Annotated in this window: 51 protein-coding genes and 1 rRNA gene; 36 read left to right on the forward strand and 16 right to left on the reverse strand. The window is 55.8% G+C overall.

Annotation, left to right across the window (positions count from 1 at the left end):
• Positions 1-125, reverse strand: a 16S ribosomal RNA gene (locus tag F3I20_RS19190); the annotation flags it as partial.
• Between the two features lie 534 nt (positions 126-659).
• On the opposite strand from F3I20_RS19190, the gene mdtD reads away from it, so the two are divergent.
• A complete protein-coding gene (gene mdtD, locus F3I20_RS19195; protein ID WP_150014424.1) occupies positions 660-2,060 on the forward strand; it encodes a multidrug transporter subunit MdtD in 1,401 nt (466 codons plus the stop codon).
• Here the strand turns inward: mdtD and rbsR are convergent.
• The 7 genes from rbsR to F3I20_RS19230 all read right to left on the reverse strand — a co-directional run bounded on the left by rbsR (position 2,057) and on the right by F3I20_RS19230 (position 8,440).
• Positions 2,057-3,049, reverse strand: a complete 993-nt coding sequence (gene rbsR, locus F3I20_RS19200; RefSeq protein ID WP_505538516.1) for a ribose operon transcriptional repressor RbsR — start codon at positions 3,047-3,049, stop codon at positions 2,057-2,059. The genes mdtD and rbsR overlap by 4 nt on opposite strands.
• Positions 3,050-3,053: 4 nt before the next feature.
• Entirely contained in the window at positions 3,054-3,983 is a 930-nt protein-coding gene (rbsK, locus tag F3I20_RS19205) for a ribokinase (RefSeq protein ID WP_150014426.1), read from the reverse strand.
• Between the two features lie 62 nt (positions 3,984-4,045).
• Positions 4,046-4,921, reverse strand: coding sequence for a ribose ABC transporter substrate-binding protein RbsB (gene rbsB, locus F3I20_RS19210; RefSeq protein WP_150014428.1), 876 nt, complete (start codon positions 4,919-4,921; stop codon positions 4,046-4,048).
• Between the two features lie 25 nt (positions 4,922-4,946).
• Positions 4,947-5,918, reverse strand: coding sequence for a ribose ABC transporter permease (gene rbsC, locus F3I20_RS19215; protein WP_150014430.1), 972 nt, complete (start codon positions 5,916-5,918; stop codon positions 4,947-4,949).
• Positions 5,915-7,423, reverse strand: a complete 1,509-nt coding sequence (gene rbsA / locus F3I20_RS19220) for a ribose ABC transporter ATP-binding protein RbsA (RefSeq protein WP_150014432.1) — start codon at positions 7,421-7,423, stop codon at positions 5,915-5,917. Before rbsA ends, rbsC begins: the two co-directional genes overlap by 4 nt.
• A gap of 7 nt (positions 7,424-7,430) precedes the next feature.
• Positions 7,431-7,850 carry a D-ribose pyranase gene (gene rbsD, locus F3I20_RS19225; protein WP_150014434.1) on the reverse strand — a complete coding sequence of 140 codons (420 nt, stop codon included), beginning with the start codon at positions 7,848-7,850 and terminating at the stop codon, positions 7,431-7,433.
• Positions 7,851-8,032: 182 nt separating this feature from the next.
• The gene (locus tag F3I20_RS19230) at positions 8,033-8,440 is read right to left on the reverse strand and encodes a YgiW/YdeI family stress tolerance OB fold protein (RefSeq protein WP_150014436.1); all 408 of its coding nucleotides are present in this window, start codon (positions 8,438-8,440) and stop codon (positions 8,033-8,035) included.
• 162 nt (positions 8,441-8,602) lie between these two features.
• Here F3I20_RS19230 and qseB point away from each other — a divergent pair, with 162 nt between their 5' ends.
• Together qseB and qseC are read left to right on the forward strand one after the other, a co-directional pair.
• Positions 8,603-9,274, forward strand: a complete 672-nt coding sequence (qseB, locus tag F3I20_RS19235) for a quorum sensing response regulator transcription factor QseB (RefSeq protein WP_150014438.1) — start codon at positions 8,603-8,605, stop codon at positions 9,272-9,274.
• On the forward strand, positions 9,262-10,617 hold the full coding sequence (gene qseC / locus F3I20_RS19240; protein WP_150038116.1) for a quorum sensing histidine kinase QseC: 1,356 nt from the start codon (positions 9,262-9,264) through the stop codon (positions 10,615-10,617). Before qseB ends, qseC begins: the two co-directional genes overlap by 13 nt.
• A gap of 15 nt (positions 10,618-10,632) precedes the next feature.
• On the opposite strand, the gene kup is transcribed toward qseC, so the two are convergent.
• A complete protein-coding gene (kup, locus tag F3I20_RS19245) occupies positions 10,633-12,501 on the reverse strand; it encodes a low affinity potassium transporter Kup (RefSeq protein WP_150014442.1) in 1,869 nt (622 codons plus the stop codon).
• 290 nt (positions 12,502-12,791) lie between these two features.
• On the opposite strand from kup, the gene ravA reads away from it, so the two are divergent.
• The 24 genes from ravA (at position 12,792) to F3I20_RS19365 (ending at position 39,609) form a co-directional block, all read left to right on the forward strand.
• The gene (ravA, locus tag F3I20_RS19250) at positions 12,792-14,288 is read left to right on the forward strand and encodes an ATPase RavA (protein ID WP_150038117.1); all 1,497 of its coding nucleotides are present in this window, start codon (positions 12,792-12,794) and stop codon (positions 14,286-14,288) included.
• Positions 14,285-15,745: an ATPase RavA stimulator ViaA gene (gene viaA, locus F3I20_RS19255; protein WP_150038118.1), complete on the forward strand. Its 1,461-nt coding sequence runs from the start codon at positions 14,285-14,287 to the stop codon at positions 15,743-15,745. Before ravA ends, viaA begins: the two co-directional genes overlap by 4 nt.
• Positions 15,746-16,011: 266 nt before the next feature.
• Complete coding sequence (gene ovoA / locus F3I20_RS19260; protein WP_150038119.1) at positions 16,012-18,150, forward strand: 5-histidylcysteine sulfoxide synthase; 2,139 nt, start codon at positions 16,012-16,014, stop codon at positions 18,148-18,150.
• 104 nt (positions 18,151-18,254) lie between these two features.
• Complete coding sequence (gene asnC / locus F3I20_RS19265; protein WP_013359557.1) at positions 18,255-18,716, forward strand: transcriptional regulator AsnC; 462 nt, start codon at positions 18,255-18,257, stop codon at positions 18,714-18,716.
• Between the two features lie 154 nt (positions 18,717-18,870).
• Positions 18,871-19,311, forward strand: coding sequence for an FMN-binding protein MioC (gene mioC / locus F3I20_RS19270; RefSeq protein ID WP_150014450.1), 441 nt, complete (start codon positions 18,871-18,873; stop codon positions 19,309-19,311).
• Positions 19,312-19,743: 432 nt separating this feature from the next.
• Positions 19,744-21,633: a tRNA uridine-5-carboxymethylaminomethyl(34) synthesis enzyme MnmG gene (mnmG, locus tag F3I20_RS19275; protein WP_150014452.1), complete on the forward strand. Its 1,890-nt coding sequence runs from the start codon at positions 19,744-19,746 to the stop codon at positions 21,631-21,633.
• Positions 21,634-21,680: 47 nt separating this feature from the next.
• Positions 21,681-22,298, forward strand: a complete 618-nt coding sequence (gene rsmG, locus F3I20_RS19280) for a 16S rRNA (guanine(527)-N(7))-methyltransferase RsmG (protein WP_150014454.1) — start codon at positions 21,681-21,683, stop codon at positions 22,296-22,298.
• A 710-nt stretch (positions 22,299-23,008) separates the two neighbouring features.
• The gene (atpI, locus tag F3I20_RS19285) at positions 23,009-23,389 is read left to right on the forward strand and encodes a F0F1 ATP synthase subunit I (protein ID WP_009088196.1); all 381 of its coding nucleotides are present in this window, start codon (positions 23,009-23,011) and stop codon (positions 23,387-23,389) included.
• A gap of 8 nt (positions 23,390-23,397) precedes the next feature.
• Positions 23,398-24,216, forward strand: coding sequence for a F0F1 ATP synthase subunit A (gene atpB, locus F3I20_RS19290; protein WP_150014456.1), 819 nt, complete (start codon positions 23,398-23,400; stop codon positions 24,214-24,216).
• Between the two features lie 105 nt (positions 24,217-24,321).
• Positions 24,322-24,561 (forward strand): F0F1 ATP synthase subunit C, encoded by a 240-nt coding sequence (gene atpE, locus F3I20_RS19295; RefSeq protein ID WP_003849523.1) that lies wholly within the window; start codon positions 24,322-24,324, stop codon positions 24,559-24,561.
• Between the two features lie 107 nt (positions 24,562-24,668).
• Positions 24,669-25,139 (forward strand): F0F1 ATP synthase subunit B, encoded by a 471-nt coding sequence (atpF, locus tag F3I20_RS19300; protein WP_003849528.1) that lies wholly within the window; start codon positions 24,669-24,671, stop codon positions 25,137-25,139.
• A gap of 14 nt (positions 25,140-25,153) precedes the next feature.
• Entirely contained in the window at positions 25,154-25,687 is a 534-nt protein-coding gene (gene atpH / locus F3I20_RS19305; protein ID WP_003849530.1) for a F0F1 ATP synthase subunit delta, read from the forward strand.
• A gap of 14 nt (positions 25,688-25,701) precedes the next feature.
• Positions 25,702-27,243, forward strand: coding sequence for a F0F1 ATP synthase subunit alpha (atpA, locus tag F3I20_RS19310; RefSeq protein WP_009088205.1), 1,542 nt, complete (start codon positions 25,702-25,704; stop codon positions 27,241-27,243).
• A 52-nt stretch (positions 27,244-27,295) separates the two neighbouring features.
• Positions 27,296-28,162 (forward strand): F0F1 ATP synthase subunit gamma, encoded by an 867-nt coding sequence (atpG, locus tag F3I20_RS19315; protein WP_003849534.1) that lies wholly within the window; start codon positions 27,296-27,298, stop codon positions 28,160-28,162.
• Between the two features lie 30 nt (positions 28,163-28,192).
• Positions 28,193-29,590, forward strand: a complete 1,398-nt coding sequence (gene atpD / locus F3I20_RS19320; protein WP_009088209.1) for a F0F1 ATP synthase subunit beta — start codon at positions 28,193-28,195, stop codon at positions 29,588-29,590.
• 24 nt (positions 29,591-29,614) lie between these two features.
• Positions 29,615-30,034 (forward strand): F0F1 ATP synthase subunit epsilon, encoded by a 420-nt coding sequence (locus tag F3I20_RS19325; protein WP_008926374.1) that lies wholly within the window; start codon positions 29,615-29,617, stop codon positions 30,032-30,034.
• A gap of 160 nt (positions 30,035-30,194) precedes the next feature.
• Positions 30,195-31,565: a bifunctional UDP-N-acetylglucosamine diphosphorylase/glucosamine-1-phosphate N-acetyltransferase GlmU gene (gene glmU, locus F3I20_RS19330; RefSeq protein WP_150014458.1), complete on the forward strand. Its 1,371-nt coding sequence runs from the start codon at positions 30,195-30,197 to the stop codon at positions 31,563-31,565.
• 153 nt (positions 31,566-31,718) lie between these two features.
• On the forward strand, positions 31,719-33,548 hold the full coding sequence (gene glmS, locus F3I20_RS19335; protein ID WP_150038121.1) for a glutamine--fructose-6-phosphate transaminase (isomerizing): 1,830 nt from the start codon (positions 31,719-31,721) through the stop codon (positions 33,546-33,548).
• A gap of 165 nt (positions 33,549-33,713) precedes the next feature.
• Positions 33,714-34,757 carry a phosphate ABC transporter substrate-binding protein PstS gene (gene pstS, locus F3I20_RS19340; RefSeq protein ID WP_033784347.1) on the forward strand — a complete coding sequence of 348 codons (1,044 nt, stop codon included), beginning with the start codon at positions 33,714-33,716 and terminating at the stop codon, positions 34,755-34,757.
• An 86-nt stretch (positions 34,758-34,843) separates the two neighbouring features.
• Entirely contained in the window at positions 34,844-35,806 is a 963-nt protein-coding gene (gene pstC, locus F3I20_RS19345; RefSeq protein ID WP_150014462.1) for a phosphate ABC transporter permease PstC, read from the forward strand.
• Positions 35,803-36,693, forward strand: a complete 891-nt coding sequence (gene pstA, locus F3I20_RS19350) for a phosphate ABC transporter permease PstA (RefSeq protein ID WP_009088221.1) — start codon at positions 35,803-35,805, stop codon at positions 36,691-36,693. The genes pstC and pstA overlap by 4 nt, the downstream gene beginning before the upstream one ends.
• Before the next feature lie 44 nt (positions 36,694-36,737).
• The gene (gene pstB, locus F3I20_RS19355) at positions 36,738-37,511 is read left to right on the forward strand and encodes a phosphate ABC transporter ATP-binding protein PstB (protein ID WP_013359568.1); all 774 of its coding nucleotides are present in this window, start codon (positions 36,738-36,740) and stop codon (positions 37,509-37,511) included.
• A gap of 17 nt (positions 37,512-37,528) precedes the next feature.
• On the forward strand, positions 37,529-38,263 hold the full coding sequence (gene phoU / locus F3I20_RS19360) for a phosphate signaling complex protein PhoU (protein WP_009088225.1): 735 nt from the start codon (positions 37,529-37,531) through the stop codon (positions 38,261-38,263).
• A gap of 107 nt (positions 38,264-38,370) precedes the next feature.
• Positions 38,371-39,609 (forward strand): MFS transporter, encoded by a 1,239-nt coding sequence (locus F3I20_RS19365; protein WP_150038122.1) that lies wholly within the window; start codon positions 38,371-38,373, stop codon positions 39,607-39,609.
• A 77-nt stretch (positions 39,610-39,686) separates the two neighbouring features.
• On the opposite strand, the gene xylB is transcribed toward F3I20_RS19365, so the two are convergent.
• Positions 39,687-41,129 carry a xylulokinase gene (xylB, locus tag F3I20_RS19370; RefSeq protein ID WP_150014466.1) on the reverse strand — a complete coding sequence of 481 codons (1,443 nt, stop codon included), beginning with the start codon at positions 41,127-41,129 and terminating at the stop codon, positions 39,687-39,689.
• Positions 41,130-41,146: 17 nt separating this feature from the next.
• Positions 41,147-42,469 carry a xylose isomerase gene (gene xylA / locus F3I20_RS19375; RefSeq protein WP_150014468.1) on the reverse strand — a complete coding sequence of 441 codons (1,323 nt, stop codon included), beginning with the start codon at positions 42,467-42,469 and terminating at the stop codon, positions 41,147-41,149.
• A gap of 344 nt (positions 42,470-42,813) precedes the next feature.
• On the opposite strand from xylA, the gene xylF reads away from it, so the two are divergent.
• The 5 genes from xylF (at position 42,814) to F3I20_RS19405 (ending at position 49,762) form a co-directional block, all read left to right on the forward strand.
• Positions 42,814-43,806: a D-xylose ABC transporter substrate-binding protein gene (gene xylF, locus F3I20_RS19385; protein ID WP_150038123.1), complete on the forward strand. Its 993-nt coding sequence runs from the start codon at positions 42,814-42,816 to the stop codon at positions 43,804-43,806.
• 28 nt (positions 43,807-43,834) lie between these two features.
• Complete coding sequence (locus tag F3I20_RS19390; RefSeq protein ID WP_150038124.1) at positions 43,835-45,355, forward strand: xylose ABC transporter ATP-binding protein; 1,521 nt, start codon at positions 43,835-43,837, stop codon at positions 45,353-45,355.
• Entirely contained in the window at positions 45,348-46,532 is a 1,185-nt protein-coding gene (gene xylH, locus F3I20_RS19395) for a xylose ABC transporter permease XylH (RefSeq protein WP_150038125.1), read from the forward strand. The genes F3I20_RS19390 and xylH overlap by 8 nt, the downstream gene beginning before the upstream one ends.
• A gap of 93 nt (positions 46,533-46,625) precedes the next feature.
• A complete protein-coding gene (gene xylR / locus F3I20_RS19400; protein ID WP_150038126.1) occupies positions 46,626-47,804 on the forward strand; it encodes a D-xylose utilization transcriptional activator XylR in 1,179 nt (392 codons plus the stop codon).
• Between the two features lie 506 nt (positions 47,805-48,310).
• On the forward strand, positions 48,311-49,762 hold the full coding sequence (locus F3I20_RS19405; RefSeq protein ID WP_150038127.1) for a sugar porter family MFS transporter: 1,452 nt from the start codon (positions 48,311-48,313) through the stop codon (positions 49,760-49,762).
• 27 nt (positions 49,763-49,789) lie between these two features.
• Here F3I20_RS19405 and F3I20_RS19410 read toward each other — a convergent pair whose 3' ends face one another.
• The 5 genes from F3I20_RS19410 to F3I20_RS19430 all read right to left on the reverse strand — a co-directional run bounded on the left by F3I20_RS19410 (position 49,790) and on the right by F3I20_RS19430 (position 53,895).
• Complete coding sequence (locus F3I20_RS19410; RefSeq protein ID WP_150038128.1) at positions 49,790-50,923, reverse strand: ROK family transcriptional regulator; 1,134 nt, start codon at positions 50,921-50,923, stop codon at positions 49,790-49,792.
• Between the two features lie 199 nt (positions 50,924-51,122).
• On the reverse strand, positions 51,123-51,863 hold the full coding sequence (gene dnaC / locus F3I20_RS19415) for a replicative helicase loader DnaC (protein ID WP_150014562.1): 741 nt from the start codon (positions 51,861-51,863) through the stop codon (positions 51,123-51,125).
• Positions 51,863-52,399: a primosomal protein DnaT gene (gene dnaT, locus F3I20_RS19420; protein ID WP_150038129.1), complete on the reverse strand. Its 537-nt coding sequence runs from the start codon at positions 52,397-52,399 to the stop codon at positions 51,863-51,865. Before dnaT ends, dnaC begins: the two co-directional genes overlap by 1 nt.
• A gap of 111 nt (positions 52,400-52,510) precedes the next feature.
• Entirely contained in the window at positions 52,511-53,191 is a 681-nt protein-coding gene (locus F3I20_RS19425) for a hypothetical protein (protein WP_150038130.1), read from the reverse strand.
• A 74-nt stretch (positions 53,192-53,265) separates the two neighbouring features.
• Entirely contained in the window at positions 53,266-53,895 is a 630-nt protein-coding gene (locus F3I20_RS19430; RefSeq protein WP_223813112.1) for an autotransporter, read from the reverse strand.
• 206 nt (positions 53,896-54,101) lie between these two features.
• Here F3I20_RS19430 and F3I20_RS19435 point away from each other — a divergent pair, with 206 nt between their 5' ends.
• The 4 genes from F3I20_RS19435 to F3I20_RS19450 all read left to right on the forward strand — a co-directional run bounded on the left by F3I20_RS19435 (position 54,102) and on the right by F3I20_RS19450 (position 57,650).
• The gene (locus tag F3I20_RS19435) at positions 54,102-54,668 is read left to right on the forward strand and encodes a DNA-3-methyladenine glycosylase I (protein WP_150038132.1); all 567 of its coding nucleotides are present in this window, start codon (positions 54,102-54,104) and stop codon (positions 54,666-54,668) included.
• 110 nt (positions 54,669-54,778) lie between these two features.
• Complete coding sequence (locus tag F3I20_RS19440; RefSeq protein WP_150014490.1) at positions 54,779-55,441, forward strand: OmpA family lipoprotein; 663 nt, start codon at positions 54,779-54,781, stop codon at positions 55,439-55,441.
• 134 nt (positions 55,442-55,575) lie between these two features.
• Positions 55,576-56,559 carry a LacI family DNA-binding transcriptional regulator gene (locus F3I20_RS19445; RefSeq protein WP_150014492.1) on the forward strand — a complete coding sequence of 328 codons (984 nt, stop codon included), beginning with the start codon at positions 55,576-55,578 and terminating at the stop codon, positions 56,557-56,559.
• A 65-nt stretch (positions 56,560-56,624) separates the two neighbouring features.
• Entirely contained in the window at positions 56,625-57,650 is a 1,026-nt protein-coding gene (locus F3I20_RS19450) for a LacI family DNA-binding transcriptional regulator (RefSeq protein ID WP_150014494.1), read from the forward strand.
• The last annotated feature ends 21 nt before the right edge of the window (positions 57,651-57,671 follow it).

Here is a 57,671-nt window from a genome sequence, read left to right on the forward strand (position 1 = left end):
CCAGACATTACTCACCCGTCCGCCACTCGTCACCCGAGAGCAAGCTCTCTGTGCTACCGTCCGACTTGCATGTGTTAGGCCTGCCGCCAGCGTTCAATCTGAGCCATGATCAAACTCTTCAATTTAAAGTTTGATTTGCTGCAACAAGTGCAGCGATGCTCATCTGTAAAACGTCATAATGAATTTCATTATGTGTTCACTCGTGAGGCTTTGATATTTTTGTGCGTCCAAAGACGCTGATATCGATCCTGCGAGTGCCCACACAGATTGTCTGATAAATTGTTAAAGAGCAGTGCGAACAGTGCGTTAGCGTCCTGTCGCGAGGTGGCGTATATTACGCTTTCCTCCTGCAGAGTCAACCTCTTTCTCAGAAGTTTTTCTCCGGCGGGTCAGTCTCCTGAACCTTCAACCCGTTTCCCGTTGCCGGTGTGCCGTGTCGATGGAGGCGCATTATAGGGAGTTTCCGCAGGCTGACAAGTGTTTCTTCGAATTAATTTGCTGAGCGCATCTTTTTTAAACGAACGGCTTAAAAAGAGACGTTTCATGGCCGAATAACGCACAAAAACAGCGATCAAACGTTGTAAAGAGACCTGTCGTTGCGGATTACGGGTGCTATTATTTTGCTTCTTCTCGCAGGATAACCCCAGGAAGGACACTCAATGATAAAATCCTCGCGCAGCATGGCCGGTTTGCCATGGATAGCGGCTATGGCCTTTTTCATGCAGTCACTCGACGCTACCATACTGAATACTGCCCTGCCCGCTATCGCCACCAGCCTCGACCGTTCTCCTCTGGCCATGCAATCCGCCGTCATCAGTTACACCCTCACTGTCGCTATGCTGATTCCGGTCAGCGGCTGGCTCGCCGATCGCTTCGGCACGCGCAAGGTGTTTATCATTGCGGTTTCGCTGTTCACCCTTGGCTCGCTGGCTTGTGCGCTCTCACCAACGCTTTCGGTGCTGGTCATCTCGCGCATCGTACAGGGCGTGGGTGGCGCAATGATGATGCCGGTCGCAAGACTTGCGCTCTTGCGCGCCTATCCGCGCAGTGAATTGCTGCCAGTCCTCAATTTCGTCACCATGCCAGGATTAGTTGGCCCAATACTGGGCCCGATGCTGGGCGGTGTGCTGGTCACCTACGCGACGTGGCACTGGATCTTCCTGATTAATATCCCGATAGGCATTCTGGGCATTATCTACGCACGCAAATATATGCCTGACTTCACCACACCCAAGCGCCGCTTCGACTTTTTCGGCTTCATATTATTCGGGGCTGGACTGGTAATGATCTCAATTGGGATTGAACTGTTCGGTGAGCGGATTGTTTCTGCCTGGCTGGCCGGCGGGATATTACTCAGCGGGATCGTGCTTTTACTCATCTATATAGTGCATGCCCGGAATCATCCTTCACCATTGATCAATCTGCCGATGTTTAAAACCCGGACATTCTCAGTCGGCATCGTCGGCAATATTGCCTCTCGTCTCGGCACCGGCTGTGTGCCCTTTTTGATGCCGCTCATGTTGCAGGTCGGGTTTGGCTTTTCCGCGATTATCGCAGGCTGCATGATGGCCCCAACCGCCATTGGTTCGATACTGGCAAAATCGACGGTGACACAACTGCTGCGCTGGCTGGGCTATCGCCGTCTGCTGGTCGGCATTACCGCCATTATCGGCATCCTGATCGCCAGCTTCTCTCTGCAGTCACCCGCTGAAAGCATATTTGTACTCTTGCTTCCACTGTTTGTTCTCGGTATGGCAATGTCTACGCAGTTCACAGCCATGAACACTATCACCCTGGCCGATCTGGATGATGATAACGCCAGTGGAGGTAACAGTGTGCTAGCCGTGACACAGCAATTAGCGATCAGTTTTGGTGTAGCCGTCAGCGCGGCGGTGCTGCGCTTCTATCAGGAGTTTGAAACCAGCACCATTTCACAGTTTCACGCCACGTTCCTGACCATGGGTATTGTTACCGTGCTTTCGGCGCTGACCTTTATGCTGCTGAAAAACGGCGATGGACGTAATCTGATCACGAATCGCGACAGGAAGAAAAAGCGCTAAACCGAACCCCGCATTACCAGTTCCGGCGTCAGCACCAGCGTTTGCTGGCTGGCGTCGGGATCACTAAGACGATGAATTAAGGTATCTATCGCCAGTTCGCCCAGTGCATCTTTGGGCTGGTGAATAGTACTCAATGGCGGAGTGAGATAGCGCGCCAGCTCAATATCGTCATATCCCATGACTGCCATCTGCTGCGGAATCTGCATGCCAGCCTGATAGAGGGCGTGATAAACGCCGACAGCCATCGCATCGTTACTGGTGAATACCGCTTCCGGCAGCGTTTCAAGCGCCAGCAACTCGACCATCCCGTTGTAGCCACCCTGAAATTCAAAGTCACCATTCACGATATAGCCAGGCAAAATCTCCAGCCCACTCTTAGTCATGGCGTTACGATAACCTTCGAGTCGCATACGGGCAGGCGTTTTATCCTGGGGACCCGCGATACAGGCGATACGGGTATAACCGCTGTCGATAAGATGCTGAGTGGCCAGCTCGCCGCCCAGCAGCGCATTATCCTGAATGATGTCACCGCGCCCCTCAAACGGTGCCCAGTCCATCATCACCGCAGGTATAGAGGGATAACGATTCAGGATGTCTGCCGACGGCAGATGACTTTCAGTACACATGATCAGCAAACCATCGACACGCTTCTGCATCAGCGTTTCCAGGCTGCGGTTCATCCGCTCCTCATCTCCCGCCGTATTACAGAGAATCAGGCTGTAGCCACGCTGATAGCAGCTCTCCTCCACGCCCCGCACCACTTCGGCATAAAAAGGGTTACTGCTGGTAGTCAGCAGCATACCGATAGTGTGCGTCTGATTGATTTTCAGACTGCGTGCCAGTGCAGAAGGAGCATAGTTAAGATGACGTATCGCCTGCTCAACTTTTTCCCGCACGCCTTCACTGACAAAGCGATTGTTATTAATGACGTGCGAGACAGTGGAGGTAGAGACGCCCGCGAGGCGAGCGACATCTTTCATGGTACTCAAGCGCTTAACCCTGTTGCTGCAAAAATTCATCGATCTCCGTGCGCCACGGCACGGAGGGCTGTGCACCTGAACGCGTAACGGCAATCGCGGCGGCGGCATGGGCAAATCGCACCGCGTCATACATCGGCTTCTGTTCCAGTCTTGCGGTAACAAAGGCACCATTAAAGGTGTCACCTGCCGCAATGGTATCAATAGCTTTAACGCTGAAGCCTGCAATACGCTGACCGTCCCCCTGCTCACTCAGCCAGACACCGCGGCTACCCAGCGTAATCAGTACCGTGCCGATGCCTTTCGCATGCAGCACTGCTGCAGCCCGGGCAGCATCGTCATCGTTGTGGACCGCAATGCCGGTCAGACTCTCTGCTTCCGTTTCATTCGGGGTAATAATATCGATCAGCGCCAGCAACTCATCGGAGAGTGGGGTAGCAGGTGCCGGATTGAGAATAACCTGCGTCTGATGCTGCCGGGCAAATGTCGCGGCAGCCAGTACGCTCTCCAGCGGCGATTCCAGCTGCATTAAAAGTGCATCTGCACCGGCAATGACCTGCTGATGACGCGCCACGCAATCGGGCGTTAGCGCCGCGTTTGCCCCGGAGTAGATGCCGATATTGTTCTCACCGTCACCGTTGACGAAAATCATCGCCACACCGGTCGACTCGCCCTCAACCACTTCTACAGGCGTTGTATCAATATTGTCCTGTGTGAGCTGCTCACGAATACGTTCGCCAATGTCATCCGCGCCCACACAGCCAATAAAGGCAATATCGGCACCCGCACGCCCCGCGGCGACTGCCTGATTCGCGCCTTTACCGCCAAACGCAACCTGATAATTCTGCCCGATCACCGTTTCACCGGGACGAGGGAAGTGCGCCAGATTAAGGATGTGGTCAGCGTTAATGCTGCCAAGAACGGCCAGTTTTGCGTTTTTGCTCATTAGGGGAGTCCGGAATAAGTGCGCCACCGGGAGGGTGGCGCGGTGCCCTGCTTTTCTTTGAGTTATTGAGTGACCAGCTTCAGGTCGACCGGATTGATCGCCTTCACTTTTTCACCCTTCAGCACTTTATCAGCGGTGTCCACGCCGATCATGCCAATTTTGTCTGGCATCTGTGCCACGGTCGCAGACAGTTTGCCAGCTTCTACAGCTTTCACGCCATCAGCAGTGCCGTCAAAACCCACCACGATCACACCCGTTTTTCCGGCGGTCTGCAGCGCACGCAGCGCACCCAGCGCCATTTCGTCGTTCTGAGCGAATACCGCCTGAACATCCGGGTGTGCCTGCAGCAGGTTCTGCATGACGTTCAGACCTTTGGTACGGTCAAAGTCAGCAGGCTGGCTGGCGAGGATCTGGAATTTATGCGCATCAGCGGCCTGTTTGAAGCCCTCGCCACGTTCGCGGGCAGCAGAGGTGCCGGCAATGCCCTGCAGCTCAATAATTTTGGCATTCTCGCCAACTTTTTTGGCGATGAAGTCACCGGCCATTTTACCGCCGAAACGGTTATCGGAAGCAACGTGGCTGACAACCGTGCCCTGTGCCGCAACACGATCCAGCGTGATGACAGGAATGTTCGCCTGGTTAGCCATCTTCACTGCGTTGCCCACCGCATCAGAGTCAGTCGGGTTAATCAGAAGCAGCTTAGTGCCGCGAACCGTCAAATCCTGCACGTTCGCCAGTTCTTTTGCCGGATTGTTCTGTGAATCCAGTACCACCAGGTTGTAGCCCAGTTTGTCCGCTTCTTTCTGAGCGCCCTCTTTCAGAGAAACAAAGAACGGATTGTTCAGAGTTGAAACCACCAGCGCGATGGTATCTTTTGCCATGGCGCTGGTACTGAGCGTTGCGCCGAGGATCAGGGCCAGTGCGGTTAACTTTTTCATCTTATTATCCTGTGTAAGGTCAGAGTTATTTACTGCTTTTATTATCCACCAGCACCGCCAGCAGGATGACTACCGCTTTAACGATCATCTGGTAGTACGAAGAGACGCCCATCAGGTTCAGGCCGTTGTTCAGGAAGCCGAGGATCAGCGCGCCAATCAGGGTGCCGAAAATACGGCCTTTACCACCAGCCAGACTGGTTCCGCCTAACACGACCGCAGCAATCGCATCCAGCTCATAGCCGGTACCCGCTGTCGGCTGTGCCGAAGAGAGACGCGCGACTTCAATGGTGCCCGCCAGTGCCGCCAGCATGCCGCTCAGTGAATAGACGATGATTTTGACGCGATTCACATTGATGCCAGAGAGACGCGTTGCCGCTTCGTTACCGCCCAGCGCATAGATATAGCGACCCAGACGCGTGTGCTGCAGCATGTACCAGGCGGCGATAAAGACCAGCGCCATCAGCCAGACCGGCGCGGGGATACCCAGCGGGCGACCAATACCAAACCAGCCCAGCAGATCGGCGTTGGCACTGAAACCGGTATTAATCGGGCTGCCGTCGGTGTAGACCATGGTGACACCACGCAGCAGCAGCATCATGACCAGCGTGGCGATAAACGCCTGCACCTTACCGCGCGCCACAATGGTGCCGGTCAGGGCACCGATTGCCGCACCCAGCGCCAGCGAAGCCGCCACCGCAACCAGAGCATTGACTTCCATGCCCACCAGCGATGCACCGACCGCACCGGTCAGGGCCAGCAGCGATCCCACAGAGAGGTCGATACCGGAAGTCAGGATCACCAGCGTCATCCCGACCGCCATGATGGCGTTGACCGAGGTCTGCTGCAGAATGTTGAACAGGTTCGCCACGGTAAAGAAGTTCGGACTCTGGCTGGCCACTACGGCGATCAGCACCAGCAGTGCAATCAGCGACTTCTGTTCCAGCAGCCAGCTTTTGCTAAACCAGCGACGGCTGGCCGGTAAAGTTTGGGTCGTCATACCACTAAATCCTCGCTGTGTTGCTTGCCTACGGCGGCTGCCATCAGGCTTTCCTGAGTGGCGTCTTCCCGGGTAAATTCGCCGCTGATACGGCCTTCATGCATCACCAGAATCCGGTCGCTCATGCCCAGCACTTCCGGCATTTCCGAGGAAACGAGGATGATGCTCAGCCCTTCGGCCTTGAACTGGTTAATCAGTTGATAGATCTCTTTCTTCGCGCCGACATCCACACCGCGGGTCGGTTCGTCCAGAATCAGTACGTTGGGCCGGGTCATCAGTCCGCGGGCAATCGCCACTTTCTGCTGGTTGCCGCCTGAAAGCAGGCCAATCGGCTGCTCCATTGAGGGCGTTTTCACATTGAACAGCCGGATAAAATCGCCGACCGCCAGCTGCTCTGCCGCGTGCTTCAGTGACCCGCTGCCGCGACTGAAATAACGTAACGCCGTCAGCGACATGTTCTCTTTTACCGACATGCCCAGCACCAGGCCGTCGCGCTTACGATCCTCTGAGATATAGACGATGCCGTTAGCCAGCCCATCCTGTGGCGAACGCGTCACTACTTCGCGGCCGCTGAGCCACAGTTTGCCTTCATGGCGCGGCAACGCGCCGTAAAGCACCTTCATCAGTTCGGTACGGCCCGCGCCCATCAGGCCCGAAATGCCCAGGATTTCACCTTTGCGCAGGCTGAAGCTGATGTTTTCGACGCCCGGTCCGCTGACGTTTTCCACTTTCAGCCGCACGTCGCCGGGTGCCTGATCCAGACGGGGATATTGATCTTCCAGTTTGCGCCCGACCATCATCTCGATCAGGCTCTCTTCGGTCAGCGCGCTGACCGGACGTTCAGCAATAAACTGACCGTCGCGGAACACCGTAACGTCATCGCAGATCTCAAAGATCTCTTTCATGCGGTGCGAGATATAGACGATGCCGCAGCCCTGCGCCTTCAGTTCGTTGATGACCCGGAACAGCGACAGCGTTTCGGTATCCGTCAGCGCATCGGTCGGCTCATCCATGATGATGACCTGCGACTCAAAGCTCAGCACTTTGGCGATTTCGACCATCTGCTGATCGCCAATCGACAAATCGCCCACCAGCTTGTGGCTGTTGAAGCGCAGATTGAGCCTTTTGAGCAGTGCATCGGCTTCGGCATACATACGCGGCCACTGGATACGGCCAAAACGCCCCACATATTCGCGACCGAGAAAAATATTCTCCGCCACAGTTAACTGAGGGATCAGGTTCAGCTCCTGATGGATAATGCCAATACCCGCTTCCTGAGACGCTTTCGGTCCACTGAACCGGGTCTCTTCACCGAGCCAGCGCAGCGTACCGGCATCATATTGATAGATCCCGGTCAGTACTTTCATCATGGTGGACTTGCCGGCACCGTTCTCGCCCACCAGCGCCATCACGCGTCCTGCACGAACATTCAGCGACGCACCCTTAAGGGCTTTCACGCCCGGAAAGGATTTTTCAATGCCGTCGAGTTGCAGTAAAGGTTGCATAGCGGCCTCAGAAGGTCACACCGGCGCTGAGGATGACATTCGCAAACGGAGAACACTCTCCGCTGCGAATGACCGCCTGACTACGCTGCGTGTGTTGTTTGAACTGTTCATGACTGGTGTAGCTGATGGTGATGCTATTTCCCTGGTGCTGTTGCAAGGCTTCGAGCATGGCGACAAGCGCGCTATGAAGTTGCGGATTATGCTGCTTAATCTCCTCCGCGATCAGGGCGCGCTCTACCTGCATCTCCAGTGCGACAGCATTCACCACCTGCATAAAATCGGGCGTACCCGGCGTGAGCGCTAAGTCGATGCGCTGCGGTCCTGCCGGAATCGGCAAGCCTGCATCGGCAATCGTCAGCGTATCCGTGTGTCCCAGGCGGGCAATCACATGAGAGAGTTCAGCGTTTAACAGGCGACCTTTTTTCATCTTTTCACTCCACAGCGAAACGTTTCGCTGTCTGGAGTGTATGAAAAGCCGCCATCAACTCAACTGGCAAAACAGAAATCTGTGATCGCTATCGAAACGTTTCGCTTACGTGGGGAAAAATTTGCATTAAGGCGGGGAAGGAGACGAAAAAAGGGCCGCGAATGCGGCCCTGTAGAAGAAGGTTAAGGCAGTTTCTTGACCTGCTTAACGTCCATCTCAATGCTGTTGAAATCTTTATCCAGTTCACCCGTCAGCTCAACGTTATCTTTGGGCGTGATCGTCTGGCCATTCCAGTGCTTGTGGTCGATTTCGACCTTCATGGTGCCGGTCTGATCGCGGAACAGATAATCTTCATTGCCAATCTGTTTTTCCAGCTTGCCGCGTACGGTGATCCAGCTGTCATCTTTCATCTCTTCAGCCTGCTTCACGGTCACCACACTGGTGTTACCGGCACTGAAGCCGCCCTGACCGGATGCTGACTGCGTCTGTGAGGCTGGCGCACTGGGATCAACAAATCCGCCCTGTTGTGCAGCGAAAACCGGGGCGGAAGCCAGCATAACGACGGCCAGAATTGCAGCGTGCTTTTTCATGGTGTACCCCTTTCTCAGTGGTCTTTTCGGTTTGAATATGTCCAGTTAACCACAGAGTTCTTAACAGCTTCTTAAGCGGTAAAAATAAGCCATTTTCGCCGAAATCAGCTGTACAGTGAGGAAGTTGCTTCGTATAAAGCGCTATCGGAACAGGGAGACGTGATGCGTATTTTACTGATTGAAGACGATCGCTTAATTGGCGACGGTATCAAAGCAGGACTGAGTAAACTGGGCTTCAGCATTGACTGGTTTACCTCTGGTGAGTCGGGCTGTAACGCGCTGGAGGCCGCGCCCTGGGATGCGGTGATTCTGGACCTTACTCTGCCTGAGCGGGATGGACTCGATATCCTGCGGCAGTGGCGGCAGCAGGGAAATGATGTGCCGGTACTGATACTGACTGCCCGCGATGCGCTCGATCAGCGGGTTGAAGGCCTGCAGATGGGAGCCGATGACTATCTGTGTAAACCCTTTGCCTTAACCGAAGTGGCCGCGCGCTTACAGGCACTGATCCGCCGCCGTCATGGTCAGCTGCAGCCCGAACTCCGTCACGGTAACGTGGTGCTGATCCCCGGCAGCCATAGTGTCATGCGCGATGGCGAAAGGATTGAGTTAAAAAGCCGTGAACTGGCACTGCTGGAACTCTTTATGCGCAACCCGGGCCGGGTGCTGACGCGCAGCCAGCTGGAAGAGAAGCTCTACAGCTGGGATGCCGATGTCTCCAGCAATGCGGTAGAAGTACATATCCATCATCTGCGTAAAAAGCTGGGCAGCGCATTTATCCGCACGCTGCACGGCGTCGGCTATACCCTGGGAGCCGCTGAATGCGATCAATGAGCCTGTTTCTGCGGCTGGGCATCGGTTTCGTGCTGCTGCTCGGCCTCTGCTGGGCCAGTGCCAGTATCAGTGCCTGGCATCAGACCCGTGAAACCCTTGATGAGCTGTTTGATACCCAGCAGATGCTGCTGGCCAAGCGCCTGCTGACGCTGGATTTCACCTCGCTGGACAACACCACTTTGCCCCGAACCAAAGCGATGCTACGGCACCATCGTGGCGAGCAGGATGACGATGCCCTGGCCTTTGCTGTCTTTACCCGTGACGGCAGGCAGGTGATGAATGATGGCGATAATGGCCGTTATCTGCCGTTTGAGGCGGACTATCAGGGATTCCATGAGGGTCAGCTCACCAATGATGACGATCGCTGGCGTTTTGTCTGGCTGACCACGCCTGATCAGAAATTCCGGGTAGTCGTCGGTCAGGAATCGGAATACCGCGACGACATGACGCAGGATCTGATGAAAGCCAGTATGCTGCCCTGGCTGATCGCGCTGCCGTTTATGCTACTGCTGCTGATCGGCCTGGTCTGGTCTGAACTGCGGCCACTGAAAACGCTGGCACAGCAGCTGGCGCAGCGCGCGCCCGATGATGATACGCCGATGCAGGCAGACCGCGTGCCGAAAGAGGTACAGCCGCTGATGATTGCGCTTAATGGCCTGTTCAGCCGCATCAGCGCCATGATGCAGCGTGAACGGCGCTTTACCTCCGATGCCGCGCATGAGCTGCGCAGTCCGCTCGCTGCACTGCAGGTGCAAAGCGAAGTGATCCAGCTGACTGCGGATGACGAAGTAATGCGAACCCATGCGCTGCAACAGCTGGATGCCGGCATAGTCCGCGCTACGCGGCTGGTGGATCAGCTGCTGACGCTCTCGCGGGTTGAAGCCGATGATGCGCGCAGCGCCTTCGAACCGGTGGCGCTGAAACGCACGGTTCAGGATACGCTCGCCGCACAATTGCCGCTGGCGGATAAAACCGGTGTCACGCTGCGGCTGCACGCCGAGGCCGATCCGCAGATTCAGGGTCATCCGCTGTTGCTGTCGCTGCTGGTGCGAAATCTGCTGGATAACGCCATTCGCTATACGCCTGCGGGCAGCGAAGTCGATGTGCGGTTACAGGCAAATAGCCTGTCGGTGGAGGATAACGGCGAGGGTCTGAGTGCTGCCGACCTGCAACGGCTCGGTGAGCGTTTCTGGCGACCGCCAGGTCAGGAGAAGAGCGGGAGCGGGCTGGGGTTATCGATAGTGCGTAATATTGCCCAGTTGCACGGGATGCAGGTTACGTTCAGCCAGCGACCCGGTGGCGGCTTATGCGTCACGCTACGCTGGTCAGCGCCCGCCCCGTAAGGCGGGCACTGACAATCAAATCTCGACCTGGGTGCCCAGCTCAATCACGCGGTTTGGCGGGATCTCAAACTGGTCTGGTGCGCGGAGCGCATTGCGCTGCAGCGCCAGGAAGAGCTTGCCGCGCAGGCGCAGATACCACGGCCGCTTGCCGATGATCAGCGACTCATGCGACATAAAGAACGAGGTCTCCATCATGCGGCAGCTGAGTCCTTCCAGCCCGCAGCGGTGGAAAATCTCCTCAACGTTGGGCGTTTCACGCCAGCCGTAGCTCGCTACCACGCGCCAGAAGGTCGGCGACAGCTGCTCGATAGTGACTCGACGCACGTTGTGGACGTAAGGCGCATCTTCAGTGCGCAATGTCAGCAGCACAACGCGCTCATGCAACACCTTGTTGTGCTTGAGGTTATGCAGCATCGCAAACGGAATCACATTCAGGGCACGCGACATATAGACCGCTGTGCCCGGTACGCGAACCGGCGGCGATTTCTCCAGTGAGGCAATCATCGCCTCCAGGGAGTTACCATGTTCGTGCATGCGACGCAGCAGGCGGAAACGTTCGCTTTTCCACGTCGTCATAATGATAAACATCATCAGACCGAGGCAGAGCGGCAGCCAGCCACCAGAGAAAATTTTCACCAGGTTGGCGGTAAACAGCGGCACGTCAATGCAGAGCATCAGCACCAGGATGACGGCGACCGCCAGCTTATGCCAGTGCCAGTTTTTAACCGCCACGGTACAGGAGAGGATGGCGGTCAGCACCATAGTACCGGTCACCGCAATACCGTAGGCCGCAGCCAGATTGCTTGAATGCTCAAAGCTGATAATCACAATCAGCACGGCGAAATAGAGCACCCAGTTGATCACCGGAATATAAATCTGGCCCGATTCGCGCTCAGAAGTGTGGATGATACGCATCCCCGGCAGATAGCCCAGTCGCACCGCCTGACGCGTCAGCGAGAAGACGCCGGAGATGACCGCCTGTGAGGCGATAACGGTGGCCAGCGTTGCCAGAATCAGCATCGGGATCAGTGCCCAGTCCGGCGCCAGCAGGAAGAAGGGGTTTTTAATGGCTTTAGGATCGCTGAGTAATAGCGCGCCCTGACCAAAGTAGTTCAGCACCAGCGACGGCAGCACGACCGAGAACCAGGCCAGCCGAATCGGCACTTTACCGAAGTGACCCATATCGGCATAAAGCGCCTCAACGCCGGTAATCGCCAGCACAACTGCACCGAGGGCGAAGAACGAAACGGACTTATAGTGCAGGAAGAATTCCACCGCATAGGCAGGATTCAGCGCATGCAGCACGTCCGGGTTTCGCATGATGCCCATGCCCCCGAAGATCGCCAGCACCAGAAACCAGACCAGCATTACCGGCGCGAAGAGTTTGCCCACCATACCGGTGCCATGTTTCTGAATAGCAAACAGCAGCGTCAGTACCGCAATCGACATCGGCACAATAAAAGGATCCAGCGACGGCGCAGCAATCTCAAGGCCCTCAATGGCGGACATCACCGAAATGGCTGGCGTGATCACCACCTCGCCATAGAAGAAGCTGCCACCAATCAGGCCCATGATCACCAGCACCGCCGTGGCGCGCGCACCCGTATGGCGACCTGCCAGCGACATCAGGGTCAGTATCCCACCTTCCCCGGCGTTGTCGGCGCGCATCACATAACTGATGTACTTCAGCGAGACCACCAGCACCAGCAGCCAGAAAATCAGCGACAGAAAGCCAAAAACCGCTTCCCGCTCAACGCCGAAACCAAACTGTCCGGAGAGACATTCACGCAAGGTATACAGTGGACTGGTGCCGATATCCCCGTAAACAACACCAATAGCGGCCAGCGTTAATCCGCGAAGTGACTGCTTATTATCCGAGCTCATAGAGTTATCTTTTGTTGGAGTCTAAGAGGTGCAAAAACCCCTCGCTCAGGCCATCAAAAAGCGCACAGTATGCACGGTTTAACGAAAATTCCTATACCCGCTTCGCCTCGCGGTCAGGGTAACGGGGTTATTTAAGACGATAAATTGTCATCCGGCACCACTTTTAAACAGGCAAACCTTCTGAAACAAAAAAGCTGACAGCTATCAACGCTTTCACGCATGATGATCTATAGAGTAAGGCGCTTGCTTAAGCGCGGCGGCCCGACGATCGTAAGGACATTGATGTGATTATGGCTCAACCCCATCTTTTGGCAGAAAGAATTTCTCGCCTTAGCAATGCGTTAGAAAAAGGATTATATGAACGGCACCATGCCATTCGCCTTTGCCTGCTGGCCGCGCTAAGCGGTGAAAGCGTGTTTCTGCTGGGACCGCCGGGCATCGCCAAGAGCCTGATTGCACGCCGCCTTAAATATGCCTTCCAGCACGCCCGCGCCTTTGAATATCTGATGACCCGTTTTTCCACGCCGGAAGAGGTGTTTGGCCCGCTCTCCATTCAGGCACTGAAAGATGAAGGGCGCTACCAGCGTCTCACTAAAGGGTATCTTCCCGACGCCGAGATTGTTTTTCTGGATGAGATCTGGAAAGCCGGCCCGGCGATTCTGAATACCCTGCTGACCGCTATCAATGAACGCCGCTTCCGCAATGGTGACAGCGAAGAGACCATCCCGATGCGGCTGCTGGTTACCGCTTCCAACGAACTGCCGGAAGCGGATAGCGGTCTTGAGGCGCTCTATGATCGAATGTTGATCCGCCTGTGGCTGGATAACGTGCATGAGAAGCAGAACTTTCGCAGCATGCTGACCCACCAGCAGGATGAGCACACCAATCCGGTCACGGAATCCCTGCGCATCAGTGATGAAGAGTATGCGCAGTGGCAGCTCGGCATCAGTCAGGTCAGCCTGCCCGATGCCGTCTTTGAGCTGATTTATCAGCTGCGCCAGCAACTGGAGAGCCAGCCTGCCGCACCTTACATTTCCGATCGTCGCTGGAAAAAAGCCATTCATCTGCTGCAGGCCAGCGCCTTCTACAGTGGTCGCAACGCCATTGCCCCGATAGACCTGATCCTGCTGAAAGATTGCCTCTGGCACGACGTCGCCTCCATGCAGCTGCTGGAACGAGAAATCGATCAGCTGATGACGCAGCACGCCTGGCAGCAGCAGCCAATGCTGCTGAAACTGCAGCAGATAAAAACGCGTCGTCTGGCTCTGCAACAGCAGCAGAGCATCGCGCAGGCGATCACCCTGGAAAAACACAGCGGCATGTTCAGCCGCAAGCCCCATTATGATCTGCCGGAAAGCTTTACCGATGAGCAACTGACGCTGATGCTGCAAAAGCCGCTGATGCTGCATGACATGCAGGTAAGCCATATTGTGATTGCGCGTGATGCCCTGAATCAGTGGCTGCAGAAAGGGGGCGAGGTTCGCGGCAAGCTCAATGGGATTGGTTTTGCGCAGAGTCTGGATTTACAGGTGGATGCGCAGCACTGCCTGGCTATCCGTGATGTCAGCCTGCAATCGTCACGTCTGACCCTGCCAGGCGTCAGCAACAGCGAGCCGTTACCCGGTGAGATCACCGATGCGCTGGATGCGCTGGAAAGTGAGCTGCGGTCGCAGCGTCATCTGTTCAGCCAGCATCAGCGCTGCCTGTTTATCAGCGATGACTGGCTGGCGCGGGTCGAAACCAGCCTGCAGGATGTGGCCGAACAGCTGAAACAGGCGCGTAAATGATCTCAGTCGAGACGCTGAGCACACTGCTCTCAGTGGGTGAGACAGAACTGATTGAAGAGCTGATTATTGCCCTGCTGGCGTCCCCACAGCTGGCGCTGTTTTTTGAAAAATTCCCCGGACTAAAAAAAGCGCTACTGCGCGATGTGCCACGCTGGCGAGCGGAGATTAGTGCTGAATTCAAAGCCACGCCGGTTCCGGCCACGCTGGCCGAAGAGTTTCAGCTGTTTCAGCGGGTACAACTCCTCAGCGATCGTGAATTCAGCCAACAGCTCAATTCAACCCTTCAGGCGCTGCAAAGCCTGCCGTCGCCTTTTCTGGATGAAGCGAACCGGTTGCTGCAGCACACCGATGTCAGCCATCTCAGCAGCGCGCAGCACCAGCTATTTTTACAGCGCTGGCGGCTGAGCCTGACCTTACAAACTCTGACCCTGAATCAGGATTTGCTGGAGCAGCAGCGTGAACGCCTGCTGGCGGAACTGCAGCAGCGCATGGCGCTGAGCGGTCAGCTGGCACCCATTCTCGGTGACGATGATGAAGCCGCCGCGGGCCGGCTGTGGGACATGAGCAAAGCGTCACTGCAGCCTGGTGACTATCAGCTGATGCTGCAATATGGCGACTTTCTGGCCCAGCAACCGGAGCTGCTGAAGCTGGCCCAGCAGCTGGGACGCAGTCGCGAGGCCAAATCGGTGCCGTCGCAGAATGCTCCGATGGAAGCTTTTCATCATCTGGTGCAGGAGCCTGCGTCCGTGCCGGAAGAGGTCAGCGGCATTCATCAGAGCGATGACGTACTGCGGCTGCTGCCACCGGAGTTAGCCGCGCTGAGCATCAGCGAACTGGAGCTGGAATTTTACCGGCGGCTGGTCGAGAAACGGCTGCTGACCTATAAGCTGCAGGGCGATGCCTGGCATGAAAAGGTAACAATGCGTCCGGCCAGCCACCAGCAGCATGAAGAGCAGCCGCGCGGGCCGTTTATCGTCTGCGTCGATACCTCCGGTTCGATGGGGGGCTTCAACGAGCGCTGCGCCAAAGCATTCTGTCTGGCACTGCTGAAGGTTGCGCTGGCCGATCGCCGTCGCTGCTACATCATGCTGTTTGCGCATGAGGTGATTGGCTATGAGCTGACCGGTGACGATGGACTGGAGCAGGCGATTCGCTTTCTGAGCCAGCGTTTCCGTGGCGGCACCGATCTGGCTGCCTGTCTCTCTTCGGTTGTCACCCGAATGGAAGGCGCACTGTGGGAGGAAGCCGATGCGGTGATCGTTTCCGATTTTATTGCCCAGCGTCTGCCGGAAGAGGTCATTGGGGCGATCAAAAAACGCCAGCGACATAATCAGCAACGTTTTCACGCCGTGGCTATGTCGGCCCATGGGAAACCAGGCATTCTGCGCATCTTCGACCATATCTGGCGCTTCGACACCGGCATGAAAAGCCGCCTGCTGCGCCACTGGCGCCGTTAAGAGTCTGTCCCGACAGGCGTAATTGTTGCAGGCAGTCTGGACACGGACAGCGCGGAACAATCCGTAGTACACGTAGTACGTGAGGATGACTCGCTGTGCTCGCCCCTTCAGGGCGTTCAGGTTGCTAAAGCAGCCTGTGTGAGCACTGCCCAGGTTCAGACTGCCAAATAAAATAGCCTGACGGGCAGGCTCTAAGTCATCTGACAGAAAAGCTTCTTTGCTATAGTGAATTACCGTTTCACTTACTCAGCAATCTGGAGCTTCCTGTGACGCTTGCTCAACCCCACCGCGATCTGCCTGCACCGACGCGGACGTTAATGCTTTCCGGCCAGAACATAGAACAAAAACGTGCCGAATTGCTGGCCTATTTTCATCAAACCTGGGACCAGTATGAGAGTCTGTTTACCTGTCTGGCGGATCCGCAGGCCTGGTTCACCAAAGCCATTCCGCTGCGCCATCCCCTGATTTTCTATTTTGGTCACACCGCAACCTTCTACATTAATAAGCTAATGGCCGGACGCCTCATTGATGCGCGTCTGGACGATCGTATCGAAGCGATGATGGCGATTGGTGTGGATGAGATGAGCTGGGACGATCTCAATGACAGTCACTATGACTGGCCCACCATTGATGAAGTCCGTAAATACCGTGGGCGCGTTAAAGCGCTGGTCAGCGATCTTATTCAGACCATGCCGATCACCCTGCCGATCAACTGGGAAAGTCCGGCCTGGGTGATCCTGATGGGCATCGAGCATGAGCGCATCCATCTGGAAACCTCCAGCGTGCTGATCCGCCAGCTACCGATTGAGTGGGTCAAGCCCCAGTCCGCATGGCCCATCTGTCCGCTGGCGCGCCACCAGCGTCAGACCGTTCCGGCCAATGCCCTGCTGCCAATGCCAGGCGGCACCGTCACGCTGGGTAAAACCGACGATACCTACGGCTGGGATAATGAATATGGCCGCCAGCAGGTTAAGCTGCAGCCGTTCCAGGCGAGCAAAATGCTGGTCAGCAATGCTGAATTCATGGCGTTCGTAGAGGCGGGCGGTTATCAGGATGCCCGCTGGTGGGATGATGAAGGCTGGGGCTGGTGTCAGTTTGCCAGAGCGGAGATGCCCACTTTCTGGGTCGGTTCACCAGCGATGCCCGATCAGCTTAAACTGCGTCTGATGTGTGAAGAAGTGGCGATGCCGTGGGACTGGCCTGCTGAGGTCAATCAGCTGGAAGCAGCCGCCTTCTGCCGCTGGAAAGCGGAACAGACCGGCATGAGCGTTCAGCTCCCGTGTGAAGCGGAGTGGGCTCAGCTGCGCGAGCAGGTTGCGGGCGATCAGCCGGACTGGGAACCGACGCCGGGCAACATTAACCTGGCGTACTGGGCTTCCTCATCGCCGGTCGATCTCTTCGCCCAAGGCGCGTTCTTCGATATCGTCGGTAACGTCTGGCAATGGACGACCACGCCGACCAATGGCTTTGAAGGCTTCAAAGTCCACCCGCTTTACGATGATTTCTCTACCCCGACCTTCGATGGCAAACATTCACTGATCAAAGGGGGCAGCTGGATCTCAACCGGCAACGAGGCGCTGAAATCGGCACGCTATGCGTTCCGCCGCCACTTCTTCCAGCATGCTGGTTTCCGCTACGTGGTGTCCAGCCATCAGGAGACCATGGCGCTGAACCCCTATGAATCTGACGCGATGGTGTCGCAGTACCTCGACTTCCAGTATGGCCCGCGCTATTTCGGCGTGGATAACTATGCCGAAAGCCTGGTGAAGCTGGCGCTGCACTACACCACAGCCCGCGGCGAAGCCCTGGATATCGGCTGTGCCACCGGACGCGCCAGTTTTGAACTGGCTCGCCACTTTGAGCGCGTTACCGGAATGGACTACTCGGCCCGCTTCATTGATGTAGCGCTGCAACTGGCCAGCGGCGAAGACTTCCGCTATCTGCTGCCTCAGGAAGGCGAGCTGGTTGAGTATCGTCAGGTTCGCCTGAAAGATTTTGCGCTGGAGAGCGAACTGGCGCAGCGGATTCAGTTTGTTCAGGGCGACGCCTGTAACCTGAAGCCGCAGCCGGGTCGTTACGATCTTGTGCTCGCCTCCAACCTGATCGATCGCCTGCGTCAACCCGCGCGCTTCCTGCGGGATGTCACGCCGATGCTGCGTCAGGGCGGCATCCTGCTGCTCTCATCGCCTTATACCTGGCTGGAGGAATTCACGCCGAAGGAGAACTGGCTGGGCGGCGTGCGTGAAAATGGTGAGGCGCTGACGACACTGCAGGCGCTGCAACGTCAGCTGGCAGCTGACTTCGAACTGGTGGACGAACCGCAGGATAAACCCTTTGTGATCCGCGAAACGGCCCGCAAATTCCAGCACACGCTGGCGCAGGTCACCGTCTGGCGCAAACGCTAAGAGAACCGGCAGCGGCGTCCGTCGCTGTCGGTAGTTGCCTGAACCGCTATTTTGCTGCACATTCACCCTTGTTTACTTAAAGCAGACCAATAACGAGGATGGCCATGGCCGAACATCTGCAGCTCGATAACCTGGATCGCGGCATTCTGAATGCCCTGCTGGATAATGCGCGTACCGCTTACGCCGAGCTGGCAAAACAGTTTAATGTCAGCCCCGGCACCATTCATGTGCGTGTGGAAAAGATGAAGCAGGCGGGGATTATCCTGGGCACCCGGGTGGATATCGATCCACGTCAGCTGGGGTTTGATGTCTGCTGTTTTATCGGCATTATCCTCAAAAGCGCACGAGACTATCCGGCGGCGCTGAGCAAACTGGAGGCGCTGGATGAAGTGGTTGAGGCCTGGTACACCACCGGCCACTACAGCATCTTTATTAAAGTGATGTGCCGATCAATCGACGCCCTGCAACAGGTGCTGATCAATAAGATCCAGACCATCGATGAAATTCAGTCGACAGAAACCCTGATCTCGCTGCAAAACCCGATCATGCGTACCATCAAGCCCTGATCCATCCCGCCTTGTGCATAATCTTATCCCTGACGAATGTGGCGGCTGACAACGGCTGCGTTCGCTTCCTCTGATCTATTAACCCTGTTGTCCACAGGTGGATCACCGCTTGATCACAGCGTACAATGCTCGCCTTAATGTCCGGGAGAGCAAGATGGCCGATATTACCTTAATCAGTGGCAGTACTCTGGGTAGCGCAGAGTATGTGGCTGAACATCTCGAAGAAAAATTACAGGAAGCGGGCTTCTCAACCCAGATGCTGCACGGCCCGGAGCTGGATGAGGTGCCGCAGGAGGGCATCTGGCTGGTGGTCTGTTCAACGCATGGTGCAGGGGATATTCCCGACAATCTGCTGCCACTGTTCGAAGCCATTCGTGACAGCCAGCCCGATCTCTCTCAGGTTCGTTTTGGGGCAATTGGCCTCGGCAATCACGAATACGATCTCTTCTGTGGTGCGATCCGTCAGATTGAAGCACAGCTGATTGCTCAGGGAGCCCGGCAGATCGGCGATCGTCTGGAGATTGACGTGCTGGAGCATGAGATCCCTGAAGATCCGGCGGAAGCCTGGCTGGAAAGCTGGAAAAAGACGATCTGAAGGGGGCTGGGGATCGCGAAATAGTGATGATCCCCAGTGGAAGATGCTGATTTTATCCTTTTCCGCTCGTTTATTTTGTGGATAACCACCCTGTTTTACTGCGTATAACCGGTAGTTATCCAAAGAATAACGGAAGAGTTATTTTCGTGCTGTGGATAACATCGGCTTTTGATCCCAGCTTATACGGATCAGGATCACCGATCACTCACAGCTAGTGATCCTCGCCATCCTGTTGTTTCTGTTCTGCTTCTGGCACATATCCACAGACAGGCGGGATCCTAATAAGAGATCTAACAGAAAGATCATATACAGATCTAAGATCCTTTCTTTTAAAACCGGACGATCCCGCGGCTTTCACCCCAGACGGAATTTGAGTAGAATCCACGCCCCAGGACGACGATCCTGCACGTTCATCAACCGAGGTACCACTTCATGTTTTATCAGGATCCTTTTGACGTCATCGTAATAGGTGGTGGTCATGCGGGCACCGAAGCCGCAATGGCGGCAGCCCGAATGGGTCAGCAAACCCTGTTACTCACCCATAACATTGATACGCTTGGACAAATGTCCTGTAACCCGGCGATTGGTGGTATTGGCAAAGGACATTTGGTGAAGGAAGTGGATGCCCTGGGTGGTCTGATGGCCAGTGCAATTGACCAGGCAGGTATCCAGTTCAGGATACTAAACGCCAGCAAAGGTCCGGCAGTACGGGCCACCCGTGCTCAGGCGGATCGCGTGCTTTATCGGCAGGCGGTGCGTACGGCTCTGGAGAATCAGCCCAATCTGATGATCTTCCAGCAGGCAGTCGACGATCTTATCGTGGAAAACGATCGTGTCGTGGGTGCCGTCACCCAGATGGGACTTAAGTTCCGCGCGAAAACCGTCGTGCTCACCGTCGGTACATTCCTTGACGGCAAAATTCATATCGGTCTGGACAATTACAGTGGCGGTCGCGCTGGCGATCCCCCGTCCATTCCGCTGGCAAAACGACTGCGTGCGCTGCCGCTGCGGGTAAACCGCCTCAAGACCGGTACGCCACCGCGTATCGATGCGCGCACCATCGATTTTTCAGTGCTCAGCCCGCAGCACGGTGATAATCCGATGCCGGTCTTCTCGTTTTTGGGCAATGCCTCTCAGCATCCGCAGCAGGTGCCGTGCTGGATCACCCATACCAACGAGAAAACCCATGAGGTGATCCGCAATAACCTGGATCGCAGCCCGATGTACGCCGGGATCATTGAGGGGATCGGCCCACGCTACTGCCCGTCGATCGAAGACAAAGTCATGCGCTTCGCCGATCGTAACTCGCATCAAATCTTCCTGGAGCCGGAAGGCCTGACCAGCAATGAGATCTACCCGAACGGGATTTCGACCAGTCTGCCGTTTGACGTGCAGATTCAGATCGTCCGGTCGATGCAGGGCATGGAAAATGCGAAAATTGTGCGTCCGGGCTATGCCATCGAGTATGACTTCTTCGATCCCCGCGATCTTAAACCGACGCTGGAAAGTAAATTTATTCACGGCCTGTTCTTTGCCGGACAGATCAACGGCACAACCGGCTATGAAGAAGCGGCTGCACAGGGAATGCTGGCCGGTCTGAATGCGGCTCGTCAGTCTGCCGACAAAGAGGGCTGGGCACCACGCCGTGATCAGGCTTATCTCGGCGTACTGGTAGATGACCTCTGCACACTCGGCACCAAAGAGCCGTACCGGATGTTTACCTCACGTGCGGAATACCGTCTGATGCTGCGCGAAGACAATGCCGACCTGCGGCTGACCGAAACCGGCCGTGAACTGGGTCTGGTGGATGATGCACGCTGGGCGCGTTTCAATCAGAAGCTGGAAGCGATTGAACAGGAGCGTCAGCGCCTGCGCGATATCTGGGTTCATCCGAAGTCAGAGCACGTGACCGAAGTAAACACGGTACTCAGCGCGCCGCTGACTAAAGAAGCGAGCGGTGAAGATTTGCTGCGCCGTCCTGAGCTGACCTATCTGAAGCTGATGACGCTGGATGCCTTTGGTCCGGCACTGACTGATGAACAGGCCGCTGAGCAGGTTGAGATTCAGGTCAAATATGAAGGGTATATCGCGCGTCAGCAGGAAGAGATCGATCGCCAGCTGCGTAATGAGAATACGCTGCTGCCGGTAGAACTCGACTACCGTCAGGTGAATGGTCTCTCGAACGAGGTGATCGCCAAGCTGAACGATCACAAACCCGTGTCGATTGGTCAGGCAACGCGCATCTCCGGCATTACTCCGGCGGCGATCTCAATTCTGCTTATCTATCTGAAAAAACAGGGTCTGCTGCGCAAAAGCGCCTGATCTGAAACGGGGCGAGGCGACTTGCCCCCGCTGAATGGACTTATGCTGTGATTAACACACTCACGTCGCTGCTAAAGGCAGCCGGTATTTCCCTCTCCGATCAACAAAAACAGCAGCTGGTTGCCTATGTCGGCCTGCTGGATAAGTGGAACAAAGCCTACAATCTGACATCCGTGCGCGATCCGCAGCAGATGCTGGTGCGTCATATCCTCGACAGCATCGTGGTGGCACCGCATCTGAAAGGTTCGCGTTTCATTGATGTGGGAACGGGTCCCGGCCTGCCAGGTATTCCGCTGGCTATCGTGATGCCCGATGCGCACTTTACGCTGCTCGACAGCCTGGGCAAGCGGGTGCGTTTCCTGCGTCAGGTTCAGCATGAGTTAGGACTCACTAACATTACTCCGGTGCAGAGTCGGGTTGAGACGTTCCCGGCTGAGCCGCCCTTTGATGGCGTCATCAGCCGTGCATTCGCCTCGCTGACCGACATGGTGAACTGGTGTCACCATCTGCCTGGCGGGGAAGGGCGCTTTTATGCGCTCAAAGGTGTCCGTCCGGACGATGAAATGGCTGAGTTACCGGCCGGCTATGTCTGCGATGCAGTAATAAAACTGCAGGTGCCTCAGCTGGAAGGTGATCGACATCTGGTCATCATTCGTCACCAGTAGGCCTCAGTTTCCAGAGATTTAACGCCTCTCTGCCAGGGTTTTTATCAGGGTACGGATGAAAAAAGTGCAGATGATGCGCTATCAATAAAAGATTTTGATTAAGCCCTGGCTAAGTGCGGGTTAAAAACGGAGACGGAAATTATCCGAAAAGCTCTGTTACATTTAACGTTTAATTCACATTCAGTTATCAGAAATATCACTTGTATAGGCGGGTCGCAGAATAAAAGTAGTCACGCCGGAAAATATATCGTGGTAATAACTTTGCGTGCGTAATATCAATTTCACGATTCTCATGCACAGTTCGATGTCAATAGCGTGTTTTCTGTGAAAATAGTCTTACGGACACATTTATGTAATTTCAATATATTGATTTTAAAGGGTTAATCTTCTTTGTGGATTATTCTTAAATAGGACGCAGATAAAACTCAATGTCGTGTGAGTGCTTATTATGTGATCTAAAGCACGCTTTAAAAGCAAGATGCGAGTGAATTTTCAGTCAGATTTGGGTGAATCTCTGTAGGGTAATCTTTGGAAAAATAGCCCTCCGGAAAGAAATTTAAATAATTGTTCACCTTTTCGCTACTTACCGATTGAAATCGCAGGTGCGGCCCGTATAATTTGCACGGCTTTTGCTGCTTGACTCAACTGCGCAAAGGCAGTCTTATACGACACGCGACATACCCCTGATGGGGCAGGAGAGTATCAGCGTCATGTCAGTGTCTCTTTACAGTGTGAAATTCGCCCGAACGGTGCTGATGATTCAGCTGGTGACGATAGTCATCATCGGCGCACTCTTTGCTGTTAAAGATGTCACGTGGGGTGTCTCTGCTCTTGCTGGCGGAGCGGCAGCCTGGCTGCCAAACGTATTGTTTTTGTTTTTAGCCTGGCGCCTGCAGGGGCAATCCCCCGCTTCGGGGCGAGTCGCGTGGAGCTTCGCTTTAGGTGAAATTGCTAAAGTGTTTGCGACCATCATTTTGCTCATTGTGGCGTTGGGTCTGTTCGGGGCGGTCTTCTGGCCGGTCGGAATAACCTGGTTATCGGTGCTGGTGGTTCACATGCTGGCACCGGCGGTAATTAACAACAAAGGGTAAGAGGCATCATGGCTGCAGGAGAAATCTCTACTCCGCAAGAGTACATTGGTCACCACCTGACTCATCTTCAGTTGGACCTGCGTACCTTCGAGTTAGTGAATCCGCACGACGCTCCCGCGACGTTCTGGGTATTAAATATCGATTCCATGTTTTTCTCTCTGGTGCTGGGAGTTATCTTCCTGGTGTTGTTCCGTAGCGTAGCGAAGTCTGCTACCAGCGGTGTGCCAGGGAAAATGCAGGCGGCTATCGAACTGGTTGTCGGCTTCGTTGATAGTAACGTGCGCGACATGTATCACGGTAAGAGCAAACTTATCGCCCCGCTGGCTCTGACAATTTTTGTCTGGGTCTTCCTGATGAACTTCATGGATCTGCTGCCAATCGATCTGCTGCCATATATTGGTGAGCACGTATTGGGGTTACCGGCGCTGCGCGTCGTACCGTCTGCAGACGTGAACATCACGCTATCTATGGCGTTGGGCGTATTTATTTTGATTCTGTTCTACAGCATCAAAATGAAAGGCATTGGCGGCTTCACGAAAGAGCTGACGCTGCAGCCTTTTAACCACCCGATCTTCATCCCGATCAACCTGATTCTGGAAGGTGTAAGCCTTCTGTCTAAGCCTGTGTCACTGGGTTTACGACTGTTCGGTAACATGTATGCGGGTGAACTGATCTTTATCCTTATTGCCGGTCTGTTGCCGTGGTGGTCGCAGTGGGTGCTGAATGTGCCGTGGGCCATTTTCCACATCCTGATCATTTCGCTACAGGCTTTCATTTTCATGGTCCTCACGATTGTCTATCTGTCGATGGCATCTGAAGAGCATTGATTTTTTTCTCAACACTACTTTCCCTCTTGATTCCGGGTTGCAGCGCACGCCGCTGAAGCCCGGAAGATGAAGGGAGCATTTAACTGAAACAAACTGGAGACTGTCATGGAAAACCTGAATATGGATCTGCTGTACATGGCTGCCGCTGTGATGATGGGCCTGGCGGCAATCGGTGCTGCGATCGGTATCGGCATCCTCGGAGGAAAATTCCTGGAAGGCGCTGCTCGTCAGCCTGACCTGATTCCTCTGCTGCGTACGCAGTTCTTTGTTGTAATGGGTCTGGTGGATGCAATCCCGATGATCGCTGTTGGTCTGGGTCTGTACGTGATGTTTGCTGTCGCCTAAAGCCCTGTGTTCACTCAGCGCACAATGTGCAGGGGTGAACGGATTCTGCCGCTTATCACAACGATAACGGCAGAAAAGTTAAATACTCAATCTAGAGGCATTGTGCTGTGAACATTAATGCAACAATCCTCGGCCAGGCTATCGCGTTCATCCTGTTTGTCGCGTTCTGCATGAAGTACGTATGGCCGCCGCTCATGGCTGCTATCGAAAAGCGCCAGAAAGAAATTGCTGAAGGCCTTGCTTCTGCTGAACGTGCCAAGAAAGACTTGGATCTCGCGCAGGCTAATGCGACCGACCAGCTGAAAAAAGCCAAAGAAGACGCTCAGGTCATTATCGAGCAAGCGAACAAGCGTCGCGCGCAGATTCTGGACGAAGCGAAAACCGAAGCTGAAAACGAACGTAATCGCATCGTGACACAAGCGCAGGCTGAAATTGACGCCGAACGCAAACGTGCGCGTGAAGAACTGCGTAAGCAGGTTGCGTTGCTGGCTATGGCTGGTGCCGAGAAGATCATCGAACGCTCCGTGGATGAAGCTGCTAACAGCGACATCGTTGATAAACTGGTCGCTGAACTGTAAGGAGGGAGGGGCTGATGTCTGATCTGATTACTGTAGCTCGCCCCTACGCCAAAGCAGCTTTTGACTTTGCTGTTGAGCATCAAAGTATTGAACGCTGGCAACAGATGCTGGCGTTTGCCGCAGAAGTGGCTCGCAATGAACAGATGGCTGATCTTCTCTCCGGTGCATTAGCACCTGAAGCGCTGGCAGCGTCGTTTAACGCAGTCTGTGGTGATCAACTGGATGAACCCGCGCAGAACCTGATTAAGGTGATGGCGGAAAACGGACGTTTGACAGCGCTTCCGGCTGTACTGGCCCAATACATCGAACTGCGTGACGCTCATGAAGCCACCGCTGAAGTTGATGTTATCTCCGCCAGTACGCTGAGTGACGACCAGCTGAATAAAATCAGCGCCGCGATGGAAAAACGTCTGTCACGCAAAGTTAAGCTGAATTGCAAAATTGATAAGTCTGTGATGGCAGGCGTGATCATCCGTTCGGGTGATCTGGTTATTGATGGCAGCGTACGCGGCCGTCTTGACCGTCTGGCTGACGTCTTGCAGTCTTAAGGGGACTGGAGCATATGCAACTGAATTCCACCGAAATCAGCGAACTGATCAAGCAGCGCATTGCTCAGTTCAATGTCGTGAGCGAAGCTCACAACGAAGGTACGATTGTTTCTGTAAGTGACGGTATCATCCGCGTACACGGCCTGGCCGATGTCATGCAGGGTGAGATGATTGCCCTGCCGGGTAACCGTTACGCTATCGCCCTGAACCTCGAGCGTGACTCGGTTGGTGCAGTGGTGATGGGTCCTTACGCTGACCTCGCCGAAGGCATGAAGGTTAAGTGTACTGGCCGTATTCTTGAAGTACCGGTAGGCCGTGGCCTGCTGGGCCGCGTCGTGAACACCCTGGGTGCTCCTATCGACGGTAAAGGCGCAATCGACAACGACGGTTTCTCACCGGTTGAAGTGATTGCGCCTGGCGTTATCGACCGTCAGTCAGTCGACCAGCCGGTTCAGACCGGTTATAAGTCGGTCGATGCGATGATTCCAATCGGCCGTGGCCAGCGTGAGCTGATCATCGGTGACCGTCAGACCGGTAAAACCGCGATGGCGATCGATGCGATCATCAACCAGCGCGACTCAGGCATCAAGTGTGTCTACGTTGCGATTGGTCAGAAAGCCTCAACCATCTCTAACGTGGTTCGTAAGCTGGAAGAGCATGGCGCACTGCAGAACACCATCGTTGTTGTGGCGTCTGCTTCTGAATCAGCTGCACTGCAGTATCTCTCTCCGTACGCAGGTTGTGCGATGGGCGAATACTTCCGTGACCGTGGTGAAGACGCGCTGATCGTATACGATGACCTCTCCAAACAGGCTATCGCTTACCGTCAAATTTCTCTTCTGCTGCGCCGTCCACCAGGCCGTGAAGCGTTCCCTGGCGACGTGTTCTATCTCCACTCCCGTCTGCTGGAACGTGCATCACGCGTAAGCGCTGAATATGTTGAGCGTTTCACCAATGGCGCGGTGACAGGTAAAACCGGTTCACTGACCGCGCTGCCGATCATCGAAACTCAGGCGGGCGACGTTTCTGCGTTCGTTCCGACCAACGTAATCTCGATTACTGACGGTCAGATCTTCCTGGAATCGAACCTGTTTAACTCCGGTATTCGTCCGGCCGTTAACCCAGGTATTTCGGTATCCCGCGTAGGTGGTGCTGCACAGACCAAGATCATCAAGAAACTGTCCGGTGGTATCCGTACCGCGCTGGCACAGTATCGTGAACTGGCGGCGTTCTCGCAGTTCGCATCTGATCTGGATGATGCTACCCGCAAACAGCTGAGCCACGGTCAGAAAGTGACCGAGCTGCTGAAGCAGAAACAGTATGCGCCGATGTCTGTCGCGCAGCAGGGTCTGGTTCTGTTCGCTGCAGAGCGTGGCTACCTGAACGACGTTGAACTGGCAAAAATTGGCAGCTTCGAAGCTGCACTGCTAGCCTTCGCCGATCGCGACCACGCTGAGCTGATGGCTGAAATCAACCAGTCGGGTAACTTTAACAACGATATCGAAGCGAAGCTGAAAGGCCTGATCGATACGTTTAAAGCAACCCAGTCCTGGTAATGTCTGGCGGCTTGTCTGAAAAGGCAGGCCGCAAGGCTTTGAGGAGAAGCTAATGGCCGGCGCAAAAGAGATACGAAGCAAGATTGGAAGCGTGAAAAACACGCAGAAGATCACCAAAGCGATGGAAATGGTCGCCGCCTCCAAGATGCGTAAAACGCAGGAACGCATGGCGGCCAGCCGTCCGTATGCAGACACCATGCGCAAAGTGATTGGTCACCTTGCGTTGGGTAATCTGGAATACAAGCACCCTTACCTGGAACAGCGCGACGTCAAGCGCGTCGGCTACCTGGTCGTTTCTACAGACCGCGGGCTTTGTGGTGGTTTGAACATTAACCTGTTCAAAAAATTACTGGCGGATATGAAGTCCTGGTCCGATAAAGGCGTGCAGAGCGATCTGTCGATTATCGGTTCAAAAGGGGCGTCATTCTTCAGTGCTGTGGGTGGCAACATTGTGGCGCAAGTCAGCGGAATGGGTGATAAACCTGCCTTGTCTGATCTGATTGGCCCGGTAAAAGTGATGTTGCAGGCTTATGATGAAGGCCGCATCGACAAACTGATGATCGTCAGTAACAAATTCAATAACACCATGTCTCAGACTCCGACCATCACCCAACTGCTGCCGTTAGCGCCAGCGGAAGGTGAAGAAGAGATGAAGGCGAAGACCTGGGATTACCTGTACGAACCCGATCCGAAAGCGCTGCTGGATACCCTGCTGCGTCGTTATGTCGAATCGCAGGTTTATCAGGGTGTGGTGGAAAATCTGGCCAGTGAGCAGGCTGCACGTATGGTGGCGATGAAAGCCGCAACCGACAACGGCGGAAATCTGATCAAAGAGCTGCAGTTGGTATACAACAAAGCTCGTCAGGCCAGCATCACCCAGGAACTTACCGAGATCGTCTCGGGGGCCTCCGCGGTTTAACCAGGTTTGGAATTAGGTAGAGGATTCAAGATGGCAACTGGAAAGATTGTCCAGATTATCGGCGCCGTTGTTGACGTCGAATTCCCTCAGGACGCGGTACCGCAAGTGTACAGCGCCCTTGAGGTGATGAATGGTGATGCGCGTCTGGTGCTGGAAGTGCAGCAGCAGCTCGGCGGCGGCGTAGTTCGTACCATCGCAATGGGTACGTCTGACGGCCTGAAGCGTGGTCTGAACGTCAACGACCTGCAGAAACCGATTCAGGTTCCGGTCGGTAAAGCGACCCTGGGCCGTATCATGAACGTTCTCGGCGAGCCTATCGACATGAAAGGCGAGCTGAAAGAAGAAGATGGCAGCGCAGTAGAGATCGCCTCTATTCACCGCGCAGCGCCTTCTTATGAAGATCAGTCTAACTCGCAGGAACTGCTGGAAACCGGCATCAAGGTTATCGACCTGATGTGTCCGTTTGCCAAAGGCGGTAAAGTCGGTCTGTTCGGTGGTGCGGGTGTCGGTAAAACCGTCAACATGATGGAACTGATCCGTAACATCGCAGCTGAACACTCAGGTTACTCTGTGTTTGCTGGTGTGGGTGAGCGTACTCGTGAGGGTAACGACTTCTACCACGAAATGACTGACTCAAATGTTATCGATAAAGTTGCGCTGGTCTATGGCCAGATGAACGAGCCGCCGGGTAACCGTCTGCGCGTTGCACTGACCGGTCTGACCATGGCGGAAAAATTCCGTGATGAAGGCCGCGACGTTCTGCTGTTCATCGATAACATCTACCGTTATACCCTGGCCGGTACAGAAGTTTCTGCACTGCTGGGTCGTATGCCATCTGCGGTAGGTTACCAGCCAACGCTGGCAGAAGAGATGGGTGTGTTGCAGGAGCGTATTACCTCCACCAAGACCGGTTCAATCACCTCCGTACAGGCCGTTTACGTTCCTGCGGATGACCTGACTGACCCGTCACCAGCAACCACCTTTGCGCACTTAGACTCAACGGTAACGCTGAGCCGTCAGATCGCCTCTCTGGGTATCTACCCGGCCGTTGACCCGCTGGATTCTACCAGCCGTCAGCTGGATCCGCTGGTTGTCGGTCAGGAACACTATGATGTTGCGCGTGGCGTTCAGTCACTGCTGCAGCGTTATCAGGAACTGAAAGACATCATCGCCATCCTCGGTATGGATGAGCTGTCTGAAGAAGACAAACTGCTGGTGGCACGCGCGCGTAAGATTCAGCGCTTCCTGTCTCAGCCGTTCTTCGTTGCGGAAGTATTCACCGGTTCACCGGGTAAATACGTTTCCCTGAAAGACACTATCCGTGGCTTTAAAGGCATCATGGAAGGTGAGTTTGACCACCTGCCAGAGCAGGCCTTCTACATGGTTGGTGCCATCGAAGAAGCCGTGGAAAAAGCGAAGAAACTGTAATAACGGTTTCCCGGGAGGAAGATTATGGCTATGACTTATCACCTGGATGTGGTCAGCGCAGAGGAGCAGTTGTTCTCTGGTCTGGTACAGAAAATTCAGGTGTCAGGTAGCGAAGGTGAACTGGGGATTTTCCCTGGCCATGCGCCGCTGCTGACTGCCATTAAGCCTGGAATGATCCGTATCGTGAAACAGCACGGCGAAGAGGAGTATATTTACCTCTCTGGCGGCGTGCTGGAAGTGCAACCGGGCAGCAGCACCGTTCTGGCCGATACCGCGATTCGCGGTACCGATCTGGACGAAGCGCGTGCTCTGGAAGCAAAACGCAAAGCAGAAGAGCACATGAACAGCAGCCACGGCGACGTGGACTATGCTCAGGCCTCTGCCGAGCTGGCGAAAGCCATTGCTAAACTGCGCGTGATCGAACTGACCAAAAAAGCGATGTAATCCAGCTTTATGCGTCACGAAATGCCAGCCCTCGGGCTGGCATTTTTTTTGTCTGCAACGCCCGATCTGCCTGTCCGCCTAATTTCGGCCTGAGAAAAATGTAGTAATCTCAACCCCAAACCGTTTTACTTTCACCCGTAAAAATTCACTCAGGATAGTTATGTCTAACAGTGCGATGAGTGTGGTGATTCTTGCTGCTGGCAAGGGCACCCGTATGTATTCCGATCTGCCTAAAGTTCTGCATACGCTGGCAGGCAAACCGATGGTTCAGCACGTCATTGATGCTGCCAAAGGGCTGGGCGCACAGCAGGTGCATCTGGTTTATGGTCACGGCGGTGACCGCCTGAAAGCGACACTTACCGACAGCACGCTGAACTGGGTGCTGCAGGCCGAGCAGCTCGGCACTGGCCACGCCATGCAGCAGGCCGCGCCTGCTTTTGCCGATGATGAAGATATCATGATGCTTTACGGCGACGTGCCGCTGATCACTCAGGCGACATTACAGCGCCTGCGCGAAGCAAAACCGCAGGGTGGCATCGGCTTACTCACCGTGGTACTGGATGACCCGACCGGCTATGGCCGCATTGTGCGCGAGAACGACACCATCACCGGCATTATCGAACAGAAAGATGCCACCCCGGCGCAGCTCACCATTAAAGAGATCAACACTGGTATTCTGATCGCCAACGGCGGCGATTTAAAACGCTGGCTGTCACAGCTCACCAACAACAATGCACAGGGTGAGTATTACATCACCGATATTATCGCGCTGGCGCATCAGGAAGGTCGGGTAATCAACGCAGTCCATCCGGCACGCATCAGCGAAACCGATGGCGTAAATAACCGTCTGCAGCTGGCGACATTAGAACGCACTTACCAGGCTGAACAGGCGGAAAAACTGCTGCTGGCTGGCGTGATGCTGCGCGATCCGGCGCGGTTTGACCTGCGCGGGACGCTGGCGCATGGACGGGATGTGGAGATCGACACCAACGTCATTATTGAAGGCCAGGTTACGCTGGGTTCGCGCGTTAAAATCGGTGCGGGCTGCATCATCAAAAACAGCGTGATTGGCGATGATTGTGAAATCAGCCCCTATACGGTAATCGAGGATGCACATCTCGCCACCGCCTGCACCGTCGGGCCATTTGCCCGTCTGCGCCCGGGCAGCGAGCTGGCACACGCCGCTCACGTGGGCAACTTCGTTGAAATGAAGAAAGCGCGTCTGGGTAAGGGATCGAAAGCGGGTCACCTCTCTTATCTGGGTGATGCGGAGATTGGCGACAACGTGAACATCGGTGCAGGCACCATCACCTGCAACTACGATGGCGCGAATAAATTCAAAACCGTGATTGGCGATGACGTCTTTGTCGGCTCAGATACGCAGCTGGTGGCCCCGGTCAGCGTCGCGGCAGGCGCTACCATTGCGGCAGGCACCACCATCATGAAAGATGTGACCGAAGCCGGTCTGGTCTATAACCGTAAAGAACAGAATCACAAAGCGGACTGGCAGCGTCCGGTGAAGAAAAAATAAATTTTTAACGGCCCGCTTTATGCGGGCCGATGCAGTGCAGTGCCAAAACTATAATCCCCACTCTCTACAAGGCTCGGGGAACCGGCAAAGCCGGATATCAGGTCGCATGACAACAGAAGTGGCGAAAAGCCATGTAGTCAGGAAAACATCATTATGTGTGGAATTGTTGGTGCAGTAGCGCAACGCGATATCGCAGAGATTCTGCTGGAAGGTCTGCGTCGTCTTGAATATCGCGGATATGATTCGGCCGGTCTGGCCGTAGTCGATCGTCAGGGGCACGTCACGCGCCTGCGGCGGTTAGGGAAAGTGCAGAAACTGGCGGAAGCCGCTGAACAGCAGCCGCTGATTGGTGGCACCGGCATCGCGCACACGCGCTGGGCAACCCATGGCGAGCCGTCCGAAGCGAATGCGCATCCGCACGTCTCAGAGAACATCATCATCGTGCACAACGGCATCATTGAAAACCATGAGCCGCTGCGTGCTGAGCTGATTGAACGCGGCTATGTCTTTGCCTCTGAAACCGACACCGAAGTGGTGGCGCATCTGGTTCACTGGGAGCAGAAGCAGGGTGGATCGCTGCGTGACGTGGTGCTGCGCGTGATCCCGCAGCTGCGCGGTGCCTATGGCATGGTCATCATGGACAGCCGCGATCCTTCACGGCTGGTGGCGGCCCGTTCCGGCAGCCCGCTGGTGATTGGCCGTGGAATGGGTGAAAACTTTATCGCCTCCGATCAGCTGGCGCTGCTGCCGGTCACCCGTCGCTTCATCTATCTGGAAGAGGGCGATATCGCCGAGATCAGCCGCCGCGACGTGACGGTAATCGATCGTGAAGGCAACAGCGTGACGCGCGCCGAGATTGAGTCGAACCTGCAATATGATGCCGGTGACAAAGGCATTTACCGTCACTACATGCAGAAAGAGATCTATGAACAGCCGATGGCGCTGAAAAGTACCCTGAGCGGTCGCTTCAGCCAGGGGCAGGTGGATCTCAGCGAGCTGGGTGCGGGTGCCGAGGCGCTGCTGAGCCAGGTCGAACATATCCAGATTATCGCCTGCGGCACCTCCTATAACTCTGGCATGGTGTCACGCTACTGGTTTGAGTCGCTGGCCAATATCCCCTGTGATGTTGAGATCGCCTCGGAGTTCCGCTACCGCAAGTCAGCGGTGCGCAAAAACAGCCTGCTGATCACCCTGTCGCAGTCGGGCGAGACCGCCGACACTCTGGCGGCGCTGCGCCTCTCGAAAGAGCTGGGTTACCTGGGATCGCTGGCGGTCTGCAACGTGGCCGGTTCGTCACTGGTGCGCGAGTCGGACCTGGCGCTGATGACCAAAGCGGGCACTGAAATCGGCGTCGCGTCGACCAAGGCGTTCACCACGCAGCTCGCCGTCCTGCTGATGCTGGTGGCAAAACTGGGCCGACTGAAAGGAATGTCTGCGGAGACTGAGCATGGAATCGTTCATGCCCTGCAGGCGCTGCCGAACCGGATTGAGCAGATGCTGGCGCAGGATAAGCTGATTGAGAATCTGGCCGAAGGCTTCTCTGACAAGCATCACGCGCTGTTCCTGGGCCGTGGCGATCAATACCCGATTGCCATGGAAGGGGCGCTGAAGCTCAAGGAGATCTCCTACATTCATGCGGAGGCTTACGCCGCAGGCGAGCTGAAACATGGCCCGCTGGCGCTGATTGATGCGGACATGCCGGTGATCGTGGTTGCACCTAATAACGAACTGCTGGAGAAGCTGAAATCCAACATCGAAGAGGTGCGCGCACGCGGCGGCCTGCTCTATGTGTTTGCCGATCAGGATGCGGGCTTCAGCGACAGTGACGGGATGAAGATTATCCCGTTGCCGCATGTCGAAGAGGTGATTGCCCCAATCTTCTACACCGTGCCGTTGCAGTTACTTTCCTATCACGTCGCCCTGATCAAAGGCACCGACGTCGATCAACCTCGTAACCTGGCAAAATCGGTTACTGTGGAATAACCTGGTGGGCCCCGTCGCGGGCCCACTTCATTCTGGCCCTCTGTCATATAACTGTCACATTTCGTACATTTCACTGTCATCAAACTGTCCTATTTTCCCTCCTGCAGCAATCACTGACACTTACTAAAACGGCCCCGAGCCTGACTTTTCTCCCCTGGAGGGAATATGACACTGATGCGTAGCACCGTAGCCCGAATCCTCGCCACTACCTTCGCCGTAAGCGCGGTATCTGCTTTTGCGGCCACCGATCTGACTGGCGCAGGCGGGACGTTCCCGGCGCCGGTTTATGCCAAGTGGGCAGCAGAATATCAGCAAGCCACCGGTAGCAAAATTAACTACCAGGGTATCGGTTCATCTGGCGGCGTGAAACAGATCATCGCCAAAACCGTCGATTTTGGTGCGTCCGATGCACCAATGAAAGATGAAGATCTGCAGAAAAATGGCCTGTTCCAGTTCCCTACCGTCATCGGTGGCGTGGTACTGGCGGTTAACCTGCCGGGTATCAAGTCAGGTCAGCTGACGCTGGATGGCAAAACCGTCGGTGATATCTACCTCGGCACCATCAAAAAGTGGAACGACCCGGCGATCGCCAAACTTAACCCGGGCGTAAAACTGCCAGAGACCAACATCAACGTGGTGCGTCGCGCTGACGGTTCAGGCACCTCGTTCGTCTTCACCAGCTATCTGGCGAAGGTAAACCAGGACTGGAACAGCAAAATCGGTAAAGGCAACACCGTTAACTGGCCGGTAGGTTTGGGCGGTAAAGGCAACGACGGCGTCGCCGCCTTTGTTCAGCGTCTGCCGGGTTCTATCGGCTACGTGGAATATGCCTACGCCAAACAGAATAACCTGACCTACACCAAACTGATCGATGCCGATGGTAAAGCGGTCGCGCCGAGCGAAACCAGCTTCAGTAATGCTGCGAAAGGCGCTGACTGGAGCAAGTCGTTCGCGCAGGATCTGACCTTCCAGAAGGGCGCGGATGCCTGGCCTATCTCCTCAACCACCTTCATCCTGATCTACAAGGATCAGGCGAATGCGGCTAAGGGCGCTGAAGTGCTGAAGTTCTTCGACTGGGCTTACAAAAGCGGCAGCAAAACTGCTACAGCGCTGGACTATGCTGCGCTGCCAGAGAGCGTGACCGAGCAGATTCGCGCCGCCTGGAAAGCCAACATCAAAGACAGTTCTGGTAAAGCGCTTTATCAGTAATTGACCGACCCTGACCGGACTGCCGTCCGGTCAGACCCAACGGGCGGCCCATGCCGCCCTGATAACCTCTGAAGACTGAGACTTCTATGGCTGCAACGAAGCCGGCATTCAAAGCCCCAGGCAAACAAGGTGACAGAATTTTCGGTGCGCTGGTCCGGCTGGCTGCGCTGATTGTCCTGTTACTGATGGGGGGCATTATTGTCTCCCTGATCATTTCCTCGTGGCCCAGCATCCAGAAGTTTGGTTTCGCTTTTTTGTGGACCAAAACCTGGGATGCGCCCAATGAACAATTTGGCGCACTGGTGCCGATCTACGGCACCCTTGTGACCTCTATCATCGCCCTGATTATCGCCGTGCCGGTCAGTTTTGGTATCGCGCTGTTCCTGACTGAACTCGCGCCAGGCTGGCTGCGTCGCCCGCTGGGCACCGCCATTGAGCTACTGGCAGCAATTCCGAGTATCGTTTACGGCATGTGGGGCCTGTTTGTCTTCGCGCCGCTGTTTGCCGAATATTTTCAGACGCCGGTTAACGACGTGATGTCGGGTATTCCGATTGTCGGCGAGCTCTTCTCCGGCCCCGCTTTCGGTATCGGTATCCTCGCGGCGGGAGTGATTCTGGCGATCATGATCATCCCGTACATCGCCTCGGTGATGCGCGACGTCTTTGAGCAGACCCCGGTGATGATGAAAGAGTCAGCCTACGGCATCGGCTGTACCACCTGGGAGGTGATCTGGCGCATCGTCCTGCCGTTTACCAAAAATGGCGTGATTGGCGGCATCATGCTGGGACTGGGTCGTGCGCTGGGTGAGACCATGGCAGTCACCTTTATTATCGGCAACACCTACCAGCTCGACAGCCCGTCGCTGTTTATGCCGGGTAACAGCATCACCTCGGCGCTGGCCAACGAGTTTGCGGAAGCGGAGTCGGGCGTGCATGTTGCCGCGCTGATGGAGCTGGGGCTGATCCTGTTTGTGATTACCTTTATCGTTCTGGCGATTTCCAAGCTGATGATTATGCGCCTGGCGAAAAGTGAAGGAGCGCGCTCATGACCACGATTGAAATTCAGGCGCGCGCCGAACTGGACGCTTCACGCCGTAAAATGCAGTCCTGGCGCAGCACGAAAAATAAAATTGCGCTGACGCTGTCGCTGCTGACCATGGCGTTTGGCCTGTTCTGGCTGGTGTGGATCCTCTTCACCACCGTATCGCGCGGCGTGGATGGACTCTCCTGGTCCCTGTTCACCGAATCAACGCCACCACCGAATACGGCGGGCGGCGGGCTGGCGAATGCCCTGGCCGGGAGTGGCTTGCTGATTTTCTGGTCGACCTTCTTTGGCACGCCGCTGGGCATTCTGGCCGGTATCTATCTGGCGGAATATGGGCGCAAGTCCGCCCTGTCAGAGGTGATCCGCTTCATTAACGACATTCTGCTGTCGGCACCGTCGATTGTGGTCGGCCTGTTCGTCTACACCCTTGTGGTGTCGCAGATGCAGCACTTCTCCGGCTGGGCCGGGGTGATAGCGCTGGCGCTGCTGCAGGTACCTATTGTGATTCGTACCACCGAAAATATGCTGCGGCTGGTGCCAGATAGCATGCGTGAAGCGGCTTATGCCCTTGGCACACCGAAGTGGAAGATGATCTCGGCCATCACCCTGAAAGCCTCGGTCTCCGGCATCATCACCGGCGTGCTGCTGGCGATTGCCCGCATCGCAGGGGAAACGGCTCCGCTGCTGTTTACGGCGCTGTCGAACCAGTTCTGGAGCACCGACATGATGCAGCCGCTGGCAAACCTGCCGGTCACCATCTTTAAGTTCGCCATGAGCCCGTTCGCCGAATGGCAGAGCCTGGCCTGGGCGGGCGTGCTGATCATTACCCTCTGCGTGCTGCTGCTGAACATTGTGGCGCGGGTGATTTTCGCTAAAGGTAAACACGGTTAACTTCCGGCGCGGCCCTGAGCGGCGCCGTATCAGAGAGATGAATGATGAGTATTGCGACAGCAACAGCCGATAAAATTCAGGTCCGTAATCTGAACTTCTATTACGGCAAGTTTCATGCGCTGAAGAACATTAACCTGGATATCGCTAAGAATCAGGTCACCGCGTTTATCGGCCCATCGGGCTGTGGTAAGTCGACCCTGCTGCGTACCTTCAATAAGATGTACTCGCTCTATCCGGAGCAGCGGGCCGAAGGGGACATTCTGCTGGATGGCGAAAACATTCTGGCGACACAGCAGGATATCGCGCTGCTGCGCGCGCGCGTCGGTATGGTATTCCAGAAGCCTACGCCGTTCCCGATGTCGATCTATGACAATATCGCCTTTGGCGTGCGCCTGTTTGAAAAGCTGTCACGTGCTGATATGGATGAGCGCGTACAGTGGGCGCTGACCAAAGCAGCGCTGTGGAATGAAACCAAAGACAAGCTGCATCAGAGCGGTTACAGTCTCTCCGGCGGCCAGCAGCAGCGTCTGTGCATTGCGCGTGGCATCGCGATTCGGCCGGAAGTCTTACTGCTGGATGAGCCCTGCTCCGCGCTGGATCCTATCTCCACTGGCCGCATTGAGGAGCTGATCACCGAGCTAAAGCAGGACTATACCGTGGTGATCGTGACGCACAATATGCAGCAGGCGGCACGCTGCTCTGACCATACTGCTTTCATGTATCTGGGCGAACTGATTGAGTTCAGCGACACCGACACGCTGTTCACCAAGCCCGCGCAGAAGCAAACCGAAGACTACATTACTGGCCGCTACGGCTGATCTGACAGGAGATCGACATGGATAATCTGAATCTGAATAAGCACATCTCCGGTCAGTTCAATGCCGAACTGGAGCATATCCGCACCCAGGTAATGATCATGGGCGGCATGGTCGAGCAGCAGCTGACCGATGCGATCACCGCCATGCATAACCTGGATGGCGAGCTGGCGCAGCGGGTGATCGACGGCGACCAGAAGGTCAATATGATGGAAGTGGAGATTGATGAAGCCTGCGTGCGCATCATCGCCAAACGTCAGCCAACCGCAATCGATCTGCGGCTGGTGATGGCGATCATCAAAACCATTTCCGAACTGGAGCGCATTGGTGATGTGGCGGAGAAGATCAGCCGCACGGCGCTGGAGAAGTTTGGTCAGCAGCATCTGCCGCTGCTGGTCAGCCTGGAGTCACTGGGCCGCCACACCGTACAGATGCTGCATGATGTGCTGGACGCTTTCGCGCGGATGGATCTCAATGAGGCGATCACTATCTATCGTGAAGACAAAAAGGTGGATAAAGAGTACGAAGGCATTGTGCGCCAGCTGATGACCTACATGATGGAAGATCCGCGCACCATTCCCAGCGTGCTGACAGCATTGTTCTGCGCCCGTGCGATTGAGCGTATTGGCGATCGCTGCCAGAATATCTGCGAAATTATCTTCTATTTCGTCAAAGGTCAGGATTTCCGTCACGTTGGTGGAGATCGGCTCGATGAATTACTGTCAGGTGACGATGGCAGCAACCGCCCTTCCTGAGCCATCTTATCCCTGTGCCTGAGTAGCGCAGGGATAAGCCTTTTCAATTGGTCACATCCTGAACTCTCTTTATAATTGCGGCACTTTTCTCTCAGAGGTGCGCAACGATGTCCCCTTCTCCCCAATCTAAGCCGGGCGTCACGCCCGGTAAAGCGATGCTGGCTGCGGTCAGCGGTTATGCCATGGATGGATTTGACCTGCTGATACTCGGCTTTATGCTGCCGGCGATCAGCCTTTCGCTGGCGCTCAATCCTTCACAGGCGGGATCGCTAGTGACCTGGACGCTGATTGGCGCGGTAATCGGTGGCATCGTGTTTGGTCATCTCAGCGACCGTTTTGGCCGCATCCGTATGCTCACCGTCACGATTCTGGTCTTTTCTGTCTTCACCGGTCTGTGCGCGGTGGCGCAGGGCTACTGGGACCTGCTCGCCTGGCGAACGCTGGCGGGTGTGGGTCTGGGCGGCGAGTTTGGTATCGGCATGGCGCTGATTGCCGAAGCCTGGCCGGTGGAGAAGCGTAACCGCGCATCAGCGTGGGTCGGTATCGGCTGGCAGCTCGGCGTGCTGATGGCAGCCTTTATCACGCCGCCACTGCTGAATATCATTGGCTGGCGCGGCATGTTCCTGGTCGGATTATTACCGGCGCTGGTTTCGTTTGCCATTCGTCGCGGCATGGGCGAACCAGAGGCGTTTCAACAGCAGGTTAAACATGTGCCGTCGCTCTCCTTTCCGGCGCGCCTGAAGCTGCTGGTGCGCGATCGCACGACCGCCAAAGCCAGTCTCGGTATTTTTATCCTTTGTTCCGTGCAGAACTTTGGTTATTACGGGCTGATGATCTGGATGCCGAGCTACCTCTCTTCCAGCTTCGGCTTCAGCCTCACCAAATCGGGCCTCTGGACGGCGGTCACCGTCGTCGGCATGACCTTTGGCATCTGGCTGTTTGGCGTGCTGGCCGACCGCTTTGCGCGCTGGAAAATCTTCCTGCTCTATCAGTTTGGTGCCGTGGTAATGGTGGTGGTCTACGCCCAGCTGCGCGATCCCACCATTATGCTGGTGACCGGCGCGATCATGGGGATGTTTGTTAACGGCATGATTGGCGGCTACGGTGCGCTGATTTCCGATACCTTTCCGCCGCAGGTGCGTGCCACCGCGCAAAACGTTCTGTTCAACCTGGGTCGTGGCGTGGGCGGCTTCGGCCCGGTGGTGATTGGTCTGCTGGCCAGTCAGTTTTCGTTCACCGCGGCGATTACCCTGCTGGCGCTGATCTACCTGCTGGATATTGTGGCGACGCTGTTCCTGCTGCCGAAGAAGCAGGGTCAGGAAGATACGCTGGGCGCGATCGGCTGACAGACGGTGGCCGGGGGATCGCTCTCCCGGCCATCAGGCCTTTCTGATACTGCTCAGCGTGCGCCGGGCAGGCACGATCAGTTCATCAGCGGCAGGAGCTGCCGATAGAGGGTTGCAAAGGTTTCCCGGCGTGAGCGGTACTCAGCCATTCTGTTCGCATCCGGCTGATGTCGCTGCACCAGAACCGGCGTCGGGACGGTAACGTCTGGAGCCAGCGCCTGCTGTGCCAGCCTCGCGGCCCCCAATGCCGGGCCAACGTCCCCGCCGTGGCAGTAATCCAGCGTCTGACCACTGATATCTGCCAGCATCTGACGCCACAGGGCACTGCGCGCACCGCCACCGATCAACATAATGCTCTCCGGCTGAACGCCACACTCATGCAGCACGTCCATACCCTGCGCCAGGGCAAATCCCACCCCCTCCAGCACCGATCGTGCCAGCTCGGGACGACCATGCTGGTGGGTAAAGCCAAAGAAAGCGCCCCGGGCACTGGGGTTGTTATGCGGCGTGCGTTCTCCGGAAAGATAGGGCAGAAACCACAGCGCGGGCACGTCATCGCGCGCGCGCTCCGCTTCAGCCAGCAGTTCCGGAACATCTCTGCACCCGGTCAGCGTTGCCGCCCAGTCGAGACAGGATGCTGCACTGAGCATCACCGACATCAGATGCCAGCGCTGCGGTAACGCATGACAGAAGCTGTGAACCGCACGGTCCGGATTGCTGAGATAGCCGTCGCTCACCACAAAATAGACACCCGAGGTGCCCAGCGACAGCATGCCCTGGCCCGGTTCGGTCATGCCGACGCCAACTGCGCCCGCGGCATTGTCACCCCCGCCAGCGGCCAGCGGCACCGCGTTCATCTTCCAGCGCGTCGCCAGGTCGGCATGTAACGTGCCGGTCAGGGCATCGCCTTCATAGAGTTGCGGCATCTGATCGCGGCTGAGATCACAGGCTTGAAGCATCACATCGCTCCAGTCACGCTGCGCTACATCCAGCCACATCGTCCCTGCGGCATCGGCCATATCGGTGGCGAAGTCGCCACTCATCCGCCAGCGCAGATAATCCTTGGGCAGCAGCACATGAGCAACCCGACTGAAGATGGCCGGTTCATGCTGCTGCACCCACAGTAGCTTGGGAGCCGTGAAGCCGGGCATCATCAGGTTGCCGGTAATCAAACGCGAATCCGGCACCTTCTGCTCCAGCTCGCGGCACTGCGCCTCACTGCGTCCATCATTCCAGAGCATGGCCGGACGTAAGACCTGGTTTGCGCTGTCGAGCAGTGTTGCACCATGCATCTGTCCGCTCAGCCCGATGGCCTGCACCGCGCGCAGATCCTGCTGCGCGCTCAGGGCCTGCATGGATAAATCCAGCGCCTGCCACCAGCTTTCGGGATCCTGCTCGCTCCACAATGGCTGCGGACGCGAAACCTGCAGCGGCGACGTTTCTGTCGCCACCACGTTGCCCTGTGCATCCATCAGCACCACTTTGACGCCAGAGGTGCCTAAATCGATCCCGATAAACATGCGCTGCTCCTGAAGGGTTAGAAATCAAACAGGTAGTGATTCACCAGATTTTCCAGCTGCTCCTGACGCCCGCTCTGATGCTTCGGATTAAGCTGCTGCTGCTGAGCATGCGCCGCCAGTGCCTCCAGCGAAAACTCACCTTTCAAAATTTGCTGGCCGAACTCACCATTCCAGCCGCTGTAGCGCTGCGCCACACGCTTATCGAGCTCACCATCGCTGATCATGCGCGCCGCCACCTTCAGCGCCAGCGCCATCGTATCCATCGCGCCGATATGACCGTAGAAGAGATCATATTTGTCGGTGCTCTGACGACGCACTTTGGCATCAAAGTTTAAGCCGCCGGTGGTAAAGCCACCCGCTTTAAGAATTTCATACATCACCAGCGCGTTCTCTTCCACGCTGACCGGGAACTGATCGGTATCCCAGCCGCACTGTGGATCCCCGCGGTTAGCGTCCACGGAACCAAAGATGCCCAGCGCAATGGCGGTCGCAATTTCATGATGGAAGGAGTGACCGGCCAGCGTGGCGTGGTTCGCCTCAACGTTAACCTTGATCTCTTTCTCCAGTCCGAACTGTTTCAGGAAACCATAAACTGTCGCGACATCGTAGTCATATTGATGTTTGGTCGGCTCCTGCGGTTTCGGTTCGATCAGCAGCGTTCCCTGGAAGCCAATTTTGTGTTTGTGCTCGACCACCATCTGCATAAAGCGGCCAATCTGTTCGCGCTCCTGACGCAGATCGGTATTCAGCAGGGTTTCATAGCCTTCGCGCCCGCCCCACAAGACATAGTTTTCACCGCCCAGGGTTTTGGTGGCCTGCATGGCGCTGCAGACCTGCGTTGCAGCCCAGGCAAAAACCTCAGGATCGGGATTAGTGGCAGCACCGGCACCATAGCGCGGATGGGTAAAGCAGTTAGCCGTACCCCACAACAGTTTCACGCCGGTTTCCTGCTGTTTCTCCAGCAATTTATCGGTCATGGCAGCAAAGTTTTCTTTATAGCTGTGCAGCGAATCACCTTCCGGTGAGACATCGACGTCATGGAAGCAGTACCACGGCACATTCAGCTTATGGAAAAACTCAAAGGCGACATCGGCTTTCAGTTTTGCCTGCTGCAGCGCATCCCCGTTTTTCTGCCATGGACGATCAAAGGCACCGACACCAAACATATCCGCGCCATTCCAGCAGAAGGTGTGCCAGTAGCAGGCGGCAAAGCGCAGATGTTCCGCCATGGTCTTGCCGAGGATGACTTCATCGGGATTGTAGTGGCGGAAAGCGAGAGGATGCGTCGACTGGGTGCCTTCATAACGAACCCGATCGATCTGATCGAAATAAGCGTGCATGGTTTGCTCCTTAGCATCAGTACCCGGATGGTCTGCGTTGAAGCAATATTCAATATGGGCTGTAACCTCCGCTCAATTACGATATTTCATTACGGGTGTCAGATAATTATTATTTGTGCGCTGGCTCGCAAAATAGGGTTATTTACCTGCCGCTTTATCATTGTCACTCTCATGTCCGAAAAAGATGAAACCTCGATCGCGCTCATAAAAAAAGAAATAAACCAAAAAACGTAATAGCCGGATAAAAATCAGTAATTGCTGTGAAAGGAAAAGAAGGGCAACAATTCATCCGCCTGGTTTATCGGCCTGCGATAACAATAGCCTCCACCAACAGGATGATCACAATGAAGATGAAACATGCACTGTTAGCTGCCTGCGCGGCGCTGGCGCTCTTCAGCCAGACCAGCGTGGCAAAAGAAGTGAAGATCGGCATGGCAATTGACGATTTGCGCCTCGAGCGCTGGCAGAAAGACCGCGATATTTTCGTTAAACAGGCGGAGACGCTGGGCGCTAAGGTGTTTGTTCAGTCGGCGAACGGCAACGAGGAAACACAGATGTCGCAGATTGAAAATATGATCAATCGCGGTGTCGATGTGCTGGTGATTATTCCCTACAACGGTCAGGTATTGAGTAATGTTGTCGCTGAAGCGAAACGGGAAGGCATTAAAGTACTGGCCTATGACCGAATGATAAATAACGCCGATATCGACTTTTATATCTCGTTCGATAATGAAAAGGTGGGCGAGTTGCAGGCCGAAAGCATTGTGAAACAGGTGCCTGAGGGCAACTATTTTTTAATGGGCGGATCGCCGGTAGATAATAACGCCCGCCTGTTCCGCGCCGGACAGATGAAAGTGTTAAAACCTTATATCGACAACGGCAGCATTAAAATTGTCGGCGATCAGTGGGTCGATGCCTGGCTGCCAGAAAACGCCCTGAAAATTATGGAAAACGCCCTGACTGCCAACGGCAATCACATCGATGCGGTCGTGGCCTCTAACGATGCTACCGCAGGCGGTGCGATTCAGGCGCTGAGTGCACAGGGACTGGCAGGGAAAGTGGCCATCTCCGGCCAGGATGCCGATCTGGCGGCGATTAAGCGCATCAAAGCGGGCACTCAGACCATGACGGTGTACAAACCGATCACCGAGCTGGCGACCGAAGCGGCGAAAATTGCCGTCGAGCTGGGTGAGGGCAAAACGCCAGCCAGCAACAGCAAGCTGAATAATGGCCTGAAAGAGGTGCCGTCGCGACTGCTGAAGCCAATTCCGGTCAACAAAGACAATATCGAAAGCACCGTGGTGAAAGACGGTTTCCACAAACAGAGGGAACTCTGACCGCGCATAGCGTGAGGGAGAACAGTCGATGCTGCTGGAAATGAAAAACATCACCAAGCGTTTCGGTGCTGTGAAGGCGCTGAATGATGTCAGCCTGCAACTGGAGGCGGGCGAAGTGATGTCGCTGTGTGGAGAGAATGGATCGGGTAAATCAACGCTGATGAAAATCCTGTGCGGACTCTATCCGCACGGCGATTTTGACGGGCAGATTCACTTCTCTGGCGACGAGATTCAGGCGCAGACCATTCGCGACACCGAGCGTAAAGGCATTGTGATTATTCATCAGGAGCTGGCGCTGGTGCGGCAACTCACGGTGATGGAGAACATCTTCCTCGGTGCCGAACTGAGCCGTTTCGGCATGGTGGATGACGAAACCATGACCCTGCGCTGCCAGCAGCTGCTGGCGCGGGTCGGGCTGAACGTCTCTCCCGCGACCCGGGTCGGTGAGTTAGGCCTGGGCCAGCAGCAGCTGGTGGAGATCGCCCGTGCCCTCAACAAACAGGTCCGGCTACTGATTCTGGATGAGCCGACCTCATCGCTGACGGAGCAGGAGACGGATGTGCTGCTGGGCATCATCCGTAATCTGCGCGAACACGGCATTGCCTGCATCTACATCTCACACAAGCTGAATGAGGTGAAGGCGATCTCCGACACTATCTGCGTGATCCGTGACGGCCAGCATATCGCCACCCGTCCGGCGGCGGGGCTGAGCGAAGATGACATTATCACCATGATGGTCGGACGTGAGCTGACCGCGCTCTATCCCCACGCGCCGCATCAGATTGGCGATGTGATACTGAAAGTCGATAACCTCACCGCCTGGCATCCGGTTAACCGCCACATCCGCCGGGTTAACAATGTCTCATTCACGCTCAGACGCGGTGAAATTCTGGGTATCGCCGGGCTGGTAGGGGCGGGCAGGACCGAAACCGTGCAGTGTCTGTTTGGCGTCTGGCCGGGACGCTGGCAGGGTGATATCTGGATCAATGGCCAGCAGGTCAGTATCACCGACTGCCGCGCTGCGATTGCGCACGGCATCGCGATGGTGCCAGAAGATCGTAAAAAGGATGGCATCGTGCCGCTGATGGCGGTGGGCAAAAATATCACCCTGGCGGCGCTGGACCAGTTCAGCCACCGTCTCTCCACTCTGGATGAAGCGCAGGAGCAGCAGGCGATCAACGACGCGATCAGCCGGCTGCGGGTGAAAACCTCCTCATCGGAACTGCCGATTGGCCGCCTGAGCGGCGGCAACCAGCAGAAAGCGATTCTGGCGAAGTGCCTGCTGCTTAATCCAAAAATCCTGATCCTGGATGAACCGACGCGCGGCATCGATGTGGGCGCACGTCAGGAGATCTACCTGCTGATCAATGCGCTGGTGCAGCAGGGTATCGCGGTGATTGTGATTTCATCTGAGCTGCCGGAGGTGCTGGGCCTGAGCGATCGGGTGCTGGTGATGCATGAAGGGCAGATCAAAGCCGATCTGATTAACGATAACCTGACTCAGGAGCAGGTGATGGAAGCTGCCCTGCGGAGTGAACATTATGCTTAAAAGTGAAAGTACCCAAAGCCGCTTCACTGGCACGCCGGGCAAACCCTCACCGGGCAGGTTCACGCTGCCCAATCTGCAGGTGCTGGTGATGCTGGGCGCGATTGTACTGATTGCGCTGTTCTTTACCTGGACCACCGACGGCGCGTGGCTCAGTGCGCGTAATGTTTCCAACCTGCTGCGTCAGACCGCCATCACCGGTATCCTGGCTGTGGGCATGGTGTTTGTGATTATCTCGGCGGAGATCGACCTGTCAGTCGGCTCCATGATGGGGTTACTGGGGGGCGCGGCGGCGATATTCGACGTCTGGCTCGGCTGGCCGTTGCCTCTGACCATCGTGGTGACGCTGGTGATGGGGCTGTTGCTCGGTACCTGGAATGGCTGGTGGGTGGCCTACCGTAAAGTGCCGTCGTTTATCGTTACGCTGGCGGGAATGCTGGCGTTCCGCGGCATTCTGGTCGGAATTACTGACGGCACTACGGTTGCGCCCATCACGCCGGGCATGTCGCAGATTGGACAGAGTTATCTGCCGGGCGGCGTCGGTTTCGGCTTTGGTGTTGCCGGGCTGGCGCTGTTTATGCTGTGGCAGTGGCGTCTGCGTCTGCGTCGTCAGCAGCTTGGACTGCCGCAGGGTGCAGCCAGCGGCACCATAGGGCGTCAGGCGATCACCGCCATCTTAGTGCTTGGTGCCATCTGGTTACTCAACGACTATCGTGGCGTGCCGACGCCAGTATTACTGCTGGCTGTGCTGCTGCTGGCGGGCATGTTTATGGCCACCCGCACTGCATTTGGCCGTCGTATCTATGCCATCGGCGGCAACATTGATGCTGCCCGGCTGTCTGGCATTAACGTGGCGCGCACCAAACTGGCGGTGTTCGCCATCAACGGCGTGATGGTGGCGATTGCCGGGCTGATCCTGAGTTCAAGGCTGGGCGCAGGCTCGCCGTCGGCGGGTAACATCGCAGAACTCGACGCGATTGCCGCCTGCGTGATCGGCGGCACCAGCCTGGCGGGCGGTGTGGGGTCAGTGGCGGGTGCGGTAATGGGGGCCTTTATCATGGCCTCGCTGGATAACGGCATGAGCATGATGGATGTGCCGACCTTCTGGCAGTACATCGTTAAAGGCGCGATTCTGCTGCTGGCGGTGTGGATGGATACCGCAACGCGGCGTCGGGTGTAATCGCGCGGGCGATCACATTGTGGCGTAAACAATTTTTTTGCCCCTTTCAGCCGTGTTATGCAATGCGCTGAGGATTTAAGGGAACGCGCCACCATGCATGATAAACGCTATCGTATTACGCTGCTGTTTAACGCCAATAAAGTGTATGACCGCCAGGTTGTTGAGGGCGTCGGAGAGTATCTGCAGGCGTCGCAGACTGACTGGGATATCTTCATCGAGGAAGATTTCCGCTGTCGCATCGACAATATCCGTGAGTGGCTGGGCGATGGCGTGATCGCTGATTACGACGATCGTTCAATCGAAAGCCTGCTGTCGAATGTCTCTGTGCCGATTGTCGGCGTTGGCGGTTCTTACCATCGGCAGCAGGATTATCCTCCAGTTCATTACATCGCCACGGATAACGCCGCACTGGTGGAGAAAGCCTTTCTGCATCTGAAAGAGAAGGGCATTAACCGCTTTGCCTTTTATGGTTTACCGGCCTCCAGCGGCAAACGCTGGGCGCAGGAGCGGGAACAGGCGTTTCGCCAGCTGGTGGGACGCGAGCGCTATCAGGGCGTGGTTTATCAGGGCATGGAAACCGCGCCAGAAAACTGGCAGCACGCTCAGAACCGGCTTGCCGACTGGCTGCAGACGCTGCCGCCGCAGACCGGCATTATTGCCGTCACCGACTCACGGGCGCGACATCTGCTGCAGGCGTGCGAACATCTGAAAATACCGGTGCCGGAGAAACTTACGGTGATCGGGATTGATAATGAGGAGCTGACCCGCTACCTGTCACGCGTGGCGCTCTCGTCCGTAGCACAGGGCTCGCGACAGATGGGCTATCAGGCGGCCAAACTGCTGCACCGGCTGCTGGATAAGCAGCCTCTGCCGCTTCAGCGCATTCTGGTGCCGCCGGTGAAAGTGATCGCCCGACGCTCTACCGATTTCCGTTCACTGCGCGATCCAGCGGTGATTCAGGCGATGCACTACATCCGCTTTAACGCCTGTAAGGGAATTAAAGTGGAGCAGGTGCTGGATGCGGTAGGACTGTCACGATCTAACCTGGAAAAACGCTTCCGGGATGAGACCGGCGACACTATCCATGCGATGATCCACCGCGAAAAGCTGGAAAAGGCCCGCGAACTGCTGGCTTCCTCGTCGCTCAACATCAACGAGATCTCACAGATGTGCGGCTACCCTTCGCTGCAATACTTCTACTCAGTTTTCCGCAAAAGCTACGACACCACGCCGAAAGAGTATCGGCAGCATTTTGGGGAAAACCTGCTTTAACGACAGACCGGAGTAAAGAACGCCCGGGTTTTCATGTAATGGACAGGATGAAAATTATATTTCATCCTGATGCCTCGCTATCAGCCCAGGGGCCATCTTCGCAGGCTTAATCTGCCAGCCGGAACAGCCCAGCCTCATTGGATTAAGGGCTTAAAAATCAGCCGTTAAGGCTGAGGGCAGGCGGGATATTTTATCAGTCCCAGACGGACCGCTTCAGCCGATATTTCTTCTGTCATCAGGCGTTTACCCTTGATGGGAAAACCTCACTGCCCGGATTTTACTGTTATCTTATTGATTAATATGATCTTTATTCAGGATTGTCACTCAGCAAGTTTATAATTTTTTCCAACCTGCCTCACACTTTCGAAAGAATTAATCCAAATTTTCCCATTTAGAAAATATATTTCACGGGTGTCTGCTCGCTGAAATTCTGAACCTCTGACCTGTCACGTCTCCTGTTACTGAACCGATGCGGTTCAGGCAGTAGAGAAAAGGAGCCTGTAAAAATGGAAACCCGGCATAAACGTTACAACATGAAATATGTCATGCTCTGTTGCACCGTCGCCGCTTTTGGTGGCCTGCTGATGGGCTATGACTCGTCGATTATCTCTGGCGCTATTGAGCCGCTTAGTGACTATTTCCAGCTGACCCCGGCAGAAACCGGCTGGGCAGTGTCTAACATCCTGCTGGGCAGTCTGGTGGGCTGCTTTATTGCGCCAAAGCTGAGCGATAAATTTGGCCGCAAAAAATCGCTCGCTATCACGGCGCTACTGTTTACTGCCTCGGTGGTGGGGACTGCCATCGCCCATAACTTCTTCACCTTTGTCGCCTTTCGTATTCTTGGTGGATTAGCAATCGGGCTGGCCTCGGTGATCTCGCCAATCTATCTGGCGGAGCTTTCACCGTCGAAGTATCGCGGTCGCACCAGCGCGCTCTATGCGGTGTGCTGCGTCGGTGGGCAATCGGTGGTTCTGCTCACCAACTACTTCATTAATAAATCGATGCTGCCAGAGGTGATGGTCGATACAGGCTGGCGCTATATCCTGGCAACCGCGCTGGTGCCCTGTGCGCTGTTTATCTTTTTCATTGCTTTTATACCGGAATCACCGCGCTGGAACGTTCTGAAAGGCAAAGACAAAGAGGCGCTGGATACGCTGAGCAAAATCTCTGACCCGGTCCATGCCCGCACCGTTTTCAATGAAATTAAACACTCTTTCTCTGATGAGGCAGCGACCCGCCATAAATCCCGACTCCGCCTGAACAAAACCACGGTGCCGTTGCTCATCATTGGTATTGGCCTGGCTGTCGGCAACCAGATTAGCGGCATCAATGTGATTCAGTATTTCGGACCAACGTTGCTGAAAAATGTGTCCGGCAGCACGGATTCGGCGCTGCTCCAGACTTTCTGGCTGTCTGTATGTCAGTTTGTGGGCGTGCTGATGGGTATGGCGCTGATTGATAAAGTCGGACGTCGTAGGCTGTTACTGCTGGGGGCGATTACCTCTGCCGTTTTCCTTGCCTACACCTTTATCGCTTTCTATTACCGTTTGCCCGGCTTGCTGGCGGTGGTGGGACTGTTTGCCTATATGGTTTTCTTTGGCATGACCTGGGGACAGATTGTCTGGACCGTACTGGGCGAGCTGTTTCCGACAGAAATCCGCTCAATCTGTGTCGGCATCTCCATTTGCGCCATGTCGATGGCCAATTTTGTCATCAGCACTACATTCCCGATTCTGAACAGTAATGCTTTTCTGCTTGATATTTTCCACGGTGGCTTCCCGCTGTTACTGTTTGCGCTTTTTTCACTGGCTATGTACTTTTTCACTTTCCGCTATCTGCCGGAAACGGCTGGAATGCCGCTGGAGAAAATTCACGCGCGTGTGCTGGAGAAGTTTAATGTTGACCCGCGTGAGGCGGGCGAACGGACAGATGCACCGGTCAGTGAGACGCGATCATAAAGAAGAGGGCAGTCTGTGGGGGTACGCTCACCCCACCCGCTGCTCACTCTGTTCCAGCACCGCCAGCGCCAGCCCGTTCGCCGGGTCAATCCGGGTTTCCGGGAAGTGCAGCTGAGTGTGCGCGGCGGTAAAGGCCAGCGCGTTGCCGTGCGCAGTATCGCGCACCGCCTTGCAGAAGCGCTCGCTGACGTTCCACGGACAATCAATGATGATGGTGGCGGGGTTCAGCAGCAGCATGATCTGACTCAGCGCCGCACCGAGATAGCCACCCGCCTGGGCCATCACCGTATCCACCACGCGTGGCGCGCTGTCGCGGTTCTGCCAGCTCAGGCCTGGCTGATGCTGCGCCAGCAGCTGATTCACCGCGGGCTTGCTGACCAGTGCCTCCAGACAGCCGCGCCGGCCACAGCTGCAGCGCGGCCCGCCGGGCTGAACAATCAGATGTCCTGCTTCGCCCGCCGTCCAGCTGTGTCCGGTAAATACCTGACCCTGTTGTACCAGTGCGCCGCCAATCCCCTCGGAAATACGCAGATAAAAATGACCGCTCTCCGGCGATAATCCACTTTGCCCGACAGCCAGTAGCGCAGCGGCTTTAACATTATTCATAATGCTGATGGGCAGACGGACGTGCTTGCGCAGCGTGGTCAGCAGGTCAACATCCTGCCATTCCAGCGGCAATGAAATGTGCATCCAGCCGCGCCGGGGATCGACGATGCCGGGGAAGCCAAGGCCAATACCGAGCAGGTCGGGATAACGTTCTGTCAGTTCCCGGCACAGCATAGCCAGTTCAGCCAGCAGGCGGGTCGGGTGACGGGTATCGGTGCGCAGCGTCGCTTCTGCCAGCACCTGTGAAAAATAGTCGCAGACCCGCCAGTGGATCACGTTGCGTTCCACCATGACGCCTGCGCTCTTAAGCTTTTCCGGCCGCAGGGTGATCCCGATCTTAGGCCGTCCGGCTGCTGCGACGCTGACCGGCCCCAGTTCCTCTATCAGACCCTGCTCCAGCAGGTCATCAATGATTAACGAGACCGTGTTTTTGCTGAGGGTCAGCGCCTCCGCCAGATCCTGACGGGACGTCACGCGGAGCTTACGCAGCTGAGCCATAACCCGTTTCTGATTATTCAGTCGCAGTAGTGCGGGGCCTTTGCCGTTCGTTTTCATCACGGATTCACCCAACAGAGGAGTAAGAATTGAGTGTATCAGCCCCGGCGCATTCTTCATGCCACACTTTTGCGGGCTGTTTCACACAACCCGATAGGTGGTGGCTGAGATCGTGATGGCGATCAGATTGCCGGATTAAGCCTGGCTTTTCTGCTGTACCGGCGGCCTCATTAGCACAATGACCCGGCGTAGCCTCTGTTTAATACTCGTCGCCGCGTACCCGACTGCGATAACTTTCCCAGTCGAAACGTACCCACAAGCTGTTGCCCAGACGCATACGGTCCATGACGCGCTCGCCCAGCAGCGCATTCATGCCCGCATGGTCGAGGTTGGATAACATGCCGGTCGGGCGTTTCGATGAAGAACGGCGATCGACAATCTGGTTGATAATCACTTTTTCGTAGCGCGATTCGCTCTGCATACCGATCTCATCAATCACCAGCAGATCGACACTGCTGAGATCCTGAATCAGTCGCTCTTCGGTAATGCCGCTGCTGCCGCTGAAGGTGCCCTTCATGCTCGACATCAGATCGGCCACTGTCACGATCAGCACGCTTTTACCGCGCAGGATCAGGTCATTACCAATCGCGGCGGCCAGATGGTTTTTACCGGTGCCAGGACGCCCGGAAAAGACAAAGCTGGCGATGCTGCCATCAAACTCAGCGGCGTACTGACGTGCCAGCTCCAGCGCTTTGCGCTGTCCCTCGTTCTCTACCCGGTAATTATCAAACGAGCAGTTCATGTGCAGCTCGCGAATGCCGGAACGGCCCATCACGCGCTGCATTTTCATTGCGCGGTTCTCACGCACAATCGCCTCTGATCGCAGGCGGCCCTGCTCCTGATTCCACGCCAGCAGCTCTTTGCCATTGGCAAATTTAGGACGGGTGCCCGCAGGCATCATTCTTTTCAGACGGTTAAAGAGATCATCTGGCGTTTTCATCATTCACCTCGGAAACCATCGGGAATGGTACGGTCAGGATCAGGCAACTGCGTGATATCACGCTTCGGTTGCCCGCCGTTTGCGGCGCGGTTCATCTGAATGCTGCGCGCCAGCTTCTGTTGCCACTGCACATGATGGAACATCCGGCCTTCCGCCTGCCAGTAGGCCACAAAGGCCGCCAGCTCGCCAGGCGTCACCGGTTCACTCAGCGCCACGCCCCAGATGGCGGCCTGACGTGTAAAGTCGGCATCCGGCTGCCAGCCAGAATACATGACAAATTTACCTGCCGGCGTGTGAATAGCAGCAGGCGCATCGTCATAGAGGCTGTCATCCAGTGCGACATCATTCGGCTGCCGCGCGGCGGCTTCCAGCGCCAGCAGTTCAGCCAGACGCGCCGGCGTGATGGCATACATCACCGGCGCATAATTATCTAATACCGCCAGCGTGCCCTTTTCCGCCTGCTGCAGGGCAGTCAGCGGATCCTGTCGGAAGGCATCCAGGCCAATGAGCGTTGAAGTTAAGATTTTAGCTGACATGAAAAGACCTGAGGTTAACGAACACCTTGCGCCGGGAACCTGTCGCCGACGCAGAAGTGTTTATTGTACCTGTTTTGAAGGTGCGGATCGCTTAAAAAGCCAGAATGCGAATCAGTGCGACGTGACCGGAGAGGCGTTGTGGCGGGCCGATGCCGATTCGGTGGCGCGCACGCTGACAGCGGCAGCGGCCGGGCGCGTCTGCCATAAATAGCGAACCGAGGCGAGCCAGCAGAGGCTATATCCCAGAAGCTCGGTGCCCTCTTCGGCCATGTTTTTTACCACGCGGTTGTAATCCCCCAGCATCAGATGCTGCCACAGCGCATGCACACCAAACAGTCGGGAGAAGACCAGCACCACTAAAAAGCCGGAGGCCATCACCGGCCAGCTGCGGTGCAGCAGCAGGTTAGCCAGCGCATGCAGGGTTTTCTTTGGCGTTCGCAGCGCAACGGCCAGCGAACCCGCCGTGACCGCCAGGGCAAACCAGACCCAGCTGCCGTGCTGGATGGTATCAAACACAAAATCGAGTTCGCGGATCAGCATGCAGCTGTAAAAGCCCGCCACTAAGGTTAGTGCTCCACGCTGGGCGGGACGGCGTTGAGCCGCAATGAAAAACAGCGCGGCGATCATCGCCAGCATGCATTCCTGGGTGGTTTCGGTAAAAGAGGTTTCGTGAAGTGCATCGTTCATCCATGCCACATCAATGTAGACGGGGACGATAGTCAGGGCAAGAAACAGAGCTGCCAGTAGAAAAACCGCTATTTCACGGCCAATAATTGTCAAATCGTTGCGCATTTTGTTACCAGTATAATGATTAGCGGACTCATTATATTTTAAACGCCCGATTCCCTTTCTCTTTTCATGCCCCGCTAGAAGCTGGCGCTGAAGCCAAAGCTATAAAGTTGCTGCTCGTCGTTATTCAGCGCTTCGCTTTGTGAAAATGACGCGAAAGCCGCCAGATTATCGTTCAATGGCATTTGTGCGCCGACGCTTAAATCGATACCGTCGGACTGATCCGAGCCATTCGCCGCCTCGCGCCGTGGGCTCTGCGGCGTATCTGCCATCAGATAGTGATAACTCAGCTGCGCCCACGGCGATATCCATCCCTGCTGCGAATCGATGCGCCAGCCAACGCTCGCGCTCTGCTCACGGCTCTGCTGATCGCTGTAGTCACATTGCAGACAGTTCATCTGCTGGGGATCGACCGCATACTGTGCCACCGGACCGGTAGTCAATGACGGCGCAATCGGCATATCAACGCCAGCCCGATAGCGTTTACCCAGCGGCGTGGTGCCTACGCTACCGGTTTCACTGTGCAGGGCGATGGGAGAAGCAGCAGGAGAGTTAATTGCAGCTTCAAACAGGGCGCGGCTCTCATCGCTGAAAGCGAGTGGCGTCAGGGCGATCTTCTCGGCCAGAATCGTGTCGTAGTCGGGCAGAAAGTCAGCGTGCTGAGGCGCAGAGGTGCCGCCGCGGGCAAACGTCGGTTGCGTTAACATTAACAGCCCTACAGCACAGCAGGTCCGCAGACCTTTCCAACCGCTTCTCGGCAACATCGCTTCTCCGGGCAAGGCTGAAGTTATGGCGTCTTAATGAATTTTTCGGCCCGTCTCTGTTATTTAACCGGTGATCGTTTAACTATCAACCGATTAATTCTAAGATCAAGCGGACCGCTAAAATATTCTCGCTATAAAGGAACAAAACGATGCAACGATGTGGCTGGGTAACGCAGGATCCCCTCTATCTGGCGTATCACGACAGGGAATGGGGTGTGGCGCAGAGAGACACGCGTGCACTGTTTGAGATGCTTTGTCTGGAAGGACAACAGGCGGGACTCTCATGGATTACCGTGCTGAAAAAGCGTGAAAATTATCGGGCAGCGTTTCATCAGTTTGATCCTCAGGCTATTGCGCAGATGGATGCTGCCGACTTCGACGCGCTGATGCGCAACAGTGGCATTATCCGCCACCCTGGCAAAATCGCCGCCATTATCGCTAACGCCCGCGCTTTTCTTGAGATGGAAGCGAAAGGCGAGGATTTTAGCGACTTCGTCTGGCATTTTGTCGGTAACGTGCAAATTGTTCACCATTATCCTGATTACAGCCAGGCACCCACCACGTCAGAGCACGCCATTGCGCTCTCGAAGGCGCTGAAGCAGCGTGGTTTCAAATTCATCGGCCCGACAATTTGCTACTCCTTTATGCAGGCCTGTGGGCTGATAAACGATCATCAGAGCAACTGTTTTTGCCATCCTGGCAATCAAAAGGCGTAATTGCCGGTAAATCAGGATTTTTCCGCACTACATTCCCGGTCACCAGACGGCATAATCGTGCCACTTATGGGGAAGGTTTTCCCCTGTATGTCGAATGTAAGGGAACAAAAATGCAGAAGAAATTAATCGCCATCACCTTGTTATTAAGCGGCAGTCTGGCCCTGCCCGGTTGTACCACCAATCCTTACACCGGCGAATCCCAGGCGGGCAAATCAGGCGTGGGCGCGGGCCTTGGCGCATTAGTCGGTGCCGGTGTTGGCGTGCTCTCTTCGTCGAAGAAAGATCGTCGTAAAGGTGCGCTGATTGGTGCCGCAGGCGGCGCAGCGCTGGGCGGTGGCGTGGGTTACTACATGGATGTGCAGGAAGCCAAACTGCGTGACAAGATGCGCGGGACCGGCGTTAGCGTAACCCGCAACGGCGATAACATCGTCCTGAATATGCCAAACAATGTCACCTTCGACTCCAGCAGCAGTAATCTGAAACCCGCAGGCGCGAACACCCTGACCGGTGTTGCAATGGTGCTGAAAGAGTATCCGAAAACCGCGGTAAACGTCGTGGGTTATACCGACAGTACTGGCAGTCGCGCGCTGAACATGCGTCTGTCACAGCAGCGTGCTGAAAGTGTTGCCAGTGCGTTGATCGTGCAGGGTGTTGCCAGCGACCGCCTGCGTACACAGGGTGCAGGCCCGGATAACCCGGTTGCCACCAACAGCACCGAAGCAGGCAAAGCACAAAACCGTCGCGTTGAAATTACGCTCACCCCGCTGGGATAATCGCGATCGCCCCCGAACGGGGGCTTATTTTTTCTGTAAAGCATCACGTTAAAAGCACCAGTAATGTTTCTGCGGATAGAGCCAGCAGAGGCTCTATGGTAGTCTGATCAAAAATTGATCAGTGGACTTGCCCCATGTCTCTTAAAGCCATCGCTGCAGTTTTAGGCCTTTCCGTTACGACTGTCAGCCGCGCGCTTAATGGTTATCAGGATGTCGCTCAGGAGACGCGTAAACGCATTGAAGAAGAAGCGCAGCGGCGCAATTATCGACCTAATGCGGCGGCCCGGCGGCTGAAAACCGGTCGTGCCAATGCAGTAGGGCTCGTTTATCCGCTCATTGAGTCTTCCCTGAGTGGCAGCGACTTCAGCGACATGCTGCTGGCGCTGGATCATCATCTTGCCCGTCATGAAATTAACCTGCTGTTACTGGCGGATAAACAGCAGCAGAGTCACTCAACCCTGACGCGCCTGCTGCGTAGTGGGGCCGTCGATGCCCTGATTGTCGGCCATACCACGCCAGAAGACAGCCGACTGAATGCGCTGATGCAAACCCGTTTTCGCTTTCTGGCGCTGGGCCGCAGCGATCTGCCCGCCGCCTACGCCTGGTTTGATATTGATCACCTTGCCGGTTCACAACTGGCGGTGGGCTGGTCGCTGGCGCAGGGACGGCAGCGGATAGCCTGGCTCGGCAGCAATGAAAACAGCACACGGGTACGTGATCGGCGTCAGGGTTATCTGACCGCGCTGGGTGACGTTGCGCCTTATGCGATGGCGGCGGTCGCACCGTCGCGCCGTGCAGGCTATCACCAGACGCGTGAGTGGCTGGCAGAGGAATCTGCGCCGGAAGTGATTATCACCGACTGCGCTGCGCTGGCTGAAGGCGCAGCCCTGGCGCTGCAGCAGGCCGGCCGGGCCGCGGGCGAAAACGCCATTCTGCTCGCAGGCTGGGAAGGATTACCGCGTGATGCGATTCTCGATCATCCCATTGTCGCGATTCGCCAGGCAACGCCGCATCAGGCTGGCGAACAGGTGGCTGACATGGTTATCAGGCTGATCAACGGCGAACCACCGGAAACGTTACAGACCCTGTGGCAACCCTGGCTGCAATTACCGGCCTAGCACTTTTTGCGCCGGGCTTCGCTTGTGCTAGTCTCTGCCAGGTTTCTTATTTCGCAGGATATCTCATGAAAATCAGGCCGCCTCGCGCCACTATCAGCGATGTTGCTCACGCGGCACGAACCGGTAAAACCAGCGTTTCACGCTATCTTAATGGCGAGCTGCATCTGCTCTCTGCCGACTTAAAAGCGCGGATTGAACAGGCGATAGCGGACCTCAGCTACCGTCCGAGTCAAATGGCGCGCGGCCTGAAGCGCGGACGTACCCGCCTGATTGGGCTGATTATCGCCGACATTACTAATCCCTATTCCGTCGATGTGATGAGCGGCATCGAAGCTGCCTGCCGGGAGCAGGGTTTCACGCTGCTGATGTGTAACACCAACAACGAAGTGGATCTGGAGCAGCACTATCTGCAACTGCTGAGCAGTTATCAGGTTGAGGGCATCGTGGTTAACGCAGTCGGCATGCGTGAAGAGGTGCTCAGCCATCTGCAGCAGTCCCTGCTGCCGATGGTGCTGATTGATCGCAAAATCCCCGACTTTCCCTGCGATGTGGTGGGCCTGAACAATGCCGAAGCGGCCGAGACGGCCACACGCCATCTGATCGACAATGGCTATGAGGCGCTGCTGTTTCTCAGCGAGCCATTGGGCAGTGTGAATACGCGCCGTGAGCGTCTGCAGGCCTTCCGCCAGTTGCTGGCGGCGCATCCGCAGGTTGAACATGAAAATGCGGAAGTGCCGCTGCACCAGCCCGCCGCACTGGATCAGGCGCTTCTGGCCTTCCAGCAACGTCACACCGGTAAACGCTGCGCGGTGATGGTGGCCAACGGAGCACTGACGCTGCAGGTGGCGCGATCGCTGCAACGACTAAATCTGCACTGGGGCCGTGATATCGGCCTGCTCGGTTTCGACGAACTGGAGTGGGCGGCGCTGGCCGGTGTCGGCATTACCACGCTGAAACAGCCGACCTGGCAGATTGGCTTCAGCGCGCTGGAGCGATTGATTGCGCGCATAGAGGGCAGCGAATTGCCGGTTGCCGAGCAGGTCTTCTCGGGTGAACTGATCGTTCGTGGCTCCAGCCAGCCGCTGGGCTGAGTTTCAGATTTAACCTCCTGT

The organism is Candidatus Pantoea gossypiicola, assembly GCF_008632075.1.
In the GTDB taxonomy this organism is placed as follows: domain Bacteria; phylum Pseudomonadota; class Gammaproteobacteria; order Enterobacterales; family Enterobacteriaceae; genus Pantoea; species Pantoea gossypiicola.

Bases quoted from the DNA above. Each gene is read 5' to 3' on its own strand.
- glmU (WP_150014458.1), top strand. From the start codon at position 30,195: ATGTCTAACAGTGCGATGAGTGTGGTGATTCTTGCTGCTGGCAAGGGC.
- atpG (WP_003849534.1), top strand. From the start codon at position 27,296: ATGGCCGGCGCAAAAGAGATACGAAGCAAGATTGGAAGCGTGAAAAAC.
- atpA (WP_009088205.1), top strand. From the start codon at position 25,702: ATGCAACTGAATTCCACCGAAATCAGCGAACTGATCAAGCAGCGCATT.
- F3I20_RS19230 (WP_150014436.1), bottom strand. From the start codon at position 8,440: ATGAAAAAGCACGCTGCAATTCTGGCCGTCGTTATGCTGGCTTCCGCC.
- xylH (WP_150038125.1), top strand. From the start codon at position 45,348: ATGCTTAAAAGTGAAAGTACCCAAAGCCGCTTCACTGGCACGCCGGGC.
- xylR (WP_150038126.1), top strand. From the start codon at position 46,626: ATGCATGATAAACGCTATCGTATTACGCTGCTGTTTAACGCCAATAAA.
- qseC (WP_150038116.1), top strand. From the start codon at position 9,262: ATGCGATCAATGAGCCTGTTTCTGCGGCTGGGCATCGGTTTCGTGCTG.
- F3I20_RS19430 (WP_223813112.1), bottom strand. From the start codon at position 53,895: ATGTTAACGCAACCGACGTTTGCCCGCGGCGGCACCTCTGCGCCTCAG.
- kup (WP_150014442.1), bottom strand. From the start codon at position 12,501: ATGAGCTCGGATAATAAGCAGTCACTTCGCGGATTAACGCTGGCCGCT.
- F3I20_RS19365 (WP_150038122.1), top strand. From the start codon at position 38,371: ATGTCCCCTTCTCCCCAATCTAAGCCGGGCGTCACGCCCGGTAAAGCG.
- qseB (WP_150014438.1), top strand. From the start codon at position 8,603: ATGCGTATTTTACTGATTGAAGACGATCGCTTAATTGGCGACGGTATC.
- pstS (WP_033784347.1), top strand. From the start codon at position 33,714: ATGACACTGATGCGTAGCACCGTAGCCCGAATCCTCGCCACTACCTTC.
- pstB (WP_013359568.1), top strand. From the start codon at position 36,738: ATGAGTATTGCGACAGCAACAGCCGATAAAATTCAGGTCCGTAATCTG.
- F3I20_RS19410 (WP_150038128.1), bottom strand. From the start codon at position 50,923: ATGAAAACGAACGGCAAAGGCCCCGCACTACTGCGACTGAATAATCAG.
- F3I20_RS19405 (WP_150038127.1), top strand. From the start codon at position 48,311: ATGGAAACCCGGCATAAACGTTACAACATGAAATATGTCATGCTCTGT.
- F3I20_RS19450 (WP_150014494.1), top strand. From the start codon at position 56,625: ATGAAAATCAGGCCGCCTCGCGCCACTATCAGCGATGTTGCTCACGCG.
- asnC (WP_013359557.1), top strand. From the start codon at position 18,255: ATGGCCGAACATCTGCAGCTCGATAACCTGGATCGCGGCATTCTGAAT.
- pstC (WP_150014462.1), top strand. From the start codon at position 34,844: ATGGCTGCAACGAAGCCGGCATTCAAAGCCCCAGGCAAACAAGGTGAC.
- F3I20_RS19445 (WP_150014492.1), top strand. From the start codon at position 55,576: ATGTCTCTTAAAGCCATCGCTGCAGTTTTAGGCCTTTCCGTTACGACT.
- mdtD (WP_150014424.1), top strand. From the start codon at position 660: ATGATAAAATCCTCGCGCAGCATGGCCGGTTTGCCATGGATAGCGGCT.
- xylA (WP_150014468.1), bottom strand. From the start codon at position 42,469: ATGCACGCTTATTTCGATCAGATCGATCGGGTTCGTTATGAAGGCACC.
- dnaC (WP_150014562.1), bottom strand. From the start codon at position 51,863: ATGAAAACGCCAGATGATCTCTTTAACCGTCTGAAAAGAATGATGCCT.
- rbsC (WP_150014430.1), bottom strand. From the start codon at position 5,918: ATGACGACCCAAACTTTACCGGCCAGCCGTCGCTGGTTTAGCAAAAGC.
- F3I20_RS19325 (WP_008926374.1), top strand. From the start codon at position 29,615: ATGGCTATGACTTATCACCTGGATGTGGTCAGCGCAGAGGAGCAGTTG.
- rbsB (WP_150014428.1), bottom strand. From the start codon at position 4,921: ATGAAAAAGTTAACCGCACTGGCCCTGATCCTCGGCGCAACGCTCAGT.
- rbsK (WP_150014426.1), bottom strand. From the start codon at position 3,983: ATGAGCAAAAACGCAAAACTGGCCGTTCTTGGCAGCATTAACGCTGAC.
- atpI (WP_009088196.1), top strand. From the start codon at position 23,009: ATGTCAGTGTCTCTTTACAGTGTGAAATTCGCCCGAACGGTGCTGATG.
- F3I20_RS19390 (WP_150038124.1), top strand. From the start codon at position 43,835: ATGCTGCTGGAAATGAAAAACATCACCAAGCGTTTCGGTGCTGTGAAG.
- phoU (WP_009088225.1), top strand. From the start codon at position 37,529: ATGGATAATCTGAATCTGAATAAGCACATCTCCGGTCAGTTCAATGCC.
- rbsD (WP_150014434.1), bottom strand. From the start codon at position 7,850: ATGAAAAAAGGTCGCCTGTTAAACGCTGAACTCTCTCATGTGATTGCC.
- pstA (WP_009088221.1), top strand. From the start codon at position 35,803: ATGACCACGATTGAAATTCAGGCGCGCGCCGAACTGGACGCTTCACGC.
- F3I20_RS19425 (WP_150038130.1), bottom strand. From the start codon at position 53,191: ATGCGCAACGATTTGACAATTATTGGCCGTGAAATAGCGGTTTTTCTA.
- mnmG (WP_150014452.1), top strand. From the start codon at position 19,744: ATGTTTTATCAGGATCCTTTTGACGTCATCGTAATAGGTGGTGGTCAT.
- F3I20_RS19435 (WP_150038132.1), top strand. From the start codon at position 54,102: ATGCAACGATGTGGCTGGGTAACGCAGGATCCCCTCTATCTGGCGTAT.
- atpD (WP_009088209.1), top strand. From the start codon at position 28,193: ATGGCAACTGGAAAGATTGTCCAGATTATCGGCGCCGTTGTTGACGTC.
- viaA (WP_150038118.1), top strand. From the start codon at position 14,285: ATGATCTCAGTCGAGACGCTGAGCACACTGCTCTCAGTGGGTGAGACA.
- atpH (WP_003849530.1), top strand. From the start codon at position 25,154: ATGTCTGATCTGATTACTGTAGCTCGCCCCTACGCCAAAGCAGCTTTT.
- xylF (WP_150038123.1), top strand. From the start codon at position 42,814: ATGAAGATGAAACATGCACTGTTAGCTGCCTGCGCGGCGCTGGCGCTC.
- rbsA (WP_150014432.1), bottom strand. From the start codon at position 7,423: ATGCAACCTTTACTGCAACTCGACGGCATTGAAAAATCCTTTCCGGGC.
- dnaT (WP_150038129.1), bottom strand. From the start codon at position 52,399: ATGTCAGCTAAAATCTTAACTTCAACGCTCATTGGCCTGGATGCCTTC.
- mioC (WP_150014450.1), top strand. From the start codon at position 18,871: ATGGCCGATATTACCTTAATCAGTGGCAGTACTCTGGGTAGCGCAGAG.
- F3I20_RS19440 (WP_150014490.1), top strand. From the start codon at position 54,779: ATGCAGAAGAAATTAATCGCCATCACCTTGTTATTAAGCGGCAGTCTG.
- ravA (WP_150038117.1), top strand. From the start codon at position 12,792: ATGGCTCAACCCCATCTTTTGGCAGAAAGAATTTCTCGCCTTAGCAAT.
- glmS (WP_150038121.1), top strand. From the start codon at position 31,719: ATGTGTGGAATTGTTGGTGCAGTAGCGCAACGCGATATCGCAGAGATT.
- atpB (WP_150014456.1), top strand. From the start codon at position 23,398: ATGGCTGCAGGAGAAATCTCTACTCCGCAAGAGTACATTGGTCACCAC.
- atpE (WP_003849523.1), top strand. From the start codon at position 24,322: ATGGAAAACCTGAATATGGATCTGCTGTACATGGCTGCCGCTGTGATG.
- xylB (WP_150014466.1), bottom strand. From the start codon at position 41,129: ATGTTTATCGGGATCGATTTAGGCACCTCTGGCGTCAAAGTGGTGCTG.